Raw genomic sequence first — 57,671 nt, 5'->3', positions numbered from 1 at the left:
CGCCGTCCGGGACGCCGACGACGGCCGCCGCCTCCTCCACGGTCTCGCCCAGGGCCCGGGTGAGGACGGGGTGCGGAGCGCACTCGATGAACAGGTCGTAGCCGTCGGCGAGCAGGGCGCGCGTGGCCTGCTCGAACTCCGCCGGCTGCCGCAGGCCGCGGTACCAGAAGTCGCCGTCCTGGGCGGCCGGTTCCACGGGCCCGCCGGTGGCGGCGGAGTACACGGGCAGCCGGCCGGCGCGCGGCGCCACCGGGGCGAGCGCGGCGGCCAGCTCCTCGCGGACCGCTTCGACCTGCGGCGTGTGGGCGGCGTGGGCCACGGGGAGGCGTCGCGCCGGGACCCCCTCGGCCTCGCACCGCGCGCGCAGCGCGTCGAGGTCCGCGTCGGGTCCGGCGACGACCACGGACCGGGGTCCGTCGACGGCCGCGAGGGTCAGCGAGCCGGTCCCGGCCTCCAGCCAGGCGCGTACGGCGTCGGGTGCCGCGGCGACGGACAGCAGGCCGCCGCCGCTCAGCGAGGCGAGCGCGCGGGCCCGCAGCGCCACCACGCGGGCGGCGTCCGGCAGCGCCAGGGAGCCGCTGACGGTGGCCGCGGCGACCTCGCCGTCCGAGTGACCGAGGACGGCGGATATCCGCACGCCGCAGGACTCCCAGAGGGCGGCCAGGGAGACCATGACGGCCCACAGCGCGGGCTGGGCGACCTCGGTGCCGGCCGGCGCGGGCGCCCCGGGCGTGCCGCGCAGGACGTCGGTCAGCGACCAGTCGGTGTACGGGCGCAGGGCCTCGGCGCACTCCTCGATCCGCCGGGCGAACACCGGTGAGGAGTCCAGCAGTTCACGCGCCGTGCGGATCCACTGGTCGTCGGTGCCGGGCAGGGCGGAGGTGACCGCGGGGTCTCCGGGGAGGTCTCCGGGGAAGGCTCCGGGGAAGACGAGGACGGCCCGGCCGGTGCCGGCCGGGGTCCGGGCGTCACCGCCGGCCGCCCCGGCCGCCAGCGCGTCGACGGCCGCCAGGAGCTCCTCGCGGTCGGCTCCCACGACGGCGGCGCGGTACGGGAACGCCGTGCGGGTGCGGACGAGCGACCAGCCGATGTCGGCGGGCCGCAGCTCCGGGTGGGCGCGTACGTGCGCCGCGAGCCGCTCGGCCTGGGCGCCCAGTGCCTCGGGGCTCTTGGCGGACAGCGTCCACAGCGGCGGCAGTCCACCGTGCGCACGGCCGGTCTGCTCGGACGACGGCACGTCACCGGCCTGCTCGGTCCGCTCGGGGTCCGGGGCGGCCGGGGCCTGTTCGAGGAGCACGTGCGCGTTGGTGCCGCTGATCCCGAACGCGGAGACGCCCGCCCGGCGGGGCTCGCCGGTGTCGGGCCAGGGCCGCGCCTCGGTGAGCAGCGCCAGGGGCCCGGCCTGCCAGTCCACGTGCGGGGACGGCTCGTCGGCGTGCAGGGTCCTCGGCAGGACGCCGTGGCGCATCGCCATCACCGTCTTGATCACCCCGGCGACCCCCGCCGCCGCCTGGGTGTGCCCGATGTTGGACTTCAGCGAGCCGAGCCACAGCGGCCGGCCGGCCGCCCGCTCCCTGCCGTACACCGACTGCAGCGCCCGGGCCTCGATGGGGTCGCCGAGCACGGTTCCGGTGCCGTGCGCCTCGACGGCGTCGATCTGGTCCGGCCGCAGCCGGGCGTTCTCCAGGGCCTGCCCGATGACACGTTCCTGCGCGGGCCCGTTGGGTGCGGTGAGCGCGCCGCTGGCGCCGTCCTGGTTGACCGCGCTGCCCCGGACGACGGCCAGGACCGGGTGGTTGTTGGCGCGGGCCACGGAGAGCCGTTCGAGCAGGAGCAGCCCGGCGCCCTCCGCCCAGCCGGTGCCGTCCGCGCCGGCCCCGAACGCCTTGCACCGGCCGTCGGGGGCCAGGCCGCGCTGCCGGCTGAACCCGACGAAGGTGGCCGGGGTGGCCATCAGCGACACCCCGCCCGCCAGGGCGAGTTCGCAGTCGCCCTGGCGCAGCGCCTGGACGGCGAGGTGGAGGGCGACGAGCGAGGAGGAGCAGGCGGTGTCGACGGTGACGGCCGGGCCCTCCAGGCCGAACGTGTAGGCCACGCGGCCGGAGGCGACACTGCCGGCGCTGCCGGTGCCGAGGTAGCCCTCGATGTCCCCGGCGGGGTGGCTCGACCGGCTGCCGTAGTCGTTGTACATCACTCCGGCGAACACGCCGGTGCTGCTGCCGCGGAGCTCTTCGGCGGGCAGACCGGCCCGCTCGAACGCCTCCCAGGCCAGCTCCAGCAGCAGCCGCTGCTGGGGGTCGGTCGCGAGGGTTTCCTTGGGGCTGATCCCGAAGAAACCGGGGTCGAAGTCGGCGCAGCCGTCCACGAATCCGCCGTGGCGGGTGTACGACGTGCCCGCGCGGTCCGGGTCCGGGTCGTACAGGGCGTCCAGGTCCCAGCCCCGGTCGGTGGGGAAGCCGGTGACGGCGTCGGTACCGGAGGACACCAGCCGCCACAGCTCCTCGGGCGAGCCGACGCCACCGGGCAGCCGGCAGCTCATCGCCACGATGGCGATGGGCTCCTGTGCCGCCTGCTCGACCTCGTCGAGCCGCCGGCGGGTCGCCTGCAGGTCGGTGGTCACCCACCGGAGGTACTCGACGAGCTTCTCGTCCTCGGCCATCGATCCTCACTCGTGTGTCATGGTCGGTCGCGGATTGTCGGGGAGCGGTCGGGGCCTGCTCGGGCCAGGGCCTTCCGGCGTCATGGCCTTCTGAGGTTCTTGTCGATGAAGGCCAGGAGTTCGTCGGCGGTGGTGGCGGCGGCCAGTCCGCCGTCCTCCCCCGCCGCCGGGGCCGGGGCCGGGGCGCGGTCCGGCACCGCCTCGACCGGGTCCGGTCCGGGCACCGCCTCGACCGGGTCCGCTCCGGCCGGCCGGGAGCCGGTGGTGTCCGCCAGCGAGGCCGACAGGTGGCCGGCCAGGCGGGCGGGTGTCGGGTGGTCGAAGACCAGCGTGGTGGGCAGGTGCAGGCCGGTCAGTTCACCGAGGCGGTTGCGGAGTTCCACGGCCGTGAGGGAGTCGAAGCCCAGGTCGAGCAGCCGGTCGTGGGCGTCCACGCCCGCGGGGGACGGCCTGCCGAGGACCCTGGCCACCTCGCGGCGCACCAGGGTGAGCAGCACGTCCTCGCGCTGCTCGGGGCCGGTGTCCCGCAGCCGCTCACGCCACGGCGCGGTGTCCGGGGTCCGGCCGGCGGGCGACGGGGTCCGGCTCTCGGCGGCCGGCTCCCGGCTCCCGGTGGCCGGCGACGGGTCGGCGACCAGATCGCGCAGGACCGGCGGGAGCGTTCCCTGCCGGGCCCGCTCGCGCAGGACGGCGGTGTCCAGGCGGACCGGCACGAGCGCCGCCGCCTCCCGGCCGAGGGCCGTGTCGAACAGGGCGAGCGCCTCCGCGGGTGCGAAGGCGGTGACGCCCGTCCTGGCCAGCCGGGCCCGGTCGGCGGTGCCGAGTCCGCCCGCCATGCCCTCCGCGCCGCCCCACCAGCCCCAGGCCAGCGCCGTACCGGGCAGGCCCTGGGCGCGGCGGAGCGAGGCGAGGGCGTCGAGGAAGGCGTTGGCGGCCGCGTAGTTGCCCTGTCCGGCGGCGCCCAGGACACCCGCGACGGACGAGAAGAGCACGAACGCGCTCAGCTTCCGGTCCGCGGTCAGCTCGTGCAGGTGCCAGGCCGCGTCGGCCTTCGCCCGCAGGACCCGGTCCACGCGCTCGGGTGTGAGCGACTCCAGCACGCCGTCGTCCAGCACCGCCGCGCAGTGCACCACGGCGGTCAGGGGCCGGTCGGCCGGCACGGAGTCGAGGAGCCGGGCGAGGGCGCCGCGATCGGACACGTCACAGGCGACGACGCGCACGTCGGCGCCCAGCCCGGCCAGCTCGGCGGCCAGTCGGGGCGCCCCCGGCGCCGCCTGCCCGCGCCGCCCGGCGAGCAGCAGGTGCCGCACGCCGTGCGCGGAGACGAGATGCCGGGCGACCAGAGCACCCAGCCCACCGGTGCCACCGGTGACCAGGACGGTACCGGCGGGGTCGAGCGCAGGGGCGGAGGCGGGCTCGTTCCGGGTGGGGGCGAGTCGGGGGGTGGTGACGGTGCCGGTGCGCAGGGCGGTCTGGGGTTCGCCGGTGAGGAGGGCCGTGGGGAGTACGGCGGTCGAGGCGGGGTCCCCGTCCGTGTCCACGAGGACGACGCGGCCGGGGTGTTCGCTCTGCGCCGAGCGTCCGAGGCCCCACACCGCCGCGGCCGCCGGGTCGGGCGCCGTGTCACCGGGTACGGCGGCCACCGCGCCGCGGGTCAGCAGCACCAGGCGGGTGGCGGCCAGCCGCGGCTCCGCCGACCAGCGCCGCAGCAGGCCGACGGCCGTGTTCAGCGCGGCGCGGACACGTACGGTGACGTCCTCGTCCGGGGCCCCGGTGACAACCGGCGCGAGGAGCAGCTCCGGTGCTGCCGCGCCCCCGTCGAGCGCCGCCAGCAGGGCGTCGAGGCCGGCGTACCGCACGGCACCCGGCACCGCGTCCGCACCCTCCGCCGGCCCGGTACCCGGCGCGGCTTCCCAGCCGTCCGTTCCCACGGCGCCCAGCAGGGCCGCCGTGGGACTCGTGCCTGTCGGGGCCGGGGCCGCGGGAACGGGCTGCCAGTGCAGTTCGTAGAGGGACGGGGTCCGTTCGGCCGGTGTGGTGGTGGGGCGCAGCAGGAGTGAGCCGATGGTGCCGGCGGGGTGTCCGGCGGTGTCCGTGAGGCGGAGCGTCAGGGTGTCGCCGCGGGCCGTGAGCCGTACCCGGAGCCGGTCCGGGCCGTCGGCGTGCACTGCCACGTCGGTCCAGGCGAACGGCAGACGCGGGCCGGGGGCGGCGGTGCCGCGCGGTGCGAGCAGGGCCGCGGCGTGCAGGGCCGCGTCCAGCAGGGCGGGGTGGAGGCCGAACCGTCCGGCGTCCTCGGCTGCCTCCTCCGGCAGCGCCACCTCGGCGAGGACGTCGCCGTCGTACAGCCAGGCCGCGCGCAGTCCGCGGAACGCGCCGTCGTACTCCACCCCGGCCGCGGACAGGTCGTCGTACAGGCCCTCGACCGGCACCGGTACCGAACCGGGCGGGGGCCACGCGCCGGCGGGCGGGCGGTCCCCGGCGGGTGCGGGCCGGGTCAGCAGGCCGGTGGCGTGCTGGGTCCACGGTTCCCGGGGCTCTGCGTCGGCGCGGCGGGCGTGCACCGTCAGCCGGCGCCGGCCGTCGTCGGCGGGCCCGCCCACCCGTACCCGCAGGTGCACGGCCCCGTGGGCGGGCACGACGAGGGGGGTGTGCAGGGTCAGGTCGGCGAGGTGGCCGCAGCCGAGCCGGGCCCCGGCGTGGCGGGCGAGTTCCACGAAGGCGGCGCCGGGCAGCAGGATCTCGCCGCGCACCCGGTGACCGGCCAGCCACGGGTGCGTGTCGGCCGACAGTGCGCCGGTGAGCACCAGTTCGTCGGTGTCCGGGAGTTCCACGCAGGCTCCCAGCAGCGGGTGGCCGGGGGCGTCGAGTCCGGAGTGCGCGAGGTCCGGGGCGGACGGCTCCGCCGCCGCGGACAGCCAGAACCGCTCCGGTCGGAAGGCGTACGTCGGCAGGTCCACGCGTCGGGCGCCGGTCCCGGTGAAGTACGCCTCCCAGTCGACGGCGGCCCCGCGGACGTACAGCCGGCCGAGGGCGTCGGCCAGTGTCTCCGTCTCGGGCCGGTCGCGGCGCAGCGCGGCGACGGCCGCCACGGCGGGGTCGCCGGCGGCCGCGGCGAGGCCGGCGAGCGAGCCGTCGGGTCCGACGTCCAGCAGGGTCCGCGCGCCGTCCTGCACCAGGCGTCGTACCGCGTCGTGGAAGCGGACGGGCCGGCGTGCCTGTTCCGTCCAGTACGCCGGTGAGGTCAGCTCCTCGGCGGTCGCCGGCTGCCCGGTCACCGTGGACACGAGCGGGATCCGCGGCGGGTGGAAGGTCAGGCCCTTGGCCACGGCGTGCAGGTCGGCGAGCATCGGCTCCATCTCGGGCGAGTGGAAGGCGTGGCTGACCCGCAGGCGGGTGACGCGGTGCCCGCGGTCGTCGAGCCGGTCCGCGACCGCGAGGACCTCCTCGGTCCGCCCGGACAGCACCACCGCGGCCGGGCCGTTGACGGCGGCGATCGCGACGTGCTCGGTGAGCAGGGGCAGGACCTCCGACTCGGGGGCGCCCACCGCGACCATCGCCCCGCCCGGCGGCAGGGACTGCATGAGCCGGCCCCGGGCGGCCACCAGCGCGGCCGCGTCGGGCAGGCTCAGCACGCCGGCGACGTGGGCGGCGGCCAGTTCGCCGACGGAGTGCCCGGCCAGCACGTCGGGGCGGACGCCCCAGTGGTCGAGCAGCCGGAAGAGAGCCACCTCGACCGCGAACAGGGCCGGCTGGGTGTACTCGGTGGTGTCGAGCAGCGCCGACTCCTCCGTGTCGTCCTCCGCGTCGACGACCTCGCGCAGCGGTCGCTCCAGGTGGCGGTCCAGTTCGGCGCAGACCGCGTCGAACGCCTCGGCGAAGACGGGGTACCGGGCGCGCAGCCGACGGCCCATGCCGAGGCGCTGGCTGCCCTGTCCCGCGAACAGGAAGGCCAGTCCGCCGCCGACGGCGCGCCCCTGCGCCTGTCCGGGCGCGCTGTCCCCGGAGCACAGCTCGTCCAGCCGGTCCAGGAAGTCCTCCCGGCCAGCGCCGACGAGTGCGGCCCGGTACTCGAAGGCGGTGCGGCCGGTGGCCAGCGAGTAGCCGACGTCGACCGGGCGCAGGTCGGGGCGCTCGGCCAGGCGCTGCCGCAGCCGCTCGGCCTGGGCGCGCAGCCCCTCGGCACTGCGGGCCGACAGCAGCCAGGGCACGGTCTCGCCGGCGGCCGGCTGCGGGGGCTGCGGGCGCCGGGCGGCGGCCGGCTCCGGCGGGGCCTGTTCGAGGATGACGTGGGCGTTGGTGCCGCTGATGCCGAACGAGGAGACACCGGCCCGGCGGGGCCGGCCCGTCGTCGGCCAGGGCACGCTCTCGTCGAGCAGCCGCACCGCGCCGGAGGACCAGTCGACGTGCGGTGTCGGCTCGTCCAGGTGCAGGGTCCTGGGCAGTGCGCCGTGCCGCATGGCCATCACCATCTTGATGACGCCGGCGACGCCCGCGGCGGCCTGGGTGTGGCCGAGGTTGGACTTGACCGACCCCAGGAGCAGGGGCTGCTCCGGCGGGCGGCCCTCGCCGTAGACCGCGAGGAGCGCCTCGGCCTCGATCGGGTCGCCCAGCGAGGTGCCGGTGCCGTGGGCCTCGACGGCGTCGACGTCGGCGGCGGTCAGCCCGGCGGCGGCGAGGGCCTGGCGGATCACCCGCTCCTGGGAGGGGCCGTTGGGCGCGGTCAGTCCGTTGCTGGCGCCGTCCTGGTTGACGGCGGTGCCGCGGACCACGGCGAGCACGGGGTGGCCGTGGGCGCGGGCGTCCGACAGCCGTTCCAGGAGGAGGACGCCGACGCCCTCGCCCCAGCCGGTGCCGTCGGCGGCGGCGGCGAACGGCTTGCAGCGGCCGTCGGCGGCGAGCCCGCGCTGGCGGGAGAACTCGATGAAGGGTGTGGGCGTCGACATCACCGTCACGCCCCCGGCCAGCGCCAGGTCGCTCTCGCCCGAGCGGAGGGACTGCACCGCCAGGTGCAGCGCCACCAGCGAGGAGGAGCAGGCCGTGTCGACGGACACGGCGGGGCCTTCGAGGCCCAGGGTGTACGCCACCCGGCCCGACGCCACGCTGCCCGCCGTACCGGAGCCGAGGTACCCGGCGACCTCCTCGGGCACGCGGCGCGCCCAGGAGCCGTAGTCGTGGTACATGACCCCGGCGAAGACCCCGCTCCGGGTGCCGCGCAGGGCGGCCGGGTCGATCCCGGCCCGTTCGACGGCCTCCCAGCCGGCCTGGAGGAGCAGCCGCTGCTGCGGGTCCATGGCGAGGGCCTCGCGCGGGTTGATGCCGAAGAAGTCGGCGTCGAAGTCGGCGGCGCCGCGCAGGAACGCGCCCCGGCGGGTGTAGGTCCGGCCCGGGCGGCCCGGCTCGGGGTCGTACAGCTCCGCCACGTTCCAGCCCCGGTCGTGCGGCATGTCGCCGACGGCGTCGGCTCCGGCCGCCACCAGTGCCCACAGGGCGTCGGGGGTGGTGATGTCACCGGTGTCGGGGGTGCCGGGGTAGCGGCAGGCCATGGAGACGATCGCGATGGGCTCGTCGTCGGCGGCCCGGGCGGGCTGCCGTGCCGGGCCGGGTTCGGGGGCGTCGGAGCCGAGGAGTTCGGCCGCCAGCCACCCGGCCAGCTCGCCCGGTGTGGGCTGGTCGAACACCAGCCCGGCGGGGAGGGTGAGCCCGGTCAGCGCGGCCAGCCTGTTGCGCAGTTCGAGCCCGGTGAGGGAGTCCATCCCCAGGTCGGCGAAGGCCCGCGTGTCGTGCGTGTCGTCCATCGGGTCCAGGCCGAGCACGGCGGCGGACTCCTCGCGCACCAGGCCGGCCAGGACGCGCAGCCGCTCGGTCTCGGTCAGCGCGCGCACCCGCTCGGCGAGCGCGCCGGCCGGGGCGGTCGTGCGCCGGGAGCGCCGCGGCCGGGCGGCAGCGGCGGGCCGCGGCAGCGCGCGCAGCGGTGCCGGGCCGGAGGCTGCCTCCCCGGAGCCGCGGTCGAGGTGCGCCGGTACCAGGGCGGGTTCGTCGGCGGCCAGGGCGGCGTCGAGAAGGGCGAGCCCGTCCTCGGTCGTCAGCGGCCGGACCCCGGTCCGTGCGAGGCGCCGCAGGTCGGTGCCGTCGAGTCCGGCGGTCAGCCCGCTGCGCTCCTCCCACAGGCCCCAGGCCAGTGAGGTGGCGGGCAGTCCCCGGGACCGGCGGTGGGCGGCGAGGGCGTCGAGGAAGGCGTTGGCCGCCGCGTAGTTGCCCTGCCCGGCCGAGCCGAGCACCCCGGCGGCGGAGGAGAACAGCACGAAGGCGGACAGGTCGAGGCCGCGGGTCAGCTCGTGCAGCCGCCAGGCCGCGTCGGCCTTCGGACGCAGCACGCGGTGCAGGCGCTCGGGCGTCAGCGATCCGACCGGGCCGTCGTCCAGCACGCCGGCGGCGTGCACCACGGCCGTCAGCGGGTGCTCGGCCGGGAGCGCCGACCACAGCGCGGCCAGGGCGTCGCCGTCGGCCAGGTCGCACGCGGCCACGGTCACCCGGGCGCCGTGCCCGGTGAGTTCGGCCCGCAGTTCCCCGACGCCGGGGGCGCTCTCACCGCTGCGGCTGACGAGCAGCAGGTGGCGTACGCCGTGCTCGGTCACCAGGTGGCGGGCGACGAGCCGGCCCAGCAGGCCCGTGCCGCCGGTGACGAGGACGGTGCCGTGCGGGTCGAACACCGGGGCGGCCGGCCGCGCCGGCGCGGTGTGGCGGACCAGTCGGGGCACGTGCGGCGTGCCGTCGCGCAGGGCCAGTTGGGGCTCGTCACCGGCCGTCGCGGACATCAGCGCACGTGCCGAGGCCTCGGTGCCGTCCACGTCGGCGAGCACGAAGCGTCCCGGGTGCTCGGTCTGCGCGGAGCGCAGCAGCCCCCAGACGGCGGCCCCCGCGGGGTCGGCCGGTTCGGCCGCGGACACCGCCACGGCCGACCGGGTCACCAGCACCAGACGGGCGTCGCCCAGCCGGTCGTCGGCGAGCCACTCCTGGACGAGACCGAGGGCACGTGCAACCGCCTCGGCGGCCGCGCCGGGGAGCGCCTCGGCGCGGGCGGCATCCGGCGCGGCACCGGCATGCGTCTCGGCACCGGCGCCGTCCGGCCCGACGTGGGCCAGCCCCTCCCCACCGGTGGCACCCGGCGCCACGCCGACCAGGACGAGGTCCGGGACCGGCTCGCCCGCGGTGATCGCGGTGCGCAGGGCGGTGAGGTCGGTGTAGCGGCGTACCGGCGTGCCGGCGGCCGGGGTCGCGGGGAGGAGGGTGTCGTCCGCGGCGATCAGTACCGGAAGGGGTACGGCGTCCCCCTCGGGGGCGGGGGCGGGGGTGGCGGCCGGCCAGTCCAGGCGGTACAGCGCCGTCGCCCCGGCGGGCCGGCCGGCCGCCAGGTCGTCGGGCACGGGGCGCAGGACGACGGAGCCGATGGCCGCCGCGGGGCGCCCCTCCTCGTCGTACGCGGTCAGCGCGGCCCGCGCCGGTCCGGTCATCGCCAGCCGTACCCGCAGGGCGGCGGTTCCGCGGGTCGTGACGGACACCTCCTGCCAGGCGAACGGCAGCACGGCCGGGGCGTCGTCGGGGCCGCCGGCGGCGAGGCCGATGGTGTGCAGGGCGGCGTCGAGCAGGGCGGGGTGCAGCCCGTAGCGGTCGGCCTCCGCCGCCTCGGTGTCGGCCAGGGCCACCTCGGCGAGGATGTCGTCGCCGTGCCGCCAGGCCCGGAACAGGCCCTGGAACGCGGGGCCGTATCCGTAGCCGCGGCGGGCCAGCCGCTCGTAGAGGTCGCCGACGTCGACGGGGGACGCGCCGGGCGGCGGCCACGCGCCGAGGCCGCCCGTGCCGTCGCCGGACTCCGTACCGAGGCCCCTCGTGCCGTCGCCGGGCTCCGTGGCGGTGCCGAGCACACCGTCGGCGTGCTGGGTCCAGGACTGGTCCGCGTCCGCGTCCTCGGGCCGGGAGAAGATCCGCACCGGCCGGCGGCCCGCGTCGTCGGGGGTCCCGACGGACACCTGGAGCGCGATGCCGGCGGAGGGCGGGGCGAGGAGCGGGGCGGTGAGGCTGAGTTCGTGCAGGGCCTCGCAGCCGAGGTGGGTGCCGGCGCGCAGCGCGAGTTCGACGAAGGCGGTGCCCGGCAGCAGTACGGTTCCGGCGACCTGGTGGTCCTCCAGCCACGGCTGCGCCCGGTCGGCGAGGCGGCCGGTGAACACGTGCTCGCCGGTGCCCGCGAGGTGGACGACCGAGGAGAGCAGCGGGTGGTCCAGCGGCCGGCCCGCGCCGGGCGCGGCCGGGGCGGCGGGGGCGTCCAGCCAGTACCGCTTGTGCTGGAAGGGGTAGGTGGGCAGCTCCGCCGGCGGTCCGTCGGCGCGGCCGAGGACCGCCGTCCAGTCCACCTCGCCGCCCCGGGCGAAGTCCGCGGCGGCCTCCGTCACCGGTCCGGGTGCGGGCACGCCGCCCTCGGCGGCCGGCGCCACCACGCCCTGGGCGCCGGCGGCGACGTCGGTCAGGCCCGCGAGGAGGTCCTCGCGGCTGCTGCCGAGGACCACGGCCCGGTACTCGAACGCCGAGCGGGTGGTGGCGAGGGCGCGGGCGACGGCGAGCGGGTCCGCGGTGTCGGGGCTCTCCGTGACGGCGTGCGTCAGCCGGGCGGCCAGGGCGCGCAGCGCGCCGGGGGTGCGTGCGGACAGCGTCCACGCGACGGTGTCGGGGGCGCCGGCAGGCGTGGAGGACGGGGTGCCGGCGGGCGCGGGTGACGGGGCGTCGGCGGGCCGGGGTGCGGGCTCTTCGAGGATGACGTGGGCGTTGGTGCCGCTCATGCCGAAGGAGGACACGGCCGCCCTGCGCGGTCCGTCGGCCTTCTGCCAGGGGGTGTTCTCGGTCAGCAGCGCGACCGCGCCGGCCGACCAGTCCACGTGCGGTGTCGGTTCGTCCACGTGCAGCGTCCGGGGCAGTACGCCGTGCCGCATCGCCATCACCATCTTGATGACTCCCGCGACACCGGCGGCGGCCTGGGAGTGTCCGATGTTGGACTTCAGGGAGCCGAGCCGGAGGGGCTGCGCGGGGTTGCGTCCGCGGCCGTAGGTCGCGAGGATCGCCTGCGCCTCGATGGGGTCGCCGAGCCGGGTGCCGGTGCCGTGCGCCTCGACGGCGTCCACGTCGGCGGCGGTCAGCCCGGCACCGGTGAGGGCCTGGCGGATCACCCGCTCCTGGGAGGGACCGTTGGGCGCGGTCAGCCCGTTGCTCGCGCCGTCCTGGTTGACGGCGGAGCCGCGGACGACGGCGAGCACGCGGTGCCCGTTGCGCCGGGCTTCCGACAGCCGTTCCAGCACCACCACGCCGACGCCCTCGGCCCAGCCGGTGCCGTCGGCGGCGGCCGCGAACGCCTTGCAGCGCCCGTCGGGCGACAGCCCCCGCTGCCGGGAGAACTCCAGGAACACCCCGGGTCCTGACATGACCGTGACGCCGCCCGCCAGGGCGAGCGAGCACTCGCCCTGGCGCAGCGCCTGCACGGCCAGGTGGAGCGCGACCAGGGAGGACGAGCACGCCGTGTCGACGGAGACCGCGGGGCCTTCGAGACCGAGCGTGTAGGCGACCCGGCCCGAGATCACGCTGGCGGCGCCGCCGGTGAGGGCGTAGCCGTCGGCACCGCCGTCCGGGTCGGCCAGGCGCGGGCCGTACTCGCCGGCGGACGCGCCGACGTAGACGCCGGTGTCCGTGCCGCGCAGGGCGGCCGGGTCGATCCCGGCCCGCTCGACGGCCTCCCAGCTGGTCTCCAGCAGCAGGCGCTGCTGGGGGTCCGTCGCGAGCGCCTCGCGGGGGCTGATGCCGAAGAACTCGGCGTCGAAGTCGGCGGCGTCGTACAGGAATCCGCCGCTGCGGGTGTACGTCGTGCCGGGCCGGCCCGGTTCCGGGTGGAAGAGCCGGTCCAGGTCCCAGCCCCGGTCGCGCGGCATCCCGCCGATCGCGTCGCCTCCGGACGCGACCAGCTCCCACAGTTCCTCGGGGGAGGTCACCGCGCCCGGGTACCGGCAGGCCATGCCGACGATGGCGATCGGCTCGGCGGCGTCGGCGGTGCGCGGGGCGTCCGGGCGCGGGGTGCGGTCCGGGGCGGCGCCGTCCTCGCCGGTGAGCAGGCCGAGGAGGAACCGGGTGACGGCCTGGGGCGTGGGGTGGTCGAAGACGAGGGTCGTCGGCAGCCTCAGCCCGGTGGCGGCAGCCAGCCGGTTGCGCAGGTCCACCGCGGTGAGGGAGGTCAGGCCGAGTTCGTGGAAGGTGCGCCGGTCGCGGATCCGCCGCGTGGAGTCGAAGCCGAGCACGGCGGCGACGGTCCGGCGGACGACGGCGGCCACCTCCTCCTCGCGCTCCGCCGCGCCGAGACCGGTCAGCCGCCGCGCCAGGTCCGCGGCGGAGGGCTGCTGGGGGGCGGCGGCCGTACGGCGGGCCTCGGGGAGCGTGTCGAACAGGGGGCGCGGACGGGCCGCCGCGGCGGCGGGCAGGAAGGTGTCCCAGTCGACCCGCGCCACGGTGAGGCAGACGTCCTCGTCCGCGAGGGCCCGGCCCAGCGCGTCGAGGCCCTCCTGCGGGCGGATCCGCCCCAGGCCGATCCGCGCGAACTCCCGGGCCACCGCCGTGCCCTCGGCCATTCCCGCGCCGTCCCAGGCGCCCCAGGCGAGGGAGGTGGCGGGCAGGCCCTCGGCTCGCCGGCGTTCGGCGAGGGCGTCGAGGAAGGCGTTGCCGGGCGCGTATCCGCCCTGTCCGGGCAGGCCCCAGGTGGCGGCCACGGAGGAGAAGAGGACGAACGCGGTCAGGTCCCGGTCCCGGGTCAGCTCGTCCAGGTTGCGGGCCGCCGTCGCCTTGGCGCCGAGCGCCCGCTCCAGCTGGGCCGGGGTCAGCGTGTCGAGCAGGGCGTCGTCGAGCTGCCCGGCCGCGTGCACCACGGTGGTGAGCGGCAGGTCCGCCGGTATCGCGGCGAGTACGGCGCCGAGGGCGTCGCGGTCGGCGGCGTCGCACGCGGCGAACGTGACACGCGCCCCGCGTGCTTCGAGTTCGGCGCGCAGCTCCCCGGCACCCGCCGCCCGTTCGCCGCTGCGGCTCACCAGCAGCAGGTGCTCCGCGCCGGCCGCGGCCAGCCACCGCGCGACCTGGCCGCCCAGCGCGCCCGTGCCCCCGGTGATCAGGGCGGTGCCGCGGGTTTGCCACGGCCGGCGGGCGGCGGCCCGGACCGGCGCGTGCTCCAGGCGGCGGGCCAGCACACCGTACGGCCGTACCGCCACCTGGTCCTCGGCTCCCGTGGCACCGGCGAGCACGCGGCCCAGGTGCTCGGCCGAGGCGTCGTCGGGGTGTTCGGGCAGGTCGAGGAGGCCGCCCCAGCGCTCGGGGTGCTCCAGCGCGGCGATCCGCCCCAGTCCCCACAGCTGGGCCTGCTCCGCGTCGCGCACCGGGTCGTCGGGGCCGGTACCGACGGCTCCCGTGGTGGCGCACCACAGAGGGGCGGCCACCTCCAGGTCACCGAGGGCCTGGACGACGGCGAGGAGGCGGGCCAGCCCGGCCGGCACGTGCGGATGCCCGGGGGAACGTCCGGGCGCGGACGACGGCAGCAGCAGGATCCCGGCCGGCCCGTCCGCCTCCACGTGGGGCCTGAGCAGCTCCCCGACGGCCACCCGGTCGGCGCCCGGGGTGAGACGGACCTCCCGTACGTCGGCGCCGTGGGCGGTGAGTGCCCGCACCGCCGCCTCGGCCCACGGGCCGGACGGGGTCCCGCCGGGCAGCACCACGAGCCAGGTCCCGCCGACCACGGCGGCCGGAGCGGGCCCGAGCCGCCGCCAGCCGATCCGGTACCGCAGCCCGTCCACGACCCCCTCGGCCTGCCGCCGGCTGTACCAACGGGACAGCAGGGGAAGGGCGGCGGTCAGCGCGGTCACGTCGGAGGTGGCGGGGATGGTGGGGGTTGGGGTGGCGGGACCGGCGGGCGTACCGCCGCCCCCGTCAGGGCCGCCGGACCCCCCGAAGTCACCGGGACCGGCTGTGCCGGGGTCGTGGAGCCCGAGTTCCTCCGCGAGGGCCCGGGGGTCGCCCTGCTCGACCGCCGCCCAGAACCGTTGTTCCGCGTCCGGTGCGGCCGACGCGGGGGCGCCGGTGCGCGCGGCGGGGGTGTCGAGCCAGTGCCGTTCCTTGCGGAAGGGGTACGCGGGCAGCTCGGCACGGCGCGCGCCGCTGCCGGCGAAGAGGACGTCCCAGTCCACGCCGACGCCCTGGACGACGTCCTCCGCGGCGGACGCCACCAGCGCGGGTACGGCAGCGGCCCCCTCCTGCGTCCCCGGCGCCACCACGCCCTGCGCGCCGTCGGCGACGGCGGCCAGGCCCGCGAGGAGGTCCTCGCGGCTGCTGCCCAGGACCACGGCCCGGTGCTCGAACAGCGACCGGGAGGTGGCCAGGGTGTACGCCACGTCCACCAGCCGCGGAGCGGGGTCGGCCGTCAGGTGCCGGGAGAGCCGCAGCGCCAGCTCACGCAGGGCGTCGGGGTGCTTCGCCGACAGCACGAGCGGCAGCGACTCCAGAGGATCCACCGAATCCACCGAATCCACGGTCTCCCCCGGAGCCACCGGCTCCTCCAGGATCACGTGCGCGTTGGTACCGCTGATCCCGAACGACGACACCGCCGCCCTGCGCGGTCCGTCGGCCTTCTCCCAGGGGGTGTTCTCGGTCAGCAGCGCGACCGCGCCGGCCGACCAGTCCACCTGTGGCGACGGCTCGTCCACGTGCAGCGTCCGGGGCAGTACGCCGTGCCGCATCGCCATCACCATCTTGATGACACCGGCGACGCCCGCGGCGGCCTGCGGATGCCCGATGTTGGACTTGACCGAGCCGAGCAGCACGGGCCGCCCGGCCGGGCGTTCCCGGCCGTACGTCGCGAGGATCGCCTCGGCCTCGATGGGGTCGCCGAGCCGGGTGCCGGTGCCGTGCGCCTCGACGGCGTCGACGTCGGCGGCGGTCAGCCCGGCACCGGCGAGGGCCTGGCGGATCACCCGCTCCTGGGCGGGGCCGCTCGGCGCGGTCAGCCCGTTGCTCGCGCCGTCCTGGTTGACGGCGGAGCCGCGGACCACGGCGAGCACGCGGTGCCCGTTGCGCCGCGCGTCCGACAGCCGCTCCACGAGCAGCACCCCGACGCCCTCGCCCCAGCCGGTGCCGTCGGCGGCGGCCGCGAACGCCTTGCAGCGGCCGTCCGGCGACAGCCCCCGCTGGCGGCTGAACTCCACGAACGTGCCGGGGTTCGGCATCACGGTCACGCCGCCCGCCAGGGCGAGCGAGCACTCGCCCTGGCGCAGCGCCTGCACGGCCAGGTGGAGCGCGACCAGGGAGGACGAGCACGCCGTGTCGACGGAGACCGCGGGGCCTTCGAGACCGAAGACGTAGGCCAGCCGTCCGGAGGCCACGCTCCCGGCGGTGCCGGTGAGCAGGTGTCCGTCGGTGCCGTCTCCGGCTTCGTGCAGGCGGGGTCCGTAGTCGGACGCCATGAGGCCGGTGAAGACACCGGTGCGGGTGCCGCGCAGGGCGGCGGGGTCGATCCCGGCCCGCTCGAACGCCTCCCAGGCGGTTTCGAGGAGGAGCCGCTGCTGGGGGTCGGTCGCCCGTGCCTCGCGCGGGGACATCCCGAAGAACTCGGCGTCGAACCGGTCGGCGTCGTGCAGGAATCCGCCGTGCCGGGTGTACGAGGTGCCCGGGTGCGCGGGGTCGGGGTGGTAGAGGGTGTCGAGGTCCCAGCCCCGGTTGTCCGGGAACGGGGTGATCGCGTCCCGGCCGTCGGCGACCAGCCGCCACAGGTCGTCGGGGCCCTCGACGCCGCCCGGGAAGCGGCAGGCCATCCCGACGATGGCCACGGGGTCGTCGGCGGGGACCGGGACCGGCTCGGCGGCGGGTGCCGCGGCCGGGGCGGTGCCGAGCAGTTCCGCCCGCAGGTGGGCGGCGAGGGCGTGCGGGGTGGGGTGGGCGAAGACGGCGGTGGCGGGCAGGCGCAGGCCGGTCGCGGCGCTCAGGCGGTTGCGCAGGTCGACCGCGGCGACGGAGTCGAAGCCGAGGGCCTTGAAGTCCTGCCGGGTGTCGACCGATGCGGCGCCGTCGTGGCCCAGCACGGCGGCGGTCTCTTCCCGGACCAGCTCCAGCAGCAGGGCCTCCCGCTCCGGCTCGGCCGCCGCGGTCAGCCGCTGCGCCAGCGACCGCGGCGATCCGGCGGACGGCGCCTCGGCCGCGGAGGGGGTGCCGGCCGGCCGGTCGGCGGGCGTCTCGCCGGGCAGCCAGTACGCCCGCCGCTGGAACCCGTACGTCGGCAGGTCCACCGCCCGGGCTCCCCCGAACACCGGTGTCCAGTCCACGTGCGCCCCGGCCACGTGGGCCTGGGCGAGCGAGGTCAGCAGCCGGGCCGGGGCGTCCTGGTCGCGGCGGAGGGTGCCGACGGCCACCGCCGGGTCGTCCGGGGTGGTGGTCAGGTCGATGGTCTCCTGGACGCCGACGGCGAGCACGGGGTGCGGGCTGGACTCCACGAACAGCCGGTGGCCGTCGGCGAGGAGCGCGCGGACGGTCTCCTCGAACCGGACGGTCCGGCGCAGGTTGCGGTACCAGTACTCGGCGTCCAGCTGCGTGGTGTCCGCGACGCGGGCCGCGGTCACGGTGGAGTAGAACGCGGTGCCGGCGGCGGGCCGCGGGGCGATGTCGGCGAGGGCGTCGAGGAGTTCCTCCTTCACGGCCTCGACGCCCGGGGAGTGCGAGGCGTAGTCGACGTCGATGCGCCGCGCCCGTACGCCCTCGGCCTGGTAGGCGGTCAGCAGCTGGTCGAGTACGGCGCTCTCGCCCGCCAGCACGGTGGAGGACGGTCCGTTGACGGCGGCGACGGCGAGCCGGTCGCTCCAGGGGGCGATGCGGTCGGCGACCTCGGCGACGGGCAGCGGTACGGAGACCATGCCGCCGGTGCCCGCCAGCCGGGCGAGGGCGCGGGAGCGCAGGGCGACGATCTTCGCGGCGTCGCGCAGCGTCAGTACGCCGGCCACCTGGGCGGCGGCGATCTCGCCCTGGGAGTGGCCCACGACCGCGTCGGGTGTCACGCCGTGGGCCCGCCACACCTCCGCGAGGGACACCATGACCGCCCACAGCACGGGCTGTACGACGTCGACCCGCTCCAGCGAGGGCGCGCCGGGGGCCTCCCGCAGCACCTCGGTCAGGGACCAGTCGACGAACGGGGACAGGGCTTGTTCGCACTCCGCGATCCGCCGGGCGAAGGGCTCGCTGTCGGTGAGCAGCCGGCGTCCCATCCCGGCCCACTGGGAGCCCTGCCCGGGGAAGACGAGGACGGTCCGGCCGCGGACGGCCGGTCCGGTGGAGACGACGGCGTTCCTGGCCGGCCGGCCCTCGCGTACGGCGGTGAGTCCGGCGAGGAGTTCCTCGGTGCCGGTGCCCACGACGACCGCGCGGTGCTCGAACGACGACCGGGTGGTGACCAGGGAGTGGCCCACGTCGGCCGGGTCGGGGCCGGGCCGGTCCGTGAGGAAGTCGGCGAGGCGCGCGGCCTGTTCGCGCAGCGCCTCGCCGGTGCGCGCCGACAGGACCCAGGGCACGGTGGCCGCCCCGTGCGGGCCGGGCTCGGGCCGCGGTGCGGGGCGGGCGGCGGGCGGGGCCTCGGCGAGCACGACATGGCAGTTGCTGCCGCCCACGCCGAAGGAGCTGACACCCGCCACGAGGTCGCGGCGCTCGTCCGGCCAGGGTGTCAGCTCGGTCTGGACGCGCAGGTTCAGCTCGTCCAGCGGGATGCGGGGGTTCGGGGTCTCGTGGTGGAGGGTCGGCGGGAGCTGCCGGTGCTTCAGGCTGAGGGCGACCTTGACCAGCCCGGCGATGCCCGCGGCGCCTTCCAGGTGGCCGATGTTGGTCTTGACGGACCCGACGCGCAGCGCGGGGGTGTCCGGGGTGCGGGGCCGGCCCAGGGCGGCGCCGAGCGCGGCGGCCTCGACCGGGTCGCCGACGGGTGTTCCGGTGCCGTGGAGTTCGACGTACTGGATGTCGTCGGGGCGGGTGCCGGCGCGTGCGTGGGCCTGCCGGATGACCTCTTCCTGGGCGCTGGGGTCGGGGGCGGTCAGGCTGTCGCCGCCGCCGTCGTTGTTGGTCGCGCTGCCGCGGATCACGCAGATGACCGGGTCGCCGTCGGCGAGGGCCCGGTCGAGGGGTTTGAGGACGACGAGGGCGCCGCCCTCACCGCGTACGTAGCCGTTGGCGCGGGCGTCGAAGGTGCGGACGCGTCCGTCCGGGGACAGGGCGCCCATCGCCTCGGAGGTGGCGGCGCTCTCCGCGGCCAGGGCCAGGTTGACCCCGCCCGCCAGGGCGAGTTCGCTCTCGCCGCGGCGCAGGCTCTCGCAGGCCAGGTGTACGGCGACCAGTGAGGAGGACTGCGCCGAGTCGACCGTCAGGCTCGGTCCGCGCAGGCCCAGGCCGTAGGACAGGCGGTTGGCGATGATGCCGCGCTGGAGCCCCGTCAGCCAGTGCCGGCCGGCGGCGTCGGTGCCCTGGCGGCGCAACAGGGTCGCGTAGTCGTCCCAGATGGCGCCGACGAAGACACCGGTGCGGCTGCCGGTGAGGCGCCCGGGGACGATGCGGGCGTCCTCCAGGGCCTCCCAGCCCAGTTCGAGCATCAGCCGCTGCTGGGGGTCCATCGCCAGGGCCTCGCGCGGTCCGATCCCGAAGAAGGCCGCGTCGAACCCGGTGACGGCGGACCAGTCGAGGAATCCCCCGTGCCCGGTGCCCCACCGCTCGGGGGGCGTGGGTACGACAGCGTCCACTCCTCCTGTCAGCAGACGCCAGTACGCGTCCGGTGAGGGGGCCCCGGGCAGTCGGCAGGCGACGCCGACGACCGCGATCGGGGTGTCCTCGGCACGCAGCGGTGGGGCGTCTGCCGCGGGGTGTCCGCTGTCCATGGGAACGCGACCTTTCGTGTTCTCGGCGGTCAGCCGGTGGGGGACAGGGCGGCCGGCCGCAGGGCCGGTGAGCGGAGGGGGACGAGGTCCTCGTGGAGGTCGGGGGCGGCGGGCGACCGGTCGAGCGTGCTGGGGTGCGGTCCCGGTGCGCCTTCCGCGAGCAGCCGCCGGCCGGGCGCGGTGGTGTGGTCCACGCCGACGCGGCGGGTGGTGGCCGGATCGTCCCGTGCGCCGTCCGGCGACTCGGCGAGCGGGGCGGGGAACGCGGCGCCGCTCGGTTCGGCGGGGCGCGGGATCTCGCTCTCCCGGTCCGGCGGCCTCGGGTGGCGTGCGGGGAAGGCCGCCACGCCGCCGCGGAAGTTCCCCGATCCCCTGACGAGGCGGACGAGTTCACGGGCGTGGATGAGGCGGGCGGCCGGGTGCGGGGTGGTCTCCGCGGCGATGCGGTGCGTCGGTTCGACGGTGCGTTCCCGTGCGGCGGGCCCGGCTCCGCAGGTCACGGACACGGGAGTCGGTTCGACGGTGCGTTCCCGTGCGGCGCGCCCGGCTCCGTAGGTCACGGACACGAAGGTCGGGGCGTACCCCTCGATGCGCGGTAAGGAGTCCGGTAACGGCCTCCCGGCCGCTCGCGACTCGGGCGGGAAGAACGCGAACGAGCGGGACGCCCGGCCCGGTTCCGGCGGCCGGCGCGGTGTGGCCGGGGAGGTCGTGGCCGCGGGTGCGCGGCCGGGCCGCGCGGGCCTGCCGGGCTCCGGCGCGGGACCATACGACTCACCCGCGGTGAGCCACCGTAATCCGGTCAACGCCGCTCCTCACCGCGGTGCGCGCGCATGCTCGCCCCGCTGCCCCCGTACGTCTCAGTGATCATAAAAGCGAGTTCGAGGGACTGGCCGTGGTTGAGGCGCGGATCACACACGGTCTCGTAGCGGTGCCGCAGGTCGGCGTCCGCTGTCCCGTGCGCGCCGCCGGCGCACTCGGTGACGTCTTCGCCCGTCAACTCCATGTCCCTTCCTTCGGGTAGCGCCTCGGGTTCTCACATCGCGGCGGGGCCCAGCCTCCTGAGGACGTCGAGCACGGTCTCCTGGCTGTAGAAGGCCTCGGGGGGCAGGGAGACGAAGAGCTGGATACTGGTCACACCGGGCAGGTGGTAGCGCATGATCTGCTCCCGGCACTCCTCCGGCGAGCCGCTGATGAACAGGCCGTCGACCACGTCGTCCGGGAGTGCCTTCTGGGAGCCGGCCGGGTCCGCCGCCTCCCACGCCTCGTGCACCTCGCGCAGCAGCTCGCCGTTGCCGAGCCACTCGTGGAACTTGCGGTAGGGCTCCCGGTTGAGGATCCAGGCGAGGAAGGGCCGCGCGTTGGCGCGTGCGTAGTGCTTGTCCTGCGTGGGACAGACGAACACCTTGACCACGAGTTCCTTGCCCACCGGCTGGGGCCCGACGGCCTGCAGGATCTTGGGCACGTCCTCGGGGAAGAGCAGGTTCGTGATCGCGCCGTCGCCCTCGTCGAAGGCGAGCCGGAGCATGTTGGGGCGCAGCGCCCCCAGGATCACCTTGGCCGGTTCGGCGGGCGGGTGCGGCAGCCGGTAGCCGGTGACGGAGAAGGTCTCGAACTCGTCCCCGATGTACTCGCCGCGCAGCGCCTTGGTGACGAAGCGCAGCACGTCGCGCGTGCGTTTGAACGGCTCCTCGAACGGGATGCCGTTGATGTCGCTGACGTGCGCGGGCACCGAGGAGCCGAGGCCCAGCAGCAGGCGCCCGGGGGCGAGCTGCGCCAGGGTGGCCGCGGTCTGTGCGATCACGGCGGGTCCGCGGGTGAAGACGGGCACGATTCCGGTGCCCAGCCGCAGGGTCGGGGACCAGGCCGCCGTGGCCGCGAGCGGGGTGAAGGCGTCGGTGCCGCCTCCCTCCGCCGTCCAGACGTCGGAGTAGCCGATCTCCGGCAGCCGCTCGACGATGTGCCGGTGGTGGCCGATCGTGATGCCGGGAAGGGGCAGGGTGACGCCCCAGTTGGGCTGTGCGAGCGGAGAGCTGTCGCTTGAGGGCACGGGTGACGAGGTCCTTTCCGGTAGCAGAGCGCGCGTCCCGGGTCGCGACCACGGGTGCGGCGAGTTCAGCATCCGGGTTCGAAGGGATCCGAACCAGCCAGGTGTTGATGGCATTACTTTCACTAACAGGACCAACGCCTGGCTGGCTGGCCCGCACGGGGACGGCCAGGGTGGTCGAGCCGGCAGCCGGATCCTCCGACCGCTCTCGCTCGAAAGGCAGTTCCCCCATGGACAGTCCGCCCACCGCACCCGCCGACCCGGCTTCCGCCCCGGCACGGTTCCGCTGGGGGCCCTACGCCTCGGTGTTCCTGTTGCTGTTCCTGTTCGGCACCGAGACGTTCCTGGTGTCCCCGCTGCTCCCGACGATCGCCGACGACCTCGGCATCTCCGAGCAGTCGGCGGCGTACAGCGTCACGGCGTACGTGCTCGTGTACGCGGTGTGCGCCCCGTTCCTCGGCCTGCTCAGCGACCGCATGGGACGCCGTCGCACGCTGCTGCTGGGCTCGGTGCTCTTCCTGCTGTCGAACGTCGCCGCCGCCCTCTCCGACGGCCTGACGCTGCTGGTCCTCTCGCGTGCCCTGGCCGGTCTCGCGGCCGCCGCGGCGGGTCCCGCGATCTGGGCGCACATCGCGGAGACCACCGAGGACACGGTGCGCGGGCGCGCCCTGGGACTGGGCATGGCGTTCTTCTCGTGCGGCCAGGTGCTCGGCGTGCCGCTGGGCAGCTTCCTGGCGGGTACGGCCGGCTGGCGGTCGGCGTTCTGGGCCATGGCCGCGGGCACGCTGCTGGTCGTCCCGATGCTGCTGAAGCAGATCCCGGCCAGTGCCGCCCGGGCCGCCGGCGGCCCGGGGGTCGGGGCGGTGTTCGCCGCCTGGGGGCACCCCGCGCTGCGCAAGGCGCTGCTGGTCAACACCGCGTTCAACGCCGCCAACCTGGGCGCCTACACGTTCCTGGGCGCGGTGCTCGCGGAGCGCTTCGACCTGTCCGTCTCCGCGCTGGGCCTGGTCGGCATCCTCGTCGGCCTCGGCAGCGTCGTGGGTTCCACGGTCGGCGGCCGGCTGGGCGACCGGGCGCGGGCCCAGGGCCGTACGCACCTTCCGATGCTCGCCGTGTGGGGCCTGCTGCTGGCCGCCGGTGTCGCGCTCACCGTCTGGGGCCCCGGACTGGTCGTCGCCCTGGTGGGTGTCGCCCTGTGGTTCCTCGCCAGCGGCGGCTTCGTCACCGACCAGCAGACGCTGGCGGGCACGGCCGCCCCCGAGCTGCGGGCGACCTCCAGCGCCTGGCTCACCTCGACCATGTACGCCGGTACCGGTGTCGGCGCCTGGGTCATCGGCCGGTTCTCCGACCTGACCCTCGCCACCGCCGTGGTCGGCGTCGGCCTGGCTCTGGTCGCCTCGCTCGGCGGTCTGCTGGTCAGCACCCAGCTGCGGCGTGACACCGGCAGCAGGCCGCTCGTCGACGCGATGGGAGCCCCGAAGGAGGCCTGAGCCCCGGCTCGGGCAGTGCTCCCCCACCCAAGGACAGGGCTGAAGGCGCGGTCAACCGATCCCCCGCGGACGCGCCTTCAGCCCGCTTTGCGTGCCAGGCCGACACAGCGCAGGGGCCGGTTCACCAGAGCCGACACCCTGGCCCCGTCGTCCTGGCTCTCCGGCGTGAACAGCAGGATCAGCGAGGCCGGGTCGTCCACCGGGCGCAGGGACGACAGGGACATGCGGATCGGCTCGCTGCCGACGGGGGTGGCGGTGACGACGCGGCTGGTCAGCTCCCCCACCGAGTGGCAGCTCCACCAGTGGCTCAGCTCGGGCACGTCCGCCGCCAGCCGGCCGTACAGCGCGGCGATGCGCTCGTCGGAGGGGACCCGGCCGGCCTGGGCGCGGAAGTGCTGGAAGACGCTCATGGCGAGCGGTTCCCAGTCGGTGTCCCGCAGGGCCCCGCGCAGCCGCTCGTCGGCGGCCATGAACCACATCAGGTTGCGCCGGTCGGCCGACACCGCCGAGGGCTCCCCCCAGACGGCGGACCACGCCGCGTTCCAGGCGACCAGGTCGAAGTTCCGGTCGAGCAGGACGGCCGGGCTCACCGGCCAGGAGTCCAGCATGGGCTGCACCGCCCCGTTCACGGGCCCGCGGGCCGGACTCGCCTCCGGCTCGTAGTAGCCGGCCAGTCTCAGCACATGGCGCATCTCGGCGTCGTCGAGGCGCAGCGCCCGGCCGACGGACTCCAGAACCTGCCGTGAGGCGGTGACCCTGCCCTGTTCCAGCCAGGTGTACCAGGCGATGCTCACCCCGGAGAGGGAGGCGACCTCTTCCCTGCGCAGGCCGGGGGTCCGGCGGCGGGAGGTGGGCGGGAGGCCGACGTCCTCCGGCTTGAGCAGGGCCCGGTGGGCCCTCAGGAACGCTCCGAGTTCTTGGCTTGCGGCGGGAGTTGACATGTGTGTGTCTCCTTACGCGGGCCATGAGGGCCCGGCCATGATAGACCGCGCCGAAAGGGCCCGGCCGGACTCCTTCGTCGGAGACCGGCCGGGCCGTTCGGCGGCTGGGTGCGGCGGTTCAGCCGCGGGTGGTCGTCTTCCACAGCCGGACCGGCATGCTGCTCACATGCCCGCGTTCCCGCTGGCGCCGCCACGCGGCCTCGCCGACGGCGCGGAAGAAGTCGGCGCGGAGCCCGGGTTCGACCATCCGGCTGTAGTAGTCGCCGAAGGTCGCGGCGTGGAAGTGTTCGTACTCCGCCGCGCTGCCGACCTGGACGACGGCGTCGCGGTCAGCGGTCGCGGCGACCCGCAGCCGCTGCTCCAGGAGCCGGTGCAGCCCCTCGGCGTCGCGGGTGCGGGTGGCGATGGGCAGGACGTCGTGCTCGGCGAACAGCCGGGGGACGAGTGCGCGGTCGGTACCGAGGGCGACCAGGGCCTCGCGCACGATGTCGTCCTCGCCGCCCAGGCCGTGTTCGTCACGCGCCGGGTGGTACGTGGTCAGCAGGAACGTGCCGCCCGGGGCCAGGTGCTGCCCCACCCAGGCGAAGATCCGCTCCTCGACGGGGTGGAGCCAGTGCAGCACCGACGTCATGGTGACCAGGTCGGGCGAGATCTCCAGCGGTTCCGGCCTGGTCAGGTCGGCCTGCCGCAGACGTACCCGGTCGCCGAAGCGGCGCAGCCGGTCGGCGGCCTCGCGCAGGCGGTGCTCGGACTGCTCCAGGCCCACCGCCCGCTGCAGGGACGGGCAGCGCTCCAGGGTGGTCTCCAGCAGCTGTCCGATCCCGCTGCCGAGGTCGACGTGGACCCGGGGCGCGGCCGGCGCCTGGCCGAGCACCCAGTCCTGGTCGTTGGCCTGGCGCAGCCGGCTGGCGTCGGCGTACCCGGCGAGGGTGCTGGCCTGTATCTCCACTGCGGAACTGGTCACGAACGCTCGCCTTCCGGGGTGTCTGCGGTGGTGGCGGGGCCGGCCGGGCCGGAGATCAGCCGCTCCAGGCGGCCCCGGATCTCGGTCTGGTCCTGGCGCTTGAAGATGTTGATCCGGTTGCGGGCCAGGTCGCCGCGGTGCACGTACTCGTACAGGTCCTGACGCTGGCCGAAACTGTCCCCCGTCAGGTCCCAGGCGAGCCGGAAGAGCCGCGACTTCTTGTCCGCCGGGATGTTCTTGCCGCGCATGTAGCGGTCGAGGAGCGGGCGGAGCCGCTCGTTGCCCAGGTCGTTCTCGGTGGGCTGCATCAGGACGCCGGCCGAGCCGATGTTCCGGACGACGGCCACGGCGCTCGCCGCGACCTCCGCGGACCACACGCGGCTGGCGGCGGTGTCGCCGGGCGCCAGCAGGCCGCTGTCGGTGACGGTGGCCCGGGCCTCCGCCGCGTCGATGAAGTACTCCGTCATCTCGGTGTAGGTGGCCAGCTTGCCCAGCTCTTCCTGGACGTTGCGGAACCCGTCGACGCCGATGGCCTCGGCGAGCATCGTGGCCGTGGCGAGGAGCGTGCGCAGCCGCTCGCGGTAGCGGATGTGGCCGATGTACGCGCTCCAGGCGTTGATCCGGCCCAGTCCGGTCCGGGCCAGGGCGCCGTCGCGCAGCAGGAAGACGCGGTCCCAGGGCACCAGGACGTCGTCGAAGAACAGCATGGCGTCCTGCTCGTCGAAGCGGCCGGCGAGCGGATGGGCGTGGCCCCACGGCTCGGCTCCGAACGGCTCCCGGCACAGCGTGATCAGGCCCGGGGTGTTCAGCGGCAGGGCGCACCAGACGACGAACTGCTCGGCGCTGCGCTGCGTGAAGGAGGCGGACAGGTAGACGAGCACCTCGTGCGCGGTGGGTGCCAGCGTGGTCAGCTGCTTGGCGCCGCGGACCACGATGCCCCTGTCGTTCTCCTCCACGACGCGCAGGGCGAGGTCGGGGTCGTCCACGGGGTCCGCGGACCGGTCGATCTGCGGATCGCCCAGGGCGTGGGTCAGGACCAGGTCGTGGGTGGCGCAGTGGCGGTACCAGGCCTCGGCGTTGGCGCCGAAGCCGGCCTGGTTGCGCTCGAGCCGGTGGCGGAAGTCGTACAGGCCGAGGGCGATGCTCGACATGAACGCCGGGGACCGGCCGTGCTGGCCCATGCTCTCCCGCAGCCACAGCTCCGCGCTGCGGCGCTGGGCGCGCAGGTCCTCCAGGGTGCGGGTCGGCTGGTAGGCGCGGCCCAGGGTGAGGCCGCTGTCCGGGTCCTTCCACGTCATCAGGGGGGCGTGCTCGGGGTCGTGCTGCAGGTCGAAGAGGCGGGCGAGTTCGTCGACGGAGGGCTTGAACGCGGGGTGGTTCGCGGGGTCGGTGATGCGCTTGCCGTCGAGGTAGAGTTCGCGCCCGTCGTCCAGGCTGGCGCGATAGGCGTCGCCGGTCCGCACCCCGAGGTGGCCCTTGCCCGGGTCGGTGGTGGCCGTTTTGCTCATGTGCGTACTCCAGATGCCGTGGGCGCCCGGTGGGGGCGCGGGGCTGACGGGGCGGTGAGGGGGGCCGGAGCGTGGTAGCCGCCCTCGTGGTAGAGGAGCGGCTCGCCCTCCGAGCAGGCCACCGCGACGGGCATGCCGATGAGGATGCTGTGGTCGCCGCCCGGCAGGACGGTGTGCAGCCGGCAGTCGAACCAGGTCAGGCAGTCGTCCAGGACGGGCGCTCCGGTGACCTCGGTGCGGGTGCGGACCTCGGCGAAGGCGCCGGTGGCCCGGCCCGCTCCCGGGGTCGCGAAGCGCTGCGAGAGCTGCTCCTGGCCGACACGCAGCACGCAGACGGCCAGCCGGCCGGTGTCCCGGGCGGCCTGGACCAGCGGGCTGTGCCTGCCGACGGCGACGCTGATCAGCGGGGGGTCCATCGACAGGGTGACGAACGAGGACACGGTCTTGGCGAAGAGGTCCTCGCCCTGCCGCGTGGTGAGGACGGCCACCCCGGTGGCGCAGCAGCGGGCGGCCTTGCGGAGGGCGTCGGGGTGGATCGCCCGCGGCTGTCCGGCCGGCGCGGTCATCGCAGCACCACCTTGTAGGCGCGCAGCCATTCGTCGACCTGGAGCAGGTGGTCCAGGCCGCCGACGGGGTTGGGCGCGGTGCGCGGGCTCGGCAGCGGCCGCCCGTCCCGGACGGCGTCGCGCACCCGGTCCCTGTCGACCAGGTCGAAGACCGGGGCTCCGGGGTCGGCGAGCAGTTCGTGCATCCGGGCGGTGAGCACCTCGGTGTACCGGACGGCGGGGGTGGAGGGGTAGCCGCTCTTGGGCCGGTCCACCACCTGGGCGGGCAGCAGGTCCCGCACGGACTCGCGCAGCACTCCCTTCGGGGTGCGGCCGAGCGACTTCGTCTCCCACGGGATGTTCCACGCGTACTCCACCAGCCGGTGGTCGCAGAACGGCACCCGCACCTCCAGCCCCACCGCCATGCTGACCCGGTCGACGCGGTCGAGCAGCGGCGGCAGCCAGCGGGTGAGGGCGAGGTGGCCGACCTGGCGCAGGCGTCGCTGTGCGCCCTCCTCGCCGGCGAGTTCCGGGGTCCCGGCCAGCGCGTCGCGGTACTGCTCGGCGGTGTACTCCTCCGGCCGGACCGCGGCCCGCACATCGGGCCGCAGCAGCGCGGCGGGCGTCTCGCGGCCGTGCAGCCAGGGGAAGGTGGCGGCGGCGACGGCTTCGGTGGCGTGGAAGTAGGGGTAGCCGCCGAAGACCTCGTCGGCCGCCTCGCCGGAGAGCGCGACCGTCGACTGCCGCCGGACCTCGCGGAACAGCAGGTACAGGGACGCGTCCATCTCGCCCCAGCCGGGCCGGTCGCGGGCGCGCAGCACCATGTCCCTGGCGTCCAGCAGATCGTCGTCGGGGACGACGACGCGGGTGTGCCGGCTGCCGACGTGGTCGACGACGGCCTGGACGTACGGCGCGTCGTGGGTGGTGCGCCATGTGTCGGGGCGCAGGGCGGTGGCGCTGCCGGGGAAGTCCACCGAGAAGGTGTCGATCTTGTCGTGGCCGTCGCGCTCCCGGGCGAGCGCCGCGAGGGCGGTGATGGCGCTGGAGTCGACGCCCCCGGACAGCAGGGTGCACAGCGGTACGTCGCTCAGCAGCTGGCGTTCCACGGTGTCCGTGAGCAGCTCCCGGATCCGTGCGGTGGTGGCCGCCGCGTCGTCCTCGTGTGCCGCGGAGGTCAGCTGCCAGTAGCGCACCTCGCGGGTGGCGGCGCGGGTGACCCGCAGGACGTGCCCGGGGCGCACCTCGCGCATTCCGCGGAACAGTCCGTGCCCGGGCGTGGGGGCCGCGGGCAGCGCGAACAGCTCGGCGATGCCTTCCGCGTCGAGTTCGGCGCGGAACTCCGGGTGGGCGAGGACCGCTTTGGGCTCGGAGCCGAAGAGGAGGCCGTCGGCGTACCCGTGGTAGTAGAGGGGTTTGACACCGAGCCGGTCGCGCACCAGCAGGAGTTCCTGGTCTCGGGCGTCCCACAGCGCGTAGGCGTAGATGCCGTTGAGGTGCTCGGGTGCCGCCGCGCCCCACTGGAGGTGGGCGCGCAGGACGACCTCGGTGTCCGACTCCGTGCGGAAGGCGTGCCCCAGGGAGCGGAGTTCGGCGCGCAGCTCCCGGTAGTTGTACAGCTCGCCGTTGTACGACAGGACCGCCCGCGGTGCCTGCTCGTCGCCGGCGTCGGTCAGCGGCTGGGTGCCGCCGGCCAGGTCGATCACGGCCAGCCTGCGGTGTCCGAGCGCGGCGCGGGCGGACAGCCAGGTGCCGCCGTCGTCGGGTCCCCGGCAGGCCAGGGTGTCGGTCATGGCGCGCACGGTGTGCTCCCGGCCGCGCAGGTCACGCTCCCAGTCGACCCAGCCCGTGATGCCGCACATCACGCCTCCTGAGCGGTGTTCGGGGCGGTGGCCCGCCAGTGGCATCCGTGTCCGTCGCCGTCCTGGCGCAGTTCGTAGGAGACGTCGTAGCCCTTGGCGCGGACGTTGGCCGACATGGCGTGCGTGCAGTAGGTGCACGGCGAGGCGAGCGTGAGGCGCACCCCGTTGCTCCTGGCCTTCTCCCGGTAGTCCCAGATCCCGCAGTGCGTGATGGCCAGGGCCGCGGTGATGGCGGGCCCGGGGCCCGGGGGCAGGTCCAGCTCGTAGTCCGAGCCGTACAGTTCGGCCTGGCGGGCGATGCGCCGGATGGGGTCCGCGGCGCCACGGCCGAAGTCGGGTTCGACCGTGCGGTGCACCTCGGCGTTGGAGGCGGCCCACTCGGCGAGGATCTCCTCGCCGTACCGGGAGATCAGGAACCGCTCCATCAGGGCCTGGCCGCGGAAGAAGACCCGCTGCCACTCGGACGGCATGTCCGGGGAGGACAGGGGCAGGTCCGCGAACAGCTCGGCCTGGAGGCCGAACCAGGCTTCCAGGTCGGCGTCGCCGCCGCGGGACACCAGGAACCGGGTGAGTCCGGCTTCGGCCTCGTGCAACCGCTGTCGCCACAGTGCCGCGCGCTCGGCGTCGGACATCCCGGCGATGACCGACCCGGCCGGGCGCCGCGGGGCGGTGACGCGCTCGCTGCTGTGTCCGGCGGACGCGCGGGGCCCGCTGCCGGAGTCGACGGACAGGGGTGCCGCGGGGCCCGGGGCCGGGTCCACAGCCGTCGCCCCTTTGGCCGCTGCACTCATCAACTTCTCCCTCTGCTGAATGCGGGCCGGCTTCGGGCAGCCGGCCTGTGGCCACGCTAGGAATCGGGCCCGGTCCCCCAGAACCTCCCTTCGTCTCATGTGAGGGTGACCTTCGGATGCCCCCGTGCCCTACCAGAGGCGGGGAAGAGGGGGGTCCCTGCGGACGGGAGAGCGGGGTGGGCCCGCACGGGTGGCGTGTGCGGCCCTGGTCAAGGGCGTGCCGCACCGGCCGGCGTCGCGCCGGGGCGGGGGGCCGCGCCGGCGCGGGGCCGGGGCGGGGCCGCGGCCGGGAGGGCCGGGCCTGGTCCCTTCGGCGACCGCGGGTGGTCCCGGGGCTCCCCGGCGCCCGGCGCGCGCCGCCGGCGGTTCAGCCCAGGCCCTGCCGGTGCGCGTAGAGCGCTGCCCGGAGCCGGTCGGGCTGGCGGATCTTGCGCATGGCCTGGGTCAGGTGCTTCTTCACGGTGGGCACGGAGAGGGAGAGTTCCCGCCCGATCTCCGCGTTGGACAGTCCGCGGGCGAGCAGCGCCAGCACGTCGCGCTCGCGGTCGGTCAGGCGGGCGTCGTCCACCGCCGGTTCCTGCGTCTCCAGCGGATCGGGGGCGCTGTGCTCCTCGCCCACGGGGGCCGGCAGGAAGATCGACCCCCCGGCGCTGACGATCGCCAGTGCGCGGATGACGCACTGCGGGTCCTGGTCGAGCGGGAAGGCGCCGCTCACCCCGGCCTTGAGCATGCGGCTCACCTGGGCCGCGTTCTCGACCCGCCGCAGGAGGACGACCCGGGCGTCCGCGGCGTCCTGCGACTGGCGCAGGCTGCGCGCCAGGGCGAGGTCCTTGCCGAAGTCGTCGGTGGCGCCGAGGAGGATCAGGTCGGGCCGGTACCGTCCCGCCTCGGACAGCGCGTGCGCGTGTTCCCGCACCGCGCCCACCACCTGAAGGCCCTCGCCACGCGCCCCGTCGAGCACACTGCGCAGGCCGGCGAGCGGGATGGCGTGTATTCCGGCGAGAAGAATGCGGGCCTTGACCCAGGGAGCGTTCGCGGCGCTGTTGTTTCCGGCGGGATTCGACAGCGGCGTCACCCGCAATTCACGCCACCGCTGGTCGGCCAGCGCGGCCACCTCGCGGAACAGCCTCTGGTGACCGGCAGCTCGGTCAAACGGATTGCACGCCTCGACCTCGATCATTTCCTGCTCGGACAGACGGGCCACGGTGAGGTGCGGGGAACGCCGGTTCGCCTGCTGGCGCCCCTTGCGCACCACACCCGCGGTGGACCTTGCTCCGGCAGTAGAGCTGTTCACTTTGTTCCCCCCGAAGGTCACAGACAGGAGCAGCGTCCGAACCGCGCGGTTCAGACGAGATCGCCCGGCACCGCCGTCAGGTGAGCGTGGCTCCCTTTGTCTCGCGCATGCCGGCGTATACGAGCGTGGAAATCAGGGTGAGTCCGGATACGTACCAGGCGAACCAGTCCGCGTGGTTTCTGTCGATGAGAGTGGTGGCCAGATACGGGGCCGTCCCGCCGAAGGCGGCGACGGTGACCGCGTAGGGCAGGCCGATGCCCGCCGAACGCACTCTGGCCGGAAAGAGTTCGGCCATGACCGCCCCGCTCACCGCGCTGTAGCCGGTGAGCAGGACCATGCCCGCGCAGGAGATCAGCAGCAGGCTCCAGAAGGAGTCGCGGAGCAGCTCCAGCAGCGGAACGGTGAGCACCGTGAACCCGGCTCCGAACGCGATGAGCAGCGGCTTGCGGCCCACCCGGTCCGAGAGCATGCCCGCCAGTGGCTGGAGCGCCGTGAAGAAGGCCAGGGAGAGGGTGCTGACCAGCAGGGCGGTGCCGGGGGCGAGGCCGACGGTGAGCCGGGCGTAGGTGGGCAGGAAGGTGGTCCAGGTGTAGAAGACGACGGTCGCGCCGAGCGTCATGCCGACGACCAGCGCCGCTTCGCGGGGATTGCTGCGCAGGAACTCGAAGGCTCCGGGCCGGTCGGCCGGTTCCGGGGCGGGCTGGTGGGTCTCCTGTGTCCCGTGCCGGATCCAGAGCCCCGCCAGGCAGGCGACGGCGCCGAACGCGAAGGCCAGGCGCCAGCCCCAGGAGTGCATCTGCGCGGTGGTCAGCTGAGCGGCGAGCAGGGCGGCGACGCCCGAGGCCAGGAGCTGTCCGAGGTTGCCGCTGACGTAGCCGATGCTGGAGTACAGGCCGCGTCTGCCGGCGGGTGCGGACTCGGCCAGGAAGACCGCGGAGACGGTGGACTCGCCGCCCACGGACAGCCCCTGCAGGAGTCGGATGACCACGAGCAGGACCGGCGAGGCGACGCCGATCCGCTGGTAGGTGGGGAGCAGGGCCATCGCCAGCTGACCGGCGCCCATCAGGCTGATCGTCGTCGCCATCGCCGCGCGGCGTCCGTGCCGGTCGGCGAGGAGACCGATCAGGAGTCCGCCGACCGGACGGGCGGCGAAACCCACCGCGAACACCGCGAAAGCGCTCAGTGTCGCGACGACCGGGTCGCCGCCGGGTGGAAATATCTGGTCGGCGAAGTAAGCGGAGAGATAGGCATAGGCGAGCCAGTCGTACCACTCGGCGAGATTGCCGGCGGAGGCCGCCAGCAACTGGCGTCGCCCTCTTCGGATCGGTAAAGCCGAGGCGCGCGACAGGTCGGACGACGTGTCGAGCCTCATGAACCTGTATGGCCTTCAGTGTGGTCAACGGCGGAGGAACTCATAGAAGGTCATCTCTCGGTGTCGGACTCGCTAGCACAGGTGCGATACCGACATCAACCGGACGGCGCTGTCCGCTGTGGCGGTATTGCTGCGCGATGCGCTGCCAGGGCAAAAGCCAATGGATCCTCACTCCGCACCCGAGCGCATGTCAACTGTCGTCCGGCCGGAACGCTTTTCTTTCCGCGAGCGTGGCGCAAAAAAGACCCATCGATTTCCGGCCGCACTCGGGAGGCGCCGGGAGCGCGGGCGAACGGGCGGATTCCGGCACGAACGCCGAACCGGCACCGAACGTGCCGCGTCAGTACGTTGACATCGTCAACGTACTGACACCTACCCGCTCACCGCCCCTCTCGTGTACACTCCCCTCAACCTCACCGCTCCCCTGACAGGATGGGCAGCGCGACGGCAGCACAGGGCAGAGGAGCGGCAGTGGGCCACCAGCTCATCGACGGCAGATTCCGCATCGGGCGTGCCATCGGCAGGGGCAACATGGGAGAGGTCCATCAGGCCGAGGATCTGCGGGCCCCCGAGGGGGCTCCCGGGCGTACGGTCGCCGTCAAGACCATCCTGCGCCGCCGCACCGGCATACGCGTGACCGACGGAAGCGACACCAAGGCGGTGGAGCGCTTCGCCCGCGAGGTGGCCATCATGCGCCGGCTCGACCACCCCAACCTCACGCGACTCGTCGCCGGCGGCATCGCCGAGGACTGCGACGACCTGCCCTACCTGGCCATGGAGCTGCTGGACGGCCGCTCGCTGCGCGACCTGGTGGAGGAGGAGTCCCAGCTGCCGGTCGCCTGGGCCGCCGCCGTCGGCGCCCAGATCGCCGCGGGTCTCGCCGCCGCGCACGCGCAGGGCGTGGTCCACCGCGACCTGAAGCCCTCCAACGTCATGCTCACCCGCGGCGGCACGGTCAAGGTGCTCGACTTCGGCATGGGCAGCATCGTCGACGACCCGGACCAGACGCGGCTGACCAGCACCGGCGTCAGCGTGGGCACGGCCCGCTACATGGCGCCGGAGCAGTGCCAGGCCAAGCAGGTCACGCAGGCCGCCGACCTGTACGCGCTGGGCTGCGTGCTGTACGAGATGCTGGTCGGGGTCCCGCCGTTCACCAGCGAGTCCGCCTACGAGCTGGCCGAACGGCACGTCCGTCAGGAGCCGGCCCCCCTCCGCCGGATCCGCGCCGGCATCCCCGCGGAGCTGGCCCGCCTCGTCGACCGGCTGCTGGCCAAGGACCCCGCGGACCGCCCGGCCGACGCCGTGACCGTGCGGGACGCGCTGCTCCCCCTCGCCGTGCCCGCCGGCGAGCGGAGCCTCGTACCCGCCTGGGACGAGCTGGACCCGACGCGGCCCCTGCGGCGGGCGGCCCCGGAGCCGGTCCGCTCCCCCGCCCCGCAGCGGCCGGCCCCGGTGACCGCGTCCGGTTCGGGCATGGACGTCTTCCGCGTCCACGAGACCCTCATCCGCGACTACCGCTCCTTCACGGAGGGCGGCACCGTCATCCGTGACGACCGCGTCAAGGCGTACGTCGCGAAGGACCTGGACGACAAGTCCCAGTGGCCGAATCCCTGGCTGTCGCTCAACCCCTTCTTCCAGGGCGGCGGCTCCGTGGTCGAGCTGGCCCAGCAGAAGGTGCTGCACCCGGAGTGCGCCCGCGTCTTCCAGGCGCGGAAGACCCGGGGCGGCACCGTGTGCGACGGCCGCCCGCTCACCCTGCACCAGCACCAGCGCGACGCCATCGACGCCGCCGCCTCCGGCGCCTCCTACGTGCTGACGACCGGCACCGGATCCGGCAAGTCGCTGTCCTACATCGTCCCGATCGTCAACCGGGTGCTCCACCAGCGCGACGAGGAGGGCCCGAACGCCCCGAAGCGGGTCCGGGCGATCATCGTGTACCCGATGAACGCGCTCGCCAACAGCCAGCTGGAGGAGCTGCGGAAGTTCCTCCACGACGGCTACGGCGAGGGCCGGGAGCCCGTCACCTTCGCCCGTTACACCGGTCAGGAGGACGACCAGCGGCGCAGGGAGATCCGCGACAACCCGCCGGACATCCTGCTCACCAACTACGTGATGCTGGAGCTGATGCTGACCCGCCCGGCCGACCGGGCGAGCCTCATCCGCATGGCCCGGGGCCTCGAGTTCCTGGTCTTCGACGAACTGCACACCTACCGCGGGCGCCAGGGCGCGGACGTCGCCCTGCTGATCCGCCGCGTCCGCGAGGCCTGCCAGGCCGAGAACCTCCAGTGCATCGGCACGTCGGCCACCATGTCGACGGAGGGCACGCTGGAGGACCGGCGCCAGGTGGTCGCCCGCGTGGCGAGCACGCTGTTCGGTACGACGGTGCGCCCCGAGCACGTCATCGGCGAGACCCTGGTCCGCGCGACCGGCGAGGCCCCCGCCGCCGTACCCGCCGAGCGGCTCACCTCCCCCGCGCCGCGCGGCTACGACGACCTCGTGCGCGACCCGCTGGCCCGCTGGATCGAGGACCGCTTCGGGCTGGCGGAGGACACGGCCGGCGGCCGCCTGGTACGCAGGCCCCCGACACAGGTCGAGGTCGCCGCGCGGGAGCTGCACGAGCTGTCCGGGGTGAGCGAGGAGAGGTGCGCGCAGGCGATCCGGGACACGCTGGAGGCCGGCTCGCAGGCACGCAACCCGCGCACCGAGCGCCCCCTGTTCGCGTTCCGCCTGCACCAGTTCCTGTCCAAGGGCGACACGGTGTACGTCACCCTGGAGGACAAGGCCTCCCGTCACCTCACCCGCTCCTACCAGCTCGAACAGCCGGGCACCGGCGGCAAGTTGCTGATGCCGCTGGCGTTCTGCCGGGAGTGCGGCCAGGAGTACCTGACGGTGTGGCGCACGGAGAAGGACGGCGAGGTGCGCTACGAGGCCCGCCGCGACACCTCGGCGACGGGCGGCCGGCAGGGCGACGGGTACCTGTACGTCGACCACGAGCGGGAGTGGCCGTCCGACGTGCAGTACGCGGTGCACGACCGCCGGCTGCCCGAATCCTGGCTGGAACTGGACGACAAGGGCCAGGAGGTCGTCAAGCGCGCCTACCGCGACCGCGTGCCGAGGGCCGTCACCGTGGACCCGTTCGGCCACGAGGGCCGGGGTGAGCTGAAGGCCGCGTTCATCCCCTCGCCGTTCCTGTTCTGCCTGCACTGCGGTGTGGCCTACGAGCAGACGCGCGGCCGGGACTTCGCCAAGCTGGCCACGCTCGACCAGGAGGGCCGCTCCTCCGCGACCTCGCTGGTCTCGGCGTCGATCGTCCGCTCGCTGAAGGCGGTACCGCGGGAGGCGCTCGACCCGCGGGCCCGCAAGCTGCTGACCTTCGTCGACAACCGGCAGGACGCCTCCCTCCAGGCCGGGCACTTCAACGACTTCGTGCAGATCACCCAGCTGCGCGGCGCGCTGTACCGGGCGGCCCTGGACGCCGGCGAGGAGGGCCTGCACCACGAGGAACTGGCCTCGGCGGTGACCAACGCGCTGGCCGTCTCCTCGGTCGACTACACGGGCGAGTCCGACCTGCCGCCGTCGCTGGCCCGCAACGCGGCCCGCACGCTGCGCGACGTGGTCGCCTTCCGGCTCTACCTCGACCTGGAGCGCGGCTGGCGCGTCACCATGCCCAACCTGGAGCAGACCGGCCTGCTGGAGATCGACTACGAGGACCTGGACTGGGTCGCCGCCAGGCAGGACCGCTGGGACGGCACCCACCAGGCCCTGCGCGACGCCGACCCCGCGCTGCGGGCCGAGATCACCAGGACGCTGCTGGACGAGATGCGCCGCTCGCTGGCCATCGACGTGTCCTACTTCCGCGACGACACCTTCGACTCCCTGCAACGCGCCAGCGAGGAGCGGCTGGTGGACCCGTGGGTGCTGTCCTCCGCGGACAAGCCCCGGGTGGGCACCGCCTATCCGCACCCCTCGCGTCCGGGCATGGACCGCTCCGGTCTGTTCCTGTCGGCGCGCGGCAAGTTCGGCAAGTACCTGCGGCGCGCGGACCGTGCCTTCCGCGACCTCGACCAGGACGACCTGCAGCTGATCATCACCGAGCTGCTGAAGGTGCTGGCCGGGGCGGGCCTGGTGAAGGAGGTGGAGGCCGCCCCGCAGCGGGCGGGCCGCTACCGCAGGGGCTCCTCCGCCACCACGACCGGGTACCGGGTGGCCGCCCAGTCGCTGGTGTGGCGGGCCGGCAAGGGCGAGTCGGGCGCCCACGACCCGCTGACCCGCACCTACCAGAGCGGCGACGGGCCCCGCATCAACACGTTCTTCCTCACGCTGTACCGGGAGACGGCGGACGCCCTGTCCGGCCTGTACGCCCGGGAGCACACGGCGCAGGTGTCGCCGGAGGACCGCGAGGCGCGCGAGAAGGCCTTCCGCGAGGCCGAGCTGAAGCTGCTGTACTGCTCCCCCACGATGGAGCTGGGCGTCGACATCTCCGAGCTGAACGCGGTGATGATGCGCAACGTGCCGCCCACCCCCGCCAACTACGCCCAGCGTTCCGGCCGCGCCGGCCGCAGCGGCCAGCCGGCGCTGGTGACCACGTACTGCGCGACGGGCAACAGCCACGACCAGTACTACTTCCGCCGCTCGGAGCGGATGGTGGCGGGCTCGGTCGCCCCGCCGCGCCTGGACCTGGCCAACGAGGACCTGGTCCTCTCCCACCTGCAGGGCCTGTGGATCGCCGAGGCGGGCCTGCGCCTGGGCCGCTCGGTCCCCGACGTCCTGGACGTGTCGTACCCGGACTCCGGCGACCGCCCGGACCCGGCGCTGCACCTGCTGCCCCACATCGAGGCCGCGGCGCACGACGAGAGCGCCCAGCGGCGCACGGTGGACGCGGCCCTGCGCGTCCTCGGCCCGCTGCTGGAGGACTTCGCCGACACCACGTGGTGGCACGACGACTGGATCGAGGACAGGGTGCGGACGGTCGCGGAGCGCTTCGACCGCGCCTTCGACCGCTGGCGGAGCCTGTTCCGTGCCGCGCTGAACGACCAGTACGTCCAGAACCGGCGGCGCCTGGACTACAGCCTCACCGAGACCGACCGCAACCGCGCCAACGCCCGCCGCCGCGAGGCCGAGACGCAGCTGAACCTGCTGATGAACGAGAGCGCCGACAGCAAGTCGGTGCTGTCCGACTTCAACCCCTACCGCTACCTGGCCTCCGAGGGGTTCCTGCCCGGCTACAGCTTCCCGCGCCTGCCGCTGGCCGCGTACATCCCGACGGTCGGCCGCCGCCGCGGCGACGGCGACTACCTCCAGCGCCCCCGTTTCCTCGCGATCCGCGAGTTCGGCCCCGGTGCGCTCGTCTACCACGAGGGCGCCCGCTACCAGGTGACCCGCGTCCAGCTGCCGCCGGACTCCTCCGGCGAGCTGACCACCGGCGAGGCCCGTCGCTGCGCGCACTGCGGCTACCACCACGACCCCCAGGACCGCGAGGACCGCTGCCGGTTCTGCGACGAGCCGCTCGGCGCGGCGACGTACGGCCTGCTGCAGCTGCACACCGTGTACACCACCCGCCGCGAGCGGATCTCCTCGGACGAGGAGGAGCGGCGCCGCGCCGGCTTCCGGCTTCAGACGTCGTACCGCTTCCACGACCACGGCGCCCGCAAGGGCCGTCTGAACGCCACGGTCGCCGACGGCGGCGGGCAGCTCGCCCGGATCGCCTACGGCGACTCCGCGACCGTCCGCATCACCAACACCGGCCGGGTCCGGGCGCGTACCGACGAGCCGGTCGGATACTGGCTGGATCTCGCCGACGGCCGCTGGATGAACGACAAGGACGCGGCGGAGGCGTCCGGCGACTCCGGTGAGCTGCCGCTGGTGGACGCCGACGGCAACGAGCGGCGCCGCAAGAAGCGGGTCATCCCGTACGTGGAGGACCGGCGCAACATCCTCGTCGTCACCCTGGACGAGGCGCTGCCCGAGCCGGTCGCGCTGACGCTCATGTACGCGCTGGAGCGGGGCATCGAGGCCGCGTTCGAGCTGGAGGACGCCGAGCTGGCCGGCGAACTGCTGCCGCCGGACGACGGCCCGCGGCGCCGCATCCTCTTCATGGAGGCCGCGGAGGGCGGCGCGGGTGTGCTGCGCCGGCTCCAGGCCGAGGACGAGGCCCTCGCCAGGGCGGCCCGCCGCGCGCTGGAGATCTGCCACTTCTCCCCCGAGGGCGAGGACCGGGGCGACGAGGCGCACCGCCCCGGGCGCCCCTGTGCGCGCGGCTGCTACGAGTGCCTGCTCACCTACGGCAACCAGCTCGACCACGCGCAGATCGACCGGCGCACGGTGGCCGCCCTGCTGGTCCGGTTCGCCTCGGCCACGGCCCGGCGCGAGGAGCGGGGCGAGTCCCGCTCCGAGCAGTACCGGCGGCTGCTCGCCGGCCCCGCCGCGGCGACGGAGGCCACACCGGCTGAGGCCGCACCGACTGAGTCCGCACCGGCTGAGTCCGCACCCGCCCGGCAGTCCGCCGCCGGACCGGCGGACCAGGGCGACTTCCTGGGCTGGGTGAAGGCGCGGGGCCTGCGGCTGCCGGACGAGAAGGACGTCTTCCTCACCGAGGCGAACGCCTCACCGGACTTCGTCTACCGGCTGCCCGGCGCGAACGTCGCGGTGTTCGTGGACGGCCCCGGCACCGAGGAGAGCGCCCTGCGCGACGCCGACGCCGAGGAGCGGCTCTACGACGCCACCTGGGACGTCGTCCGCTTCCCGCACGGCGCCGACTGGGACGCCATCGCCCGGGCCCACACACGCTACTTCGGCTCTCCGGCCGCGAACCGCCCCTGACACCAAGAGGATTTGACGATCACTATGGCATTCACGTTCTCCGCCGGATCCCTGGTGAAGGCCCGCGGCCGCGAGTGGGTGGTGCTCCCCGAGAGCGAGCCCGACCTGCTCGTGCTGCGCCCGCTGGGCGGCTCGGACGACGACATCGCGGCGGTCCTCCCGTTCGAACCCGTCGAGGAGGCCCGCTTCGCCCCGCCCGAGCCGTCCGACCTGGGCGACCAGCGCGCGGCCGGTCTGCTGCGCACGGCGCTGCGGGTGGGCTTCCGCTCGGGCGCCGGCCCGTTCCGCTCCCTGGCGGGCATCGCGGTGGAGCCCCGCGCCTACCAGCTCGTCCCGCTGCTGATGGCGCTGCGGCAGAAGACCGTCCGCATGCTGATCTCGGACGACGTCGGTATCGGCAAGACGGTCGAGGCGGGCCTGATCGCGAGCGAGCTGCTGGCGCAGGGCGAGGCGACGGGCCTGGCCGTGCTGTGCTCGCCCGCGCTGGCCGAGCAGTGGCAGCAGGAACTGCGCAGCAAGTTCGCCATCGACGCCGAGCTGGTGCTGGCCTCGACGGTGTCCCGGCTGGAGCGGGGCCTGGACCTCGGCCAGTCCCTGTTCGACCGGTACCCGAACGTGATCGTCTCCACGGACTTCATCAAGTCCCCGCGCCACCGCGACGACTTCGTGCGCCACTGCCCCGACCTGGTGATCGTGGACGAGGCGCACACCTGCGTGGCCGCGGACGACACCTCGGCGAGCGCCCAGAGCCAGCTGCGCCACGAGCTGCTGCGCCGCGTGGCGGAGGACGCCGACCGGCACCTGCTGCTGGTCACGGCGACCCCGCACAGCGGCAAGGAGTCGGCGTTCCGGAACCTGCTCGGCCTGGTCAAGCCGGAGCTGGCGCACGTCGACCTGGAGTCGGAGGCGGGCCGGAAGCTGCTGGCCCGGCACTTCGTGGCCCGCAAGCGGGCGGACGTACGGCAGTACCTCACGAAGGAGGACGGCCTGGCGGACGACTCCCTCGCCGAGCGCACCGCGTTTCCCTCGGACCGCTACTTCAAGGACGAGACGTACAAGCTCTCCCCCGGGTACCGGGCCCTGCTCGACGACGCGATCGCGTACGCGAGCGAGCGCGTCGAGGAGGCGGGCGGCCGGGGCCGGCGGGAGGCCCGGATCGCCTGGTGGTCGGCGATCGCGCTGCTGCGCTCGCTGGTGTCGTCCCCGGCGGCCGCCGCGCAGACCCTCACGACCCGGTCGGCGGCGGCGATCGCCGCGAGCGCGGAGGAGGCCGACAAGCTGGGCGCCCCGCTCACCAGCGACGCGGCCGACAGCGACGCCCTGGAGGGCATGGACGTCGCACCGGGCGCCGAGACGGACGAGGGGGCGCCGAAGTCCCGGCTGGCGGAACTCGCCGAGCGGGCCCGGCGGTTGGAGGGCCCGGAGCAGGACCACAAGCTGAAGGCGCTCATCAGGCAGCTCAAGGCGCTGCTGGCCGACGGCTACCACCCGATCGTCTTCTGCCGCTACATCCCGACGGCCAAGTACCTGGCCGAGCAGCTCGCGAACGACCCGGAGAAGAAGAAGCGCGGCCCCCTGGGCGCGAAGACGATCGTGAAGGCGGTCACCGGCGAGCTGTCGCCGCAGCAGCGCATCGAGCGGATCGAGGCGCTGGCGGCGGAGGCCGGCGACGACGCGGCGGCGCGCCGCGTCCTGATCGCGACGGACTGCCTCTCGGAGGGCGTCAACCTCCAGCACCACTTCGACGCGGTCGTCCACTACGACCTCGCCTGGAACCCCACCCGCCACGACCAGCGCGAGGGCCGCGTCGACCGCTACGGCCAGCGCCGCGACGAGGTCCGGGTCATCACCCTGTACGGCGACGACAACGGCATCGACGGGAAGGTCCTGGAGGTGCTGATCAAGAAGCACCGCCAGATCAAGAAGGACCTCGGCATCTCGGTCTCCGTCCCCGACGAACTGTCGACGGGCGTGACGGACGCGATCGTGGAGTGGCTGCTGATGCGCGGCCGCGAGACCGAGGACGCGCTGTTCGGCGCGGACGCGTTCAAGGTGAGCCGGGAGAAGCTGGAGAGCGACTGGAACTCGGCGGCCGAGCGCGAGCGGACCTCCCGCTCCCGTTTCGCGCAGCGCTCGATCCACCCGGAGGAGGTGGCCCGCGAGGTCGCCTCGATCCGTGCGGCGCTGGGCGGCGCGGGCGAGATCCGGACGTTCGTACGGGAGTCCCTGGGCGCGCTGGGCGCGGTGCTGCGCGACCAGGGCGGCTCGGGGGACTTCACCGCCCAGGTCGGCGGCACCCCGGTGGGCCTGCGGGACGCCCTCGCGTCCACCGTGGGCGCGGAGGTGATCGAGAAGGACCGCGAGATCCCGTTCCGCGGCGACCCCGCGGTGGCACGCGGGGAGGCGGCCCTGGTCCGCACGGACCCGGTGGTGGGCGCGCTCGCGTCCCACGTCCTGAACGCGGCCCTGGACCCCCGGGCGGAGGGGGCCCGCCCGGCACGCCGCTGCGGTGTGGTCACCACGGACGCGGTGACCACGCGCACCACCCTGCTGCTGGTCCGCTACCGCTTCCACCTGACGCTCCCCTCGCGGGGCGGCGAACGGCAGCTGGTGGCGGAGGACGCGAGGCTGCTGGCCTTCGAGGGCGCGCCGCGCAACGCGGTCTGGCTGCCGCAGGAGCGCGCGGTGGAGCTGCTGGACGCCACGGCGGCGGAGAACACCGACCCGCACTTCGGAGAGCGGACGATGACCCGCATCCTCGGCCAGCTCCCCGACGTCCACGCGCACCTGGAGACGTACGGCGACGAGCTGGCCGCCGAACTCGATGCCGCCCACCGCAGGGTCCGCGCCGCATCCGGCGAGATCGTCCGCGGCCTGTCGGTGACGGCCCAGAAGCCGGCGGACGTCCTGGGCGCATACGTCTACCTGCCCGCCACCCCGTCCGCTTCCGCAGGAGCCCCCGCCTGATGTCCGCCACCACCCGCAACCAGGTGTTCACCGCCGTCCACACGGTCGGCGGACTCCTGCCGGCCGACATGCTGCTGCGCGTCTCGGAGGGCAGGGACGTCCCCGGCTCCCGGCCCGCCGACTACGGTCTGCCCTCGTCCCGTTCGGTACGGGACGAGGCGGAACGCAGCTGGGAGTACCTGAAGCCGCTGTGGCGGGAGCTGCGCGAGCGCCTGCCGGAGGACCCGGACACGGGCGTCCCCGCCGCCGACCCGACGGGCATCGCCCAGTCCGACTGGCTGACCCCCCTCTGGCGCGAACTGGGCTTCGGCCGGCTCACCCCCGTCGGCCAGGCGGGCATCACCGCCGACTCCGACCCGGGAAAGAGGTTCCCGGTCTCCCACCGCTGGGGACACACCCTCATCCACCAGACGCCCTGGAACACGGAGCCGGACAGACGACCGGGCGGCGCCGGCACGGTCCCGCCCCAGTCCATGCTCCAGGAGTGCCTGAACCGCACGGAGGCCCACCTGTGGGGCGTCCTGACCAACGGCCGCCGGCTGCGCCTCCTGCGCGACTCCAGCGCGCTCGCCACGGCGTCGTACGTCGAGTTCGACCTGGAAGCGATCTTCGACGGCGAACTGTTCAGCGAGTTCACCCTGCTGTACCGGCTGCTGCACGCGTCCCGGTTCGAGGTGGCGGAGGGGGCCGCGGCGGCCGGGTGCCGGCTGGAGCAGTGGCGGACGGAGGCGATCGCGTCCGGCACGCGCGCCCTGGACCAGCTGAGGAGGGGGGTGCAGGAGGCGATCACCACGCTGGGCACGGGCTTCCTGCGCCACCCGGACAACGCGGCGCTGCGCGAGAACCTCGACGTGAGGGCGCTGCACACGGCGCTGCTCCGCCTCGCCTACCGACTGCTGTTCGTGTTCGTGGCGGAGGACCGGGACGTGCTCCACGGCCCCGGCGCGTCCGAGCGGGCACGGGAGCGGTACGCCAGGTACTTCTCCTCGGCGCGCCTGCGCGCCCACGCGCGTCGCCGCCGGGGCACCTCCCACGGCGACCTGTACCAGTCCCTGCGCATCGTCCTGGACGCCCTCGGCGACGAGCACGGCCGGCCGGAGCTGGGACTGCCCGGCCTGGGGGGCATCTTCACCGACACGGAGGCCGACGCCCCGCTGCGCGGGCTGTCCCTGGCGAACGAGTACCTGCTGACGGCTGTACGGCACCTGTCCCAGGTCCGTGACAACGGCTCGCGGCGCCGGCGCGCCATCGACTACCGCCACCTGGACGCCGAGGAACTGGGTTCGGTCTACGAGTCCCTGCTGGAGCTGGTCCCGCAGCACAGCGCGGCCGAACGCACCTTCGAGCTGGTGGAGCTGGTCGGCAACACCCGCAAGACGACGGGCAGTTACTACACCCCGTCCGGGCTCATCGAGCGCCTGCTGGACACCACGCTCGACCCGGTGCTCGACGACGCCGTCAAGCGCGGCGAGGCCGCCGCCTCGGCGGCCGGCGCCGCGGACGCGACGGACGCCATCGTGCGTGAGCTGCTGTCCCTGACCGTCTGCGACCCGGCCTGCGGTTCGGGGCACTTCCTGGTGGCGGCGGCGCGCAGGATCGCCAAGCGGGTCGCGGCGGTGCGGGAGCGTCTCCCGGAACCCCCTGTCGAGGCGGTGCGGCACGCGCTGCACGAGGTCGTCGCCCGCTGCGTGTACGGCGTGGACCTCAACCCGATGGCCGTGGAACTCGCCAAGGTGTCGCTCTGGCTGGAAGCCCTCGAACCGGGCAGACCCCTCGGCTTCCTGGACGCCCACATCAAGCACGGCAACGCCCTGGTCGGCGCGACACCCGCCCTGCTCGGCAACGGCGTGCCCGACGAGGCGTTCAAGCCGATCGAGGGGGACGACAAGAAGTACGCCAAGGCCCTGGAGAAGCAGAACCGGCGGGAACGCGCCGGGCAGGGCGGCCTGTTCGACCTGGACACCGAGACGAAGGTCGCCAACGCCGCCTTCGCGTCCCGGCTGCGCCGCATCACCGCCGCCGGCTCCGACACCCTGGCCGAGGTCCGCCGGCAGGAGGCCGCCTACCTCGACTGGTCCCGGTCGGCCGAGTACACGCACGCCCTGCACGTGGCGGACGCGTGGTGCGCGGCGTTCGTGTGGCCGAAGAGGCCCGGGGGCCCGCTCGCGGTCACCCAGGACGTCTTCCGGAGTCTTCAGGACCCGTCGGCCGACGCGGCGCCGCGGTCCACGCACGAGGAGATCCGACGCCTCAGGGACCAGTACGCCTTCTTCCACTGGCACCTGGAGTTCCCGGAGGTCTTCTCGGTACCGGAGGCGGGTGCGGCGACCGGTGGCCTCGACCCGGCGACGGGCTGGGCCGGGGGGTTCGACTGCGTGGTGGGGAACCCCCCGTGGGAACGCATCAAGCTCCAGGAACAGGAGTTCTTCGCGCAGCGCGACCCCGCCATCGCGAACGCCGGGAACGCGGCCGCCCGGAAGAAGCTCATCTCCGGGCTCAGGGACACCCGCGACGGTCATGTCCTGTACGCCGAGTACGAGGCGGCGAAACGGCGGTCGGAGGGCGAGAGCCACTTCCTGCGCGACGCCGGCCGCTGCCCGCTGACGGGCCGCGGGGACATCAACACGTACGCCGTCTTCTCCGAGACGGACCGTCTCCTGACGAGCCCGCACGGCCGCATGGGCGTCATCGTGCCCACGGGGATCGCCACCGACGCGACCACGCAGTACTTCTTCAAGGACCTCGTCCGCACGGGGGCCCTCGCGGCGCTGTACGACTTCGAGAACGCCGCGCCGCTGTTCCCGAACGTGCACCGCTCGTTCAAGTTCAGCATCCTGTCCCTCGCCGGCCGCGCCGCGCGGGAGCCGAAGGCCGAGTTCGCCTTCTTCCTGCACAGTCCCCAGGAACTGGACGAGCCCGGGAAGTCCTTCACGCTGACACCTGAGGAGATCACGCTGCTCAACCCGAACACCGGCACGTGCCCGGTGTTCCGCTCCCGCCGCGACGCCGAGATCACCCTGGGCGTCTACCGGCGGGTCCCCGTCCTGGTCGACGAGGGCGCACCCGGTGGGAACCCCTGGGGCTTCCAGTACACCGAGGTGCTGCACCTGTCCCACGCGGCCGGGGAACTCCTGGACAGCGAGCCGGACCAGGGTGCCGCGTACAAGGTGTACGAGGCCAAGATGCTCCACCACTACGACCACAGGTGGTTCACCTACGCCGACGAGGACACCGTCGTGCGCACGGACCCCGCCGCGGAGGCCCGGCCCCGCTACTGGGTGCGCCGCGGTGTGGTGGACGACCGGCTGGCCGGCCGGTGGGACGCCGACTGGATGCTGGGCTGGCGGGACATCTGCCGGTCCACCGACGAACGCACGGTGATCGCGGCGCTCCTTCCCCGGGCCGCCCTCGCGAACACCCTGCCGCTGGCGTCCCTGGCCGACCCCGGCCACGCGCCCCTGCTCGTGGCCGCGCTCTCCTCCTTCGCGCTGGACTACGTGGCACGCCAGAAGGTCGCCGGCACCCACCTGACCATGATCTACCTGCGCCAGCTGCCCGTACCGTCCGCACGGACGCTGGCCGCCCACGGCGCGTACGTGCGGCCGCGCGTCCTGGAACTCGTCCACACGGCGGCGGACATGGCGCCCTTCGCGCGGGACCTCGGCGACGGCGGGCCGCCCTTCCGCTGGGACGAGGCGCGCCGCCAGGTGATCCGCGCGGAGCTGGACGCCCTCTTCTTCCACCTGTACGGGATCTCCCGGGAGGACGTCGTCCATGTGCTCGACACCTTCCCCATCGTCAAGCGCAAGGACGAGGCCAGGTACGGCACGTACCGCACGAAGGAACTGATCCTCGGGGAGTACGACCGCATGGCGGAAGCCGGCCTCACGCCGGACAACCCCCTGGTGGAAGGCGACACCTACACCTCCACCCTCACACCGCCCCCGGGCCACGGTCCCCGCCACGCCCTCCCGGCCACCTGACGCGGCAGCCGTCCGAGGCGTGCCGCCGGCCCTGGTCCGTGGGGCCGGCGGCACGCCTCACCCACGCTTCGGCTTCCGGCTCCCCGCACTCGGCCCGGACCCGACGCGGCGGCCCCTCAGTGCGTCAGCTCCGGATCGGCCTCCCCCTCGGCGAACGTCGGACCGCCGATGTCGGCGAGGCGGCCGTCGGCGATCCCCTGCCAGTAGCCGGAGCCCTTGAACTTCGTGGGGCGTGCCTGCCCGAGCTTCGGGTAGTGCTGGTGGAGCTGGGCCTCGACCTCGGCCGACCGGTGGGCGAGGACGAGTTCGACGCTGCGCCCGGACGGGTGCGTGCCGCCGTCCGCGGCCCCCTGGTCCGCGGCCTCGCTGGCCGCTCGCTGGGCGGCGCCGATGCGCGCGGTGACCTCCCTGATGAACCCGAGCATCCAGGAGCGCTTGTAGGCGCGGGCGTCCTCGCCCGCAGGCCGGTGCCGCCGGCCGGCGTCGTCCGCGCCGGCGAGCATCTGCAACCGCAGGCTGGCGAAGAGCAGCTCGCTCGCCTGGATGTCGGACTCGTAGCCGAACAGGTGCAGCCGGCGCCGGTTGTCCCTGGTGTCGACGAGCACGCTCTGGCAGCGCATCTCCTGCGCGATACGGCTGAGCAGCCGGCGTACCTCCTTGGCGTAGGGAGGGTGCACGTCGATCATCCTGTCCGTCGGCCGGGCGGACTCGCCGACCTCGTCGAGCATGGCCCGCTCGATCCCGTACTTGGCCATGAGTTCCATGGCCTTGTCCAGGAAGGCACGGCTCTCCTCCTGGGTCGCTCCCGGGTCCTCCGCCTTGCGCAGCAGCGCCTTGACCTTGGTGAGCAGTTCGGGGGACATCGCCCTGCGGGAGGCACCGGCGGCACCCGGACCGGAGCCGTCGGAATCAGGGCCGCCGGGACCGGGCCCGTCGGAACCGGAGCCGCCGGAGCCAGGGGCGCCCGGACCAGCGGCGCCCCGACCGGTGGCACCCGGATCATCGCCGCCCCGACCCGCGGCACCCGGACCGGCGGCGCCCCGCCCCGTGGCACCCGGACCAGCGGCGCCCCACCCTGTGGCGTCCTGCTCGCGCTCCCGTCCCTCCCCCGCTCCGCCCTCCCCCGGCCCGGCGATCAGATCGGCCAGGTCCTCCGGGTCGGGCGCGAGGCGGGCCAGCGAGGTGAGGGCCCAGCGCCGCCAGGCGTCCGCGTCGTCCCCGCGGACCCGGGCCCGCACCGTGCGCAGGCGGCCGATGCCGCCGTCGGCCCGGGGGACCAGGAACTCCAGGCGGGCGTGGCCGAGCTGGGCCACCGCGAGCAGGGCGCACAGGCCGGAGGCGTCGTACGGGGCGCAGCGGACGACGACGCCGGGCTCCGGGTACCAGTCGGCGGCCTCCTCGTCCTGGTCCCCCGTCTCCTCGTCCCACATCTCCGCGTCCCACAGGTCGAAGCCGGTGCTCGCCTCGGTGTCGCCGGTGCGCACCCGGACGACCGACGCCGACGGGCGCCCCGAGTAGGCCAGCGCCGCCGCTCTCTCCTGCGGGGACCGGACGATGTGGTACCAGACGGGGATCGTGCCGAGCATGCCCTGCCAGGTGGTCTCGCGGCGCTCGTGGCGCTGCCGCGCCTCCCGGGCGAGGTCGTGGCCCAGCTCGTCGTCGTCCCAGGCGTCCACGTCCGGCTGCTCGTACCAGTCGAGGAACGTCTCCAGGTAGTCGGCCGCCGTGCGCCGGGGCCCGGGCCTGCTGTCGTGCAGCAGGGCCCGCTCGCAGGCCGAGAGGGCGTCGGTCACCGGCTGGAGGACCAGCGACATGTAGCGCTTGACCGCCTCGGACAGCTCGGCGAGGAACGCCCGCGTGGCCTCCGAGCCGGTCTTCTGCTGTGCCCGCCGCCAGGCCTCCGCCTGCTCCACCACGGCCTGCTGCTCGGCCAGCCACCTGAGGTGCCCGGCGCCCTGGAGGTGCTCCTCGCGCAGGAGCACGGCGTCCTCCACCGCGGCGACCGCCGAAGGCGCGCTCATGACCGCCCGGGCCAGCAGGCGGAGCGGTTCCGGTTCGCGGGCGAGGAACTCCGCCGGGGTGACGAGGGCGCGGCCGTGCCGGCGGGGCGCCCGCTCCGGCCGGTCGATGTCGCCGTTCCACGGAACCTCCGCGGACCAGCGCGCCCGCCACTCCGCGAAGTCCCGCTCGGGGTCACCGGTGCGCGGCTGGTGGCGGCGCCACCACCACAGCAGCAGCTCCTCCCAGCCCTCGGCGTTCCAGGCCCACAGGGCCGCCTCGCCGCTGTCGGCGATCAGCGACCGCACCTCACGGACGTCCGCCGCCAGGTCGTGCCGGTAACCGCCGGGTATCAGCCGCTCCAGCCAGCCGACGGACTCGGCCACCGGCTGTGCCCGCGCCTCGTCGGCGGCGATCCTCGCCAGGGTGACGGCCGCCGCCGTGCGCGGATCGCCGAGGTCGGCGGGGAGCAGCCGGTACAGGCCGGGCGCGGTGGTCTCCAGGACGGCGGACAGCTCCCGGATCCGGCCCTCCAGCCACTGCGAGCGCGCCCGCCGGAACGCGTCGGCCGCCGGGCCGTCCCGTCTGTCGTCCGTCATGAGTCCCCCTCCGCATGCCGCACCTCGGTGATCATCCTAGGAGCGGTGCGGGGTCCGCCCGCAGGGGGTTGTCAGTGCCGGCCAGTACGCTGCAGGGCAGATCGGGACGGCATCCACAGGGGGGCGATTTCCATGGCCGAGGCATACCCGGAGTTCCGGCTGCGACTGCCCGGCGGCGGCCCCGAGGCCCGGGGACGGCTGCTGGCGGAGAAGGGGACGAACGGGAGCCAGAAGTTCGTCGTCCTGGCCGGTTCGCCGGGGCGGCCGGAGGTGGTGCCGTCCTTCCCGGTCCGGATCCCGTCGTCGTACCGGCTGCGGCAGCGGCTGATCGCGGAGAGCGTCTTCGTGGAGTCGGAGACCTGGCCCGGATGGATGGAGCTCGTCGAGGACGTCGAGTGCAATTCGCCGACGGCCGCCGCCGAGATCCTGGTCGGCCGCAGTGCCAACGGCTGGCTGGAGTGGAAGTCGCCCGACGGCCATCCGCTCTCCGACTACCTCGACCAGGTGTGGTGGGGTCCCAACCGCACCTGGCTGGTCCGGGGTTCCAACGTCTCCGGCCTCGACCTCGTGCGGCGGCTGTGGCTGTCCGAGGGGCTGGTGACGCTCCAGGCACGGCACCTGCGTCAGGGCATCGAGCAGGGCATCAGCAAGGAACGCCTGCGGGCGGCCGTGGAGGAGGACTACGCCTCCACGGCGACGTACAACCAGAAGGTGCAGCTGGTCGAGGAACTGCACCTGTTCCTCTCCCGGATGCGACCCGGCGACACGGTGTGCACGATCTCGGGCGGCCGGCTGTATCTCGGAAGGATCGCGGGTGGCGCGGAACAGGTCGCGTCCGAGGACGGCCGGTCGGACCTGCGCCGTCCGGTCGACTGGGCGGAGCAGGGACACCCGTACGAGGACCTGCCGGAAGCGCTCCAGCAGAAGCTGTCCGCCCAGCACGACGTGATCGACCTGACGGCGGTCCGGGACCTGGTCGAAGGACTGGGGATAAGCGACGAGGAGCTGATCGAGGAGGCCGAGGCGGCCGACCGGGACCCGAGCGTGGAACTGCCCGCCCTCACCGCCCGCCGGGAACCGGAGCTGCCCGTCCCGACGGAGGAGCTGGCCGCCGACCTCCTCGTCCACGACGCCGACTGGCTCCGCGAGGTGCGGGACCTGCTGTGCGACGAACGCCAGCTGGTGCTGTACGGCCCGCCGGGCACCGGCAAGACGTACCTCGCCCTGAAGCTCGCCGAGTTCCTCGGCGGCGGACCGGAGCAGGTGAAGCTCGTACAGTTCCATCCCTCCTACGCCTACGAGGACTTCTTCGAGGGCTTCCGCCCCCAGGAGGACCCGCGGACACAGCAGGTCGCCTTCCGGCTCACCGCCGGCCCCCTGCGCGAGCTCGCCGATCTCGCCTCCCGGGAGGGCAACCACCACATCCCGCACTTCCTGATCATCGACGAGATCAACCGCGCCAACCTGGCGAAGGTCTTCGGCGAGCTGTACTTCCTGCTGGAGTACCGGAACAAGTCGGTGCGGCTCACCTACTCCGGCGACGACTTCGCGCTGCCGCCCAATCTGTTCGTCATCGGCACCATGAACACCGCCGACCGCTCGATCGCCCTGGTCGACGCGGCCATGCGGCGGCGCTTCGCGTTCGTGGAGCTGTCGCCGCGCGCCGAGCCGACGAGCGGGCTGCTGCGCCGCTGGCTGCTGCGCGAGGGCCGCGGCACCGAGCCGGCCGATCTGCTGGACGCGCTGAACTCCCGTATCGAGGACCCCGACTTCCGCATCGGGCCCTCGTACCTGATGAAGAAGGGTGTCTACCGGGAGGGCGGTCTGGAGCGCACCTGGCGGACCCGGATCCTGCCGCTGCTGGAGGAGCACCACTACGGCGAGGGCGTGGACATCGAGAAGCGGTACGGTCTGGCCGCTCTCCGGGAGTCGCTCGGGTGACGCGCGCCGTCGACCTGGTCGAGCACGCGCCCGCCGTCAGTGTCGCCCTGCCGGACCCCGTGGGCCGTGCGCTGGCGGCGGCGGGTGTCGTCGAGGCGGTTCCGGATCCGTACACCCCCGGCCGCTGGTCGCTGCGGGCCGGCAGCAAGGTCGGTGCGGTGGCCGTCACGGCACCGGGTGAGGCCGGCGCGTTCACCGTGCGGATCGCGCCGAAGGTCCCGGTCGCGCGCCTGTTCTTCCTCCTCGGCTACAGCCTGGACACCCGGGCCCTCTGGCGGGACGGGGACGTCGGGGTCGCCGGGCACCGCGGTCTCCTGCCCGCGCTCGCCCACGCCGTGGAGCGGCAGGTGGACCGGGCCTTGCGCCAGGGACTCCTCCAGGGGTACCGGGTGACGGAGGAGACCTCCCTGGTGGTGCGCGGCCGGATCCGGGAGACGGAGCAGATACGGCGGCGGTTCGGGGCCGTGCTGCCGGTCGAGGTGGCCTACGACGAGTTCACGACCGACATCGCGGAGAACCGCATCCTGCGCACGGCCGTGGAACGTCTGCTGCGGCTGCCCGGCGTGCCGGGCGAGGTGCGCCGCAGGCTCCTCCACCAGCGTGCCCGGCTGGCCGACGTGGACGTGATCGCGCGCGGTCGGCCGCTGCCGGCGTGGCAGCCGACGCGCCTGAACTCCCGGTACCACCAGGCCCTGCGCCTGGCCCGCGCCGTGCTGGACGACACCTCGGCCGAGCACGCCCCGGGCGGACTGCGGGTCGACGGCTTCCTGTTCGACATGAACAAGCTCTTCGAGGACTTCGTGACGGTGGCGCTGCGGGAGGCCTGCCGTGCGCACGGGCACACGGCGCGGCTCCAGGACCCGCACCACCTCGACGTCGCCGCCGCGATCCGGATGAAGCCCGACCTCGTACTGTACGGACCGGACGGCACGGCGCGTGCCGTCGTGGACGCCAAGTACAAGGCGGAGAAGCGGCACGGCTTCCCGGACGCCGACCTCTACCAGATGCTCGCGTACTGCACCGCCCTCGGCCTGCCCGAGGGGCACCTGGTGTATGCCCGGGGGAACGCCGCGCACGCCGCCCACACCGTGCGGCACACCGGCGTCGTCATCCACCAGCACGCCCTCGACCTGGACCAGGAGCCCTCAGGGCTGCTCGCGGACATCGGCGAGGTGGCCGCCCGGCTGGTGAACACCCGGCGCGTATGATCCACTGCGCAGGGTCCGTCCAGGGGGGAGACCACCTCGTGCCGCAGCTCGCGTTCGCCAACAGCTTCTGGGAGAGCTACGACGTCCTGGAACGGCCCGTCAAGGCCGGCGTGCGCAAGGCCATGCAGAAGTTCCAGCAGCTCAGCGTGGCGCAGTTGCAGGCGGACAAGGGGCTGCACCTGGAGTCCGTGGTGAACGCCCGCGACCCGCGCATGCGGACCATCCGGATCAACGACTTCTGGCGGGGTGTCGTCCTCGCCCCGGACGACGGCAGTGACGTCTTCCTGCTCGTCAACGTCGTCCCCCACGACGAGGCCTACTCCTGGGCCGCGAAGCGGCTGTACACGACGAACTCCGCCACGCGGGCCCTGGAGGTCCGCAACGCGGTCGCCATCGAGGAGCTGACCCCGGCCCTGGAGAAGGCGGCCGAGGCGGCGGACTCCCTGCTGTTCGCCTCGTACTCGGACACGGTGCTGCGCGACCTGGGCATCGACGACCAGGTGCTCCGTGCCGTACGGACCATCGTGAGCAAGGCCCAGCTGCGGGCGTTCGAGACGCTGCTGCCGGAGGACCAGTGCGAGGTCCTCCAGTACCTGGCCGAGGGATTCGGCCCGGACGAGGTGTACCGGGACGTGGTCGCGGTGAGGCGGCCCGCCGACGCGGGCCCCGACCCGGACCAGAGCCTGGCCGTGGCCATCGCCAACACCACGAGCCGTATCACGCTGGTCACCGGCCCGGAGGAACTGGCCGGCATCCTGGAGAAGCCCTTCGCCGCCTGGCGGGTGTTCCTCCACCCCTCCCAGCGCCGCGTCGCCTACCGGGTGTCCTACGGCGGCCCCGTGCAGGTCACGGGCGGCCCCGGGACCGGCAAGACCGTCGCGGCACTGCACCGGGTCAAGCACCTGCTGACCCGCTCCCCCGACAGCCGCGTGCTGCTCACCACCTTCACGGGCGCCCTGGCGGCGTCCCTGCGGGAGAACCTGTCCGTCCTGCTGGACGGCGACACCTCCCTCCTCGCGCGCGTCGACGTCACCACCGTCAACTCCCACGCGCACGGCATCGTCGGCCGCCTCGACGGCAGGGTGCCCGCCCCGATCGGTGACCGGGAGGAGCGGCAGCTGTGGCAGCGGGTCGTCAGGAAGCTGGGACTGCCGTGGACCGAGCAGTTCCTGGCGCAGGAGTACCGGCACGTGATCCTCGCCCAGGACCTGCGCACCCTGGACGCCTACCGCGCCGCCTCCCGGCGCGGCCGCGGCAGCGCGCTGTCCCCGTCGCGGCGTGAACAGCTGTGGCCGGCCGTCGAGTTGTTCGAGTCGATGCTGCGCGACCAGAAGGCCACCACACACCTGCGGATATGCGCGCGGGCCGCCGAACTGCTCGCCGCCTCCTCCCCCACCCACGACCACGTGGTGGTGGACGAGGCCCAGGACCTGCACCCGGCGCAGTGGCGTGTCCTGCGCGGCTCGGTGGCGCCCGGCAGCGACGACCTGTTCCTCACCGGCGACCCCCACCAGCGGATCTACGACTCCCGGGTGTCCCTGGCCTCCCTGGGCATCGCGGTGACCGGCCGGACCCACCGGCTGCGCGTCAACTACCGCAGCACCGAGGAGATCCTGACCTGGTCCACGAGGATCCTGAGCCCCGTCACCATCGAGGACCTGGCCGGTGACGGCACCGACTCCCTGGCGGGCTACCGCTCGCTCCTGCACGGCCGCCGCCCGCACGTCGACGGCCACGGCTCCGAGCAGGCCGAGGTCGCCGCGCTGGTTGAGCGGGTCCAGGGCTGGATCGCCCAGGGCATCCGCCCCTCGGAGATCGGTGTGTGCACCCGGTTCAACCTGCTGCTGGACAAGGCGTACGACAGGTTGTCCGCGGCCGGGGTGCCGGTGGTCCGGGTGAAGGACCACCCCGGGCCGCAGGTGGAGGGCGTCCGGCTGGCCACCATGCACGCCATGAAGGGACTGGAGTTCCGCTGCGTGGCGGTGCTGGGCGTGACGGCGGGCGCGGTGCCCTTCGCCCGCGAGGTCACTCCGGCGTCGGTGGACGCGCTGCAGCACGAGTCGGATCTGCTGCGCGAGCGCTGTCTGCTGTTCGTGGCGTGCACCCGGGCAAGGGAGGCGCTGGCGGTGTCGTGGAGCGGGGAGCCCAGTCCCTTCGTCCCCCGCTGAACCGGCGGGGGCCTCAGTCGGCCGGCGGCGGTGCGAGGGCCCCGCTGCCCAGCCCGTCCCGGGCCAGCGCGGCGGCCTCCCCGCTCAGCTCGGCCACCCTGCGCGCCCGCTCCTCGAACTCCCGCAGCGCCCGGAACGCGGCGCCGTAGCGGCGCTGTTCGGCGAGGTCCATCTGCGGGATGCGCGCGCCCCTGGCGTCGAGCCGGAAGGTGCCGCTGGTGCTCGTGGAGCGGCGCGTGTTCGCCGAGCTGTGCAGGAAGCCCTGGAGGAAGTCGGTGTCCAGCTGGTCGCTGACGGAGAGCGGTTCCGGGTCGCCGAACTCCACCAGTCCGGCCCGCGCGAGGTCGGCGACGCTGACGGAGGGGCCGTCCTGGACGCCGCCTCCGCGTCCCCCGGTCAGGGAGGGAAGCAGCTCGGCGAGCCGGCGGACCTGTTCGTCCAGCTCCCGTCGGAGACGGTCGTACTCGGCGGCGTAGTCGCGGTGCGACTCCCTGACGGGCCGGCCCGGACTGAGGTCCACGGCGTCGTCGAGCAGGTCGATCAACGGCACGTCCACGGTCTGCTCGGGCCTCGGCTCCAGCGGGCCGTCCGGTTCGTTCGCGGTCAGGTCCACCATGCGCACGCTGGTCGCCTCGTCACCGGACGACCGCGGCCGGCGCAGCTGCCACAGGTGCACGGGGAGTGCGTGGGAGGCCGCGCTGCCGGGCGGCAGGGCGACGACCTGCGTCAGCACGCCGCGCCGTACCAGTTCGGCCCGGATACGACGGCCGGCCTTGCGGTAGGCGACCGACGCCGGCATCACCATCAGGACACGGCCGCCGGGCGCGGTGTGGGCGTAGGCGTGCTGGAGCCAGGCCAGTTCGCCCTCGGCCCGTGACGGCGTGCCGAACTCCCAGCGCGAGTCGAGGAGCAGCTCCTCGCGTCCCCAGTCGTGGTCGCCGACCGGCGGGTCGCAGACGACCACATCGGCCTTCAGAGCCGGCCAGTGGTCATCGCGCAGGGAGTCCCCGACGGCGATCTCGACGCCCGGGCGTGAGGTGAGCCGCGCCCTCAGCCGGGCGAACCGGCCGCTGCGCTCGTCGGTCTCCTGGCCGTACCGCCGGGGGCCGCGCTCGGGCCCCACCGTCAGCAGCAGGGTGCCGATGCCGCAGGCCGGGTCGAGGACGGTCGCGTCGTCCGGCAGGTCACCGACGAAGTGGCGCACGGCGCGGACGATGCGCGGCGAGGTCACCTGGTCCGATCCGGCCCGGCGGACCGAGTCGGTGAAACGTTCGGCGAGGCCGTTCACCCGCTCGTCCGCCGAGCCCTCCTCGGCCGCCGTGCGCAGCAGACGGACGGCCTCGGGCGGCAGTGCCGCGGGCGCCTGCGCCGCCGGCTCGGCCAGCAGCCGGGCGGCGTCGGCGAGGGCCCCGAGCATGTCGTCACCGTAGGCTCCGCGCAGCGCCTGCCACAGCCGGACCTCCTCCGACAGGTCCTGTCCCTTGCGCTGCTTGTCCAGCCACGCCTGCACCTCGGCCAGGCGGAAGAGCGGACTGCCGGCTCCTCCGCCGGCCGGTGCCGGGAAGTCGTCGTACCGTCGCCTCCAGTTGGAGACCGCGGCACGGGTCACGCCTGCGAGCCGGGCGATCTCGGAACCGGTGACCAGCGGACCGGCCTGAGGGCCAGGGGTGTGTGACATACCCGTAACCGTACACACGGCTGTCCGCCGCCTCCAAGATCCGCTCGTTGACGCCGTCAACGTGTGGGATCTCCCGACATGACGGGGGACACTGCCCGGGGGCCGGGGCGTCAGCGCCAGATGTCGTCGAGCGTCAGGCTGTCGGCGGACGTGGTGAAGACGGTGCGGTTGTCGCCGTTCTCCCAGGTGACGGTGCCGTCGGGGTTCTTCTTCAGGTACTTGTACTGCACGGCGGTGTCGGGCGGCAGCTGGTGGGTGCCGGCCCACAGGGGGTAGGTGGCGGAATCGGTGGTCAGCGGGAGGGCCTTGGCCGGGTCCCAGGCGCCAAGGTCCGCGACGCTGCCGGACACGTAGAGGTTCTGGCCCCAGGTGGTGACGGCGGTGGCATGGAAGGTGGCCGTCATGGGGGCGATGTTCCAACGGTCGTCGTTGCCCGGCCCGTCCGGGGAGACGGTCAGGGTGCGGTTGGAGATGCTTTCCCAGGTCACGACGCCGGTCGGGGAGCGCTTGATGTACTTGTACTGCACCGTGAGACCGGCGGGCAGCTGGACGCTGGTCGACCAGTGCGGGTAGGCGCTCGCCGTGGTGCCCAGCGGGACGGCCCTGGCCGGGTCCCAGGCACCCAGCTGCGGGGCGCTGCCGGACACCAGGAGGATCTCGCCCTCGGTGGCGGCCCGCACCCCGAACGTGACGGAGACGTCCTGTGCCGCGGCCGCCCGGGCACGGGGGGCCGTGACGGCGAGGAGGCCGGCGAGGAGCACGCCGAGCATGAGGACCGACCGCCAGGCGGACGGGACCCGATGACGTATCGAGAACATGTCACCCCTTGTGTGGTGGGAAGCGGCCACGGGCGCCGCTGCGCGGGCGGAGGCGGGCTCGTGCCCGCCGTCCGCGCACATCTCAACACGAGGAGAAGTCATCCGGTGACCGAGCGTGCTCCTCGCGTTCGACGGAGCATGCGATTCGGCCGCACAGCCCGAGTTCGTCCGGGCTGTGCATCAAAGGGTTGAACAGACTCACGGACGCCCAGGGCAGAGGCATCTCCGACCGGCCCACCTGGTTCGGAGACCACGAACCCTTCTCCGGGCCGACATCCGCAGGCCACCACCCGGCCGCGGCCCGGCCCGCCGGACGTCACCAGGCTCCTTGCGCAAGTTGACGCAAAAGAATTCATGCAGCGAGCGGTCCAAGCGAGGTTCTCTCGCGGATCGACTCCGTGACGCCCTGCTCCTCGACCAGAAGTCCGTTCACGACGTGCGGAGATGGCGGCGGACTCCCCGCGAAACTCCCCACGAAGCTCTCTGCAATTCCTTGCAGTCTCCCTCGCAACCCGGCGATTGCTCGGCACGATCACGGACCGCACGCGGCGGCGGAGTACACGAGCCGCGACAGCGGCCCGGGGCGAGCGGAACCCCGGCCGCCGCACGGCCGGGGTTCCTCGACGAGGCGGTCAGGAGCGGTCAGCGCTGCAGGGTGAGGACACCCGGCCGCCACGGCAGCTGGTCGTAGGGGCCGCTGGCGCTGGGGGACTTGCCCTGGTAGAGGAGCTGGAGGTTGCAGGGGTCGATGGTCATGGTCTGGTCGGGGTTGGTGCGGACCAGGTCACCGTGGCTGATGTCGTTGGTCCAGGTGGCACCGCTGTTGGCCTTGCCCGCGAAGGGGTTGCTCTCGCTCGCGGCCTGCGGGGTCCACGAGCCGCTCAGGCTGGTGGCGGTGAAGGAGCGGAAGTAGCGCTGCTCGTTCGCTCCCCGGGCCTCGACGATCATGAGGTACTGGTTCTGGCCCTGGACCTTGTAGACCTGCGGCGCCTCGAACAGGTTCTTCGTGGTGTCGCTCATGACGGTCGTGTACGACGAGCCGAAGTTGCCCGGGA

The 57,671-nt window shown here is 74.4% G+C and carries 23 protein-coding genes and 1 pseudogene (1 of these 24 running past the window's edge); 7 read left to right on the top strand and 17 right to left on the bottom strand.

Annotated features, from left to right (window positions below):
- From IEZ20_RS40600 to IEZ20_RS15305, 5 genes and pseudogenes are all read right to left on the bottom strand, one after another.
- Positions 1-2,620, bottom strand: the start of a protein-coding gene (locus IEZ20_RS40600; RefSeq protein WP_373303935.1) for a type I polyketide synthase. It extends 7,112 nt beyond the left edge of the window; 2,620 of the gene's 9,732 nt are visible here — the first part of the coding sequence; the start codon lies at positions 2,618-2,620; its stop codon lies beyond the left edge, outside the window.
- A 119-nt stretch (positions 2,621-2,739) separates the two neighbouring features.
- Positions 2,740-19,629: a type I polyketide synthase gene (locus IEZ20_RS39695; protein ID WP_229896080.1), complete on the bottom strand. Its 16,890-nt coding sequence runs from the start codon at positions 19,627-19,629 to the stop codon at positions 2,740-2,742.
- Positions 19,630-19,658: 29 nt separating this feature from the next.
- Positions 19,659-20,432 carry a methylenetetrahydrofolate reductase gene (locus tag IEZ20_RS15315; RefSeq protein WP_189298624.1) on the bottom strand — a complete coding sequence of 258 codons (774 nt, stop codon included), beginning with the start codon at positions 20,430-20,432 and terminating at the stop codon, positions 19,659-19,661.
- A pseudogene (locus IEZ20_RS15310) lies at positions 20,429-20,638 on the bottom strand (3-deoxy-7-phosphoheptulonate synthase); the annotation flags it as partial. The gene IEZ20_RS15315 and the pseudogene IEZ20_RS15310, both read right to left, overlap by 4 nt.
- A 24-nt stretch (positions 20,639-20,662) precedes the next feature.
- The gene (locus IEZ20_RS15305) at positions 20,663-21,676 is read right to left on the bottom strand and encodes an LLM class F420-dependent oxidoreductase (protein WP_229896079.1); all 1,014 of its coding nucleotides are present in this window, start codon (positions 21,674-21,676) and stop codon (positions 20,663-20,665) included.
- A 227-nt stretch (positions 21,677-21,903) separates the two neighbouring features.
- On the opposite strand from IEZ20_RS15305, the gene IEZ20_RS15300 reads away from it, so the two are divergent.
- Positions 21,904-23,163 (top strand): MFS transporter, encoded by a 1,260-nt coding sequence (locus IEZ20_RS15300; RefSeq protein ID WP_189298617.1) that lies wholly within the window; start codon positions 21,904-21,906, stop codon positions 23,161-23,163.
- Positions 23,164-23,240: 77 nt separating this feature from the next.
- Here the strand turns inward: IEZ20_RS15300 and IEZ20_RS15295 are convergent, their stop codons facing one another.
- From IEZ20_RS15295 to IEZ20_RS15260, 8 genes are all read right to left on the bottom strand, one after another.
- Positions 23,241-24,104, bottom strand: a complete 864-nt coding sequence (locus IEZ20_RS15295) for a helix-turn-helix transcriptional regulator (protein ID WP_189298615.1) — start codon at positions 24,102-24,104, stop codon at positions 23,241-23,243.
- Positions 24,105-24,222: 118 nt separating this feature from the next.
- The gene (locus IEZ20_RS15290; RefSeq protein ID WP_189298613.1) at positions 24,223-25,068 is read right to left on the bottom strand and encodes a class I SAM-dependent methyltransferase; all 846 of its coding nucleotides are present in this window, start codon (positions 25,066-25,068) and stop codon (positions 24,223-24,225) included.
- On the bottom strand, positions 25,065-26,576 hold the full coding sequence (locus tag IEZ20_RS15285; protein WP_189298611.1) for a 4-hydroxyphenylacetate 3-hydroxylase family protein: 1,512 nt from the start codon (positions 26,574-26,576) through the stop codon (positions 25,065-25,067). Before IEZ20_RS15285 ends, IEZ20_RS15290 begins: the two co-directional genes overlap by 4 nt.
- On the bottom strand, positions 26,573-27,142 hold the full coding sequence (locus IEZ20_RS15280; protein WP_189298609.1) for a flavin reductase family protein: 570 nt from the start codon (positions 27,140-27,142) through the stop codon (positions 26,573-26,575). Before IEZ20_RS15280 ends, IEZ20_RS15285 begins: the two co-directional genes overlap by 4 nt.
- A complete protein-coding gene (asnB, locus tag IEZ20_RS15275) occupies positions 27,139-28,980 on the bottom strand; it encodes an asparagine synthase (glutamine-hydrolyzing) (RefSeq protein WP_189298607.1) in 1,842 nt (613 codons plus the stop codon). Before asnB ends, IEZ20_RS15280 begins: the two co-directional genes overlap by 4 nt.
- Positions 28,980-29,771 carry a hypothetical protein gene (locus IEZ20_RS15270; RefSeq protein ID WP_189298605.1) on the bottom strand — a complete coding sequence of 264 codons (792 nt, stop codon included), beginning with the start codon at positions 29,769-29,771 and terminating at the stop codon, positions 28,980-28,982. The genes asnB and IEZ20_RS15270 overlap by 1 nt, the downstream gene beginning before the upstream one ends.
- Positions 29,772-30,138: 367 nt before the next feature.
- Complete coding sequence (locus IEZ20_RS39690) at positions 30,139-31,026, bottom strand: LuxR C-terminal-related transcriptional regulator (RefSeq protein ID WP_229896078.1); 888 nt, start codon at positions 31,024-31,026, stop codon at positions 30,139-30,141.
- A gap of 115 nt (positions 31,027-31,141) precedes the next feature.
- Complete coding sequence (locus IEZ20_RS15260; RefSeq protein WP_308434666.1) at positions 31,142-32,368, bottom strand: MFS transporter; 1,227 nt, start codon at positions 32,366-32,368, stop codon at positions 31,142-31,144.
- Positions 32,369-32,908: 540 nt separating this feature from the next.
- Between IEZ20_RS15260 and IEZ20_RS15255 the strand changes: the two genes are divergently transcribed.
- Genes IEZ20_RS15255 through IEZ20_RS15245 form a run of 3 tightly spaced genes read left to right on the top strand, consistent with a single transcriptional unit; the run spans position 32,909 to position 46,206 of the window.
- Positions 32,909-39,256: a protein kinase domain-containing protein gene (locus tag IEZ20_RS15255; RefSeq protein WP_229896077.1), complete on the top strand. Its 6,348-nt coding sequence runs from the start codon at positions 32,909-32,911 to the stop codon at positions 39,254-39,256.
- A gap of 24 nt (positions 39,257-39,280) precedes the next feature.
- Positions 39,281-42,223 carry a DUF8741 domain-containing protein gene (locus IEZ20_RS15250; protein WP_189298598.1) on the top strand — a complete coding sequence of 981 codons (2,943 nt, stop codon included), beginning with the start codon at positions 39,281-39,283 and terminating at the stop codon, positions 42,221-42,223.
- Positions 42,223-46,206 carry an Eco57I restriction-modification methylase domain-containing protein gene (locus IEZ20_RS15245; RefSeq protein ID WP_189298596.1) on the top strand — a complete coding sequence of 1,328 codons (3,984 nt, stop codon included), beginning with the start codon at positions 42,223-42,225 and terminating at the stop codon, positions 46,204-46,206. The genes IEZ20_RS15250 and IEZ20_RS15245 overlap by 1 nt, the downstream gene beginning before the upstream one ends.
- 116 nt (positions 46,207-46,322) lie before the next feature.
- On the opposite strand, the gene IEZ20_RS15240 is transcribed toward IEZ20_RS15245, so the two are convergent.
- On the bottom strand, positions 46,323-48,803 hold the full coding sequence (locus IEZ20_RS15240; protein WP_189298594.1) for a DUF2786 domain-containing protein: 2,481 nt from the start codon (positions 48,801-48,803) through the stop codon (positions 46,323-46,325).
- A gap of 132 nt (positions 48,804-48,935) precedes the next feature.
- On the opposite strand from IEZ20_RS15240, the gene IEZ20_RS15235 reads away from it, so the two are divergent.
- From IEZ20_RS15235 to IEZ20_RS15225, 3 genes are read left to right on the top strand one after another with little or no spacing between them, the layout of a single operon-like run.
- Entirely contained in the window at positions 48,936-50,744 is a 1,809-nt protein-coding gene (locus IEZ20_RS15235) for a DUF4357 domain-containing protein (RefSeq protein ID WP_189298592.1), read from the top strand.
- Complete coding sequence (locus IEZ20_RS15230) at positions 50,741-51,952, top strand: McrC family protein (protein ID WP_189298590.1); 1,212 nt, start codon at positions 50,741-50,743, stop codon at positions 51,950-51,952. The genes IEZ20_RS15235 and IEZ20_RS15230 overlap by 4 nt, the downstream gene beginning before the upstream one ends.
- 38 nt (positions 51,953-51,990) lie before the next feature.
- A complete protein-coding gene (locus IEZ20_RS15225) occupies positions 51,991-54,120 on the top strand; it encodes a UvrD-helicase domain-containing protein (RefSeq protein WP_189298588.1) in 2,130 nt (709 codons plus the stop codon).
- Between the two features lie 13 nt (positions 54,121-54,133).
- Here the strand turns inward: IEZ20_RS15225 and IEZ20_RS15220 are convergent, their stop codons facing one another.
- From IEZ20_RS15220 to IEZ20_RS15210, 3 genes are all read right to left on the bottom strand, one after another.
- Positions 54,134-55,798 (bottom strand): N-6 DNA methylase, encoded by a 1,665-nt coding sequence (locus tag IEZ20_RS15220; protein WP_189298586.1) that lies wholly within the window; start codon positions 55,796-55,798, stop codon positions 54,134-54,136.
- A 110-nt stretch (positions 55,799-55,908) separates the two neighbouring features.
- A complete protein-coding gene (locus tag IEZ20_RS15215) occupies positions 55,909-56,616 on the bottom strand; it encodes a CBM20 domain-containing protein (protein ID WP_189298575.1) in 708 nt (235 codons plus the stop codon).
- Positions 56,617-57,258: 642 nt separating this feature from the next.
- Positions 57,259-57,671 (bottom strand): non-reducing end alpha-L-arabinofuranosidase family hydrolase (locus IEZ20_RS15210; RefSeq protein ID WP_268253032.1); only part of this gene is annotated, 413 nt, incomplete at its 5' end.

Origin of the sequence: Streptomyces cinerochromogenes, assembly GCF_014648635.1 — a bacterium.
Classification (GTDB): Bacteria; Actinomycetota; Actinomycetes; order Streptomycetales; family Streptomycetaceae; genus Streptomyces; species Streptomyces cinerochromogenes.
The sequence above is the reverse complement of the archived record's forward strand: the minus strand, read 5'-3'. Positions and strand labels throughout refer to the sequence as shown.

Coding starts and splice junctions, on each gene's coding strand:
- IEZ20_RS15220 (WP_189298586.1), bottom strand. CDS start 55,798: ATGTCACACACCCCTGGCCCTCAGGCCGGTCCGCTGGTCACCGGTTCC.
- IEZ20_RS15280 (WP_189298609.1), bottom strand. CDS start 27,142: ATGACCGCGCCGGCCGGACAGCCGCGGGCGATCCACCCCGACGCCCTC.
- IEZ20_RS15240 (WP_189298594.1), bottom strand. CDS start 48,803: ATGACGGACGACAGACGGGACGGCCCGGCGGCCGACGCGTTCCGGCGG.
- IEZ20_RS15245 (WP_189298596.1), top strand. CDS start 42,223: ATGTCCGCCACCACCCGCAACCAGGTGTTCACCGCCGTCCACACGGTC.
- IEZ20_RS39695 (WP_229896080.1), bottom strand. CDS start 19,629: ATGGACAGCGGACACCCCGCGGCAGACGCCCCACCGCTGCGTGCCGAG.
- IEZ20_RS15235 (WP_189298592.1), top strand. CDS start 48,936: ATGGCCGAGGCATACCCGGAGTTCCGGCTGCGACTGCCCGGCGGCGGC.
- IEZ20_RS15215 (WP_189298575.1), bottom strand. CDS start 56,616: ATGTTCTCGATACGTCATCGGGTCCCGTCCGCCTGGCGGTCGGTCCTC.
- asnB (WP_189298607.1), bottom strand. CDS start 28,980: ATGTGCGGCATCACGGGCTGGGTCGACTGGGAGCGTGACCTGCGCGGC.
- IEZ20_RS15270 (WP_189298605.1), bottom strand. CDS start 29,771: ATGAGTGCAGCGGCCAAAGGGGCGACGGCTGTGGACCCGGCCCCGGGC.
- IEZ20_RS15300 (WP_189298617.1), top strand. CDS start 21,904: ATGGACAGTCCGCCCACCGCACCCGCCGACCCGGCTTCCGCCCCGGCA.
- IEZ20_RS15285 (WP_189298611.1), bottom strand. CDS start 26,576: ATGAGCAAAACGGCCACCACCGACCCGGGCAAGGGCCACCTCGGGGTG.
- IEZ20_RS15250 (WP_189298598.1), top strand. CDS start 39,281: ATGGCATTCACGTTCTCCGCCGGATCCCTGGTGAAGGCCCGCGGCCGC.
- IEZ20_RS15295 (WP_189298615.1), bottom strand. CDS start 24,104: ATGTCAACTCCCGCCGCAAGCCAAGAACTCGGAGCGTTCCTGAGGGCC.